The sequence below is a fragment of the Streptomyces litchfieldiae genome (genome assembly GCF_031845365.1).
GTDB classification, from domain to species: domain Bacteria; phylum Actinomycetota; class Actinomycetes; order Streptomycetales; family Streptomycetaceae; genus Streptomyces; species Streptomyces litchfieldiae.
Window position 1 is genome coordinate 1 of sequence record NZ_JAVREL010000026.1, and the last position, 57210, is coordinate 57210.

The 57210-nt window shown below is 73.3% G+C and carries 51 protein-coding genes and 2 pseudogenes (1 of these 53 only partly in view); 26 read left to right on the plus strand and 27 right to left on the minus strand.

The features are described 5' to 3' along the window. The coding region (locus RM590_RS30905; RefSeq protein ID WP_311708083.1) for an ABC transporter permease at positions 1–1822 on the minus strand (1822 nt) is incomplete at its 3' end. Beyond that, complete coding sequence (locus tag RM590_RS30910; RefSeq protein ID WP_311708084.1) at positions 1819–2607, minus strand: ABC transporter ATP-binding protein; 789 nt, start codon at positions 2605–2607, stop codon at positions 1819–1821. The genes RM590_RS30910 and RM590_RS30905, both read right to left, overlap by 4 nt. Before the next feature lie 314 nt (positions 2608–2921). On the opposite strand from RM590_RS30910, the gene RM590_RS30915 reads away from it, so the two are divergent. The 3 genes from RM590_RS30915 to RM590_RS30925 all read left to right on the plus strand — a co-directional run bounded on the left by RM590_RS30915 (position 2922) and on the right by RM590_RS30925 (position 5918). Then, on the plus strand, positions 2922–4211 hold the full coding sequence (locus tag RM590_RS30915) for a DUF6716 putative glycosyltransferase (RefSeq protein ID WP_311708085.1): 1290 nt from the start codon (positions 2922–2924) through the stop codon (positions 4209–4211). Between the two features lie 61 nt (positions 4212–4272). After that, positions 4273–4947, plus strand: a complete 675-nt coding sequence (locus tag RM590_RS30920) for a SurA N-terminal domain-containing protein (protein ID WP_311708086.1) — start codon at positions 4273–4275, stop codon at positions 4945–4947. Beyond that, positions 4944–5918, plus strand: coding sequence for a nucleoside triphosphate pyrophosphohydrolase (locus RM590_RS30925; protein ID WP_311708087.1), 975 nt, complete (start codon positions 4944–4946; stop codon positions 5916–5918). Before RM590_RS30920 ends, RM590_RS30925 begins: the two co-directional genes overlap by 4 nt. 15 nt (positions 5919–5933) lie before the next feature. Here RM590_RS30925 and RM590_RS30930 read toward each other — a convergent pair whose 3' ends face one another. Both RM590_RS30930 and RM590_RS30935 read right to left on the minus strand, forming a co-directional pair. Next, positions 5934–6428 (minus strand): SUKH-3 domain-containing protein, encoded by a 495-nt coding sequence (locus RM590_RS30930; RefSeq protein WP_311708169.1) that lies wholly within the window; start codon positions 6426–6428, stop codon positions 5934–5936. A 63-nt stretch (positions 6429–6491) separates the two neighbouring features. Further along, a pseudogene (locus RM590_RS30935) lies at positions 6492–7037 on the minus strand (YwqJ-related putative deaminase); the annotation flags it as partial. Between RM590_RS30935 and RM590_RS30940 the strand changes: the two are divergent. From RM590_RS30940 to RM590_RS30985, 10 genes are all read left to right on the plus strand, one after another. Beyond that, the gene (locus RM590_RS30940) at positions 7001–7975 is read left to right on the plus strand and encodes an HNH endonuclease (RefSeq protein ID WP_311708088.1); all 975 of its coding nucleotides are present in this window, start codon (positions 7001–7003) and stop codon (positions 7973–7975) included. The pseudogene RM590_RS30935 and the gene RM590_RS30940 overlap by 37 nt on opposite strands. Before the next feature lie 7 nt (positions 7976–7982). Further along, complete coding sequence (locus RM590_RS30945; RefSeq protein ID WP_311708089.1) at positions 7983–10244, plus strand: SUKH-4 family immunity protein; 2262 nt, start codon at positions 7983–7985, stop codon at positions 10242–10244. Positions 10245–10260: 16 nt separating this feature from the next. Beyond that, the gene (locus tag RM590_RS30950; protein ID WP_311708090.1) at positions 10261–11157 is read left to right on the plus strand and encodes a cellulose-binding protein; all 897 of its coding nucleotides are present in this window, start codon (positions 10261–10263) and stop codon (positions 11155–11157) included. 55 nt (positions 11158–11212) lie between these two features. Next, on the plus strand, positions 11213–12676 hold the full coding sequence (glmU, locus tag RM590_RS30955; RefSeq protein ID WP_311708091.1) for a bifunctional UDP-N-acetylglucosamine diphosphorylase/glucosamine-1-phosphate N-acetyltransferase GlmU: 1464 nt from the start codon (positions 11213–11215) through the stop codon (positions 12674–12676). A gap of 69 nt (positions 12677–12745) precedes the next feature. Then, a complete protein-coding gene (locus RM590_RS30960; protein ID WP_311708092.1) occupies positions 12746–13723 on the plus strand; it encodes a ribose-phosphate diphosphokinase in 978 nt (325 codons plus the stop codon). Positions 13724–13893: 170 nt separating this feature from the next. Then, entirely contained in the window at positions 13894–14490 is a 597-nt protein-coding gene (locus RM590_RS30965) for a 50S ribosomal protein L25/general stress protein Ctc (protein WP_311708093.1), read from the plus strand. Between the two features lie 30 nt (positions 14491–14520). Next, complete coding sequence (pth, locus tag RM590_RS30970) at positions 14521–15108, plus strand: aminoacyl-tRNA hydrolase (protein ID WP_311708094.1); 588 nt, start codon at positions 14521–14523, stop codon at positions 15106–15108. Between the two features lie 57 nt (positions 15109–15165). Continuing rightward, positions 15166–15678: a hypothetical protein gene (locus RM590_RS30975; RefSeq protein WP_311708095.1), complete on the plus strand. Its 513-nt coding sequence runs from the start codon at positions 15166–15168 to the stop codon at positions 15676–15678. A gap of 155 nt (positions 15679–15833) precedes the next feature. Further along, entirely contained in the window at positions 15834–16187 is a 354-nt protein-coding gene (locus tag RM590_RS30980; protein ID WP_311708096.1) for a hypothetical protein, read from the plus strand. A 22-nt stretch (positions 16188–16209) separates the two neighbouring features. After that, the gene (locus RM590_RS30985; RefSeq protein WP_311708097.1) at positions 16210–16497 is read left to right on the plus strand and encodes an LPXTG cell wall anchor domain-containing protein; all 288 of its coding nucleotides are present in this window, start codon (positions 16210–16212) and stop codon (positions 16495–16497) included. A gap of 31 nt (positions 16498–16528) precedes the next feature. Here RM590_RS30985 and RM590_RS30990 read toward each other — a convergent pair. Next, positions 16529–17892 (minus strand): annotated as a pseudogene (locus RM590_RS30990) (MFS transporter). On the opposite strand from RM590_RS30990, the gene RM590_RS30995 reads away from it, so the two are divergent. Further along, a complete protein-coding gene (locus tag RM590_RS30995; protein ID WP_311708098.1) occupies positions 17885–18898 on the plus strand; it encodes a GlxA family transcriptional regulator in 1014 nt (337 codons plus the stop codon). The pseudogene RM590_RS30990 and the gene RM590_RS30995 overlap by 8 nt on opposite strands. A gap of 66 nt (positions 18899–18964) precedes the next feature. On the opposite strand, the gene ppc is transcribed toward RM590_RS30995, so the two are convergent. After that, positions 18965–21751, minus strand: a complete 2787-nt coding sequence (ppc, locus tag RM590_RS31000; protein WP_394814009.1) for a phosphoenolpyruvate carboxylase — start codon at positions 21749–21751, stop codon at positions 18965–18967. Positions 21752–21984: 233 nt separating this feature from the next. Here ppc and RM590_RS31005 point away from each other — a divergent pair, with 233 nt between their 5' ends. Together RM590_RS31005 and RM590_RS31010 are read left to right on the plus strand one after the other, a co-directional pair. Continuing rightward, positions 21985–23007 carry an acyl-CoA desaturase gene (locus RM590_RS31005; protein WP_311708099.1) on the plus strand — a complete coding sequence of 341 codons (1023 nt, stop codon included), beginning with the start codon at positions 21985–21987 and terminating at the stop codon, positions 23005–23007. Positions 23008–23014: 7 nt separating this feature from the next. After that, entirely contained in the window at positions 23015–23695 is a 681-nt protein-coding gene (locus tag RM590_RS31010; protein ID WP_311708100.1) for a TetR/AcrR family transcriptional regulator, read from the plus strand. Positions 23696–23802: 107 nt separating this feature from the next. On the opposite strand, the gene RM590_RS31015 is transcribed toward RM590_RS31010, so the two are convergent. The 4 genes from RM590_RS31015 to RM590_RS31030 form a co-directional block, all read right to left on the minus strand. Beyond that, positions 23803–24216, minus strand: a complete 414-nt coding sequence (locus tag RM590_RS31015) for a rodlin (protein WP_311708101.1) — start codon at positions 24214–24216, stop codon at positions 23803–23805. Between the two features lie 113 nt (positions 24217–24329). Then, a complete protein-coding gene (locus RM590_RS31020) occupies positions 24330–26213 on the minus strand; it encodes a rhamnogalacturonan lyase (RefSeq protein WP_311708102.1) in 1884 nt (627 codons plus the stop codon). 119 nt (positions 26214–26332) lie between these two features. Then, a complete protein-coding gene (locus tag RM590_RS31025; protein WP_311708103.1) occupies positions 26333–26698 on the minus strand; it encodes a VOC family protein in 366 nt (121 codons plus the stop codon). Next, positions 26695–27528, minus strand: a complete 834-nt coding sequence (locus RM590_RS31030) for a trans-aconitate 2-methyltransferase (protein ID WP_311708104.1) — start codon at positions 27526–27528, stop codon at positions 26695–26697. The genes RM590_RS31025 and RM590_RS31030 overlap by 4 nt, the downstream gene beginning before the upstream one ends. 87 nt (positions 27529–27615) lie before the next feature. On the opposite strand from RM590_RS31030, the gene RM590_RS31035 reads away from it, so the two are divergent. The 4 genes from RM590_RS31035 (at position 27616) to RM590_RS31050 (ending at position 32343) form a co-directional block, all read left to right on the plus strand. Further along, positions 27616–28113, plus strand: a complete 498-nt coding sequence (locus tag RM590_RS31035; RefSeq protein ID WP_311708105.1) for a MarR family winged helix-turn-helix transcriptional regulator — start codon at positions 27616–27618, stop codon at positions 28111–28113. A 188-nt stretch (positions 28114–28301) separates the two neighbouring features. After that, complete coding sequence (locus RM590_RS31040; protein ID WP_311708106.1) at positions 28302–29006, plus strand: alpha/beta fold hydrolase; 705 nt, start codon at positions 28302–28304, stop codon at positions 29004–29006. 420 nt (positions 29007–29426) lie between these two features. Beyond that, positions 29427–30665: a hypothetical protein gene (locus RM590_RS31045; RefSeq protein ID WP_311708107.1), complete on the plus strand. Its 1239-nt coding sequence runs from the start codon at positions 29427–29429 to the stop codon at positions 30663–30665. Positions 30666–30921: 256 nt separating this feature from the next. Beyond that, positions 30922–32343, plus strand: coding sequence for an ATP-binding protein (locus RM590_RS31050; protein ID WP_311708171.1), 1422 nt, complete (start codon positions 30922–30924; stop codon positions 32341–32343). 19 nt (positions 32344–32362) lie between these two features. On the opposite strand, the gene RM590_RS31055 is transcribed toward RM590_RS31050, so the two are convergent. The 12 genes from RM590_RS31055 to rsmI all read right to left on the minus strand — a co-directional run bounded on the left by RM590_RS31055 (position 32363) and on the right by rsmI (position 44947). Continuing rightward, positions 32363–33043, minus strand: a complete 681-nt coding sequence (locus tag RM590_RS31055; RefSeq protein WP_311708108.1) for a response regulator transcription factor — start codon at positions 33041–33043, stop codon at positions 32363–32365. 228 nt (positions 33044–33271) lie between these two features. Next, positions 33272–34408 carry a galactokinase gene (gene galK, locus RM590_RS31060; RefSeq protein ID WP_311708109.1) on the minus strand — a complete coding sequence of 379 codons (1137 nt, stop codon included), beginning with the start codon at positions 34406–34408 and terminating at the stop codon, positions 33272–33274. After that, complete coding sequence (galE, locus tag RM590_RS31065) at positions 34405–35391, minus strand: UDP-glucose 4-epimerase GalE (RefSeq protein ID WP_311708110.1); 987 nt, start codon at positions 35389–35391, stop codon at positions 34405–34407. The genes galK and galE overlap by 4 nt, the downstream gene beginning before the upstream one ends. Beyond that, on the minus strand, positions 35391–36431 hold the full coding sequence (gene galT / locus RM590_RS31070) for a galactose-1-phosphate uridylyltransferase (RefSeq protein WP_311708111.1): 1041 nt from the start codon (positions 36429–36431) through the stop codon (positions 35391–35393). Before galT ends, galE begins: the two co-directional genes overlap by 1 nt. 93 nt (positions 36432–36524) lie before the next feature. Beyond that, complete coding sequence (locus RM590_RS31075) at positions 36525–37205, minus strand: response regulator transcription factor (RefSeq protein WP_311708112.1); 681 nt, start codon at positions 37203–37205, stop codon at positions 36525–36527. A gap of 52 nt (positions 37206–37257) precedes the next feature. Next, positions 37258–39135, minus strand: a complete 1878-nt coding sequence (locus RM590_RS31080; protein ID WP_311708113.1) for an outer membrane protein assembly factor BamB family protein — start codon at positions 39133–39135, stop codon at positions 37258–37260. A 166-nt stretch (positions 39136–39301) separates the two neighbouring features. Then, positions 39302–41101, minus strand: a complete 1800-nt coding sequence (locus RM590_RS31085) for an ABC-F family ATP-binding cassette domain-containing protein (protein WP_311708114.1) — start codon at positions 41099–41101, stop codon at positions 39302–39304. Beyond that, positions 41094–42008 carry a 4-(cytidine 5'-diphospho)-2-C-methyl-D-erythritol kinase gene (locus tag RM590_RS31090; protein ID WP_311708115.1) on the minus strand — a complete coding sequence of 305 codons (915 nt, stop codon included), beginning with the start codon at positions 42006–42008 and terminating at the stop codon, positions 41094–41096. Before RM590_RS31090 ends, RM590_RS31085 begins: the two co-directional genes overlap by 8 nt. A 27-nt stretch (positions 42009–42035) precedes the next feature. Then, positions 42036–42917, minus strand: a complete 882-nt coding sequence (gene rsmA / locus RM590_RS31095) for a 16S rRNA (adenine(1518)-N(6)/adenine(1519)-N(6))-dimethyltransferase RsmA (protein ID WP_311708116.1) — start codon at positions 42915–42917, stop codon at positions 42036–42038. Next, the gene (locus RM590_RS31100; protein ID WP_311708117.1) at positions 42914–43762 is read right to left on the minus strand and encodes a TatD family hydrolase; all 849 of its coding nucleotides are present in this window, start codon (positions 43760–43762) and stop codon (positions 42914–42916) included. Before RM590_RS31100 ends, rsmA begins: the two co-directional genes overlap by 4 nt. 36 nt (positions 43763–43798) lie before the next feature. Further along, positions 43799–44056, minus strand: coding sequence for a hypothetical protein (locus tag RM590_RS31105; RefSeq protein WP_311708118.1), 258 nt, complete (start codon positions 44054–44056; stop codon positions 43799–43801). Between the two features lie 45 nt (positions 44057–44101). After that, positions 44102–44947, minus strand: coding sequence for a 16S rRNA (cytidine(1402)-2'-O)-methyltransferase (rsmI, locus tag RM590_RS31110; RefSeq protein WP_311708119.1), 846 nt, complete (start codon positions 44945–44947; stop codon positions 44102–44104). Positions 44948–45008: 61 nt separating this feature from the next. Here rsmI and RM590_RS31115 point away from each other — a divergent pair, with 61 nt between their 5' ends. From RM590_RS31115 to RM590_RS31130, 4 genes are all read left to right on the plus strand, one after another. Beyond that, positions 45009–46730 carry a dolichyl-phosphate-mannose--protein mannosyltransferase gene (locus RM590_RS31115; protein WP_311708120.1) on the plus strand — a complete coding sequence of 574 codons (1722 nt, stop codon included), beginning with the start codon at positions 45009–45011 and terminating at the stop codon, positions 46728–46730. A 7-nt stretch (positions 46731–46737) separates the two neighbouring features. Continuing rightward, complete coding sequence (locus RM590_RS31120; RefSeq protein WP_311708121.1) at positions 46738–47151, plus strand: TIGR03668 family PPOX class F420-dependent oxidoreductase; 414 nt, start codon at positions 46738–46740, stop codon at positions 47149–47151. Positions 47152–47247: 96 nt separating this feature from the next. After that, positions 47248–48906 carry a penicillin-binding transpeptidase domain-containing protein gene (locus tag RM590_RS31125; protein ID WP_311708122.1) on the plus strand — a complete coding sequence of 553 codons (1659 nt, stop codon included), beginning with the start codon at positions 47248–47250 and terminating at the stop codon, positions 48904–48906. Positions 48907–48971: 65 nt separating this feature from the next. Further along, on the plus strand, positions 48972–49916 hold the full coding sequence (locus RM590_RS31130) for a ribose-phosphate diphosphokinase (RefSeq protein WP_311708123.1): 945 nt from the start codon (positions 48972–48974) through the stop codon (positions 49914–49916). Here the strand turns inward: RM590_RS31130 and RM590_RS31135 are convergent. Beyond that, a complete protein-coding gene (locus RM590_RS31135) occupies positions 49891–51093 on the minus strand; it encodes an MFS transporter (protein ID WP_311708124.1) in 1203 nt (400 codons plus the stop codon). The genes RM590_RS31130 and RM590_RS31135 overlap by 26 nt on opposite strands. 65 nt (positions 51094–51158) lie before the next feature. Here RM590_RS31135 and RM590_RS31140 point away from each other — a divergent pair, with 65 nt between their 5' ends. Continuing rightward, on the plus strand, positions 51159–51530 hold the full coding sequence (locus RM590_RS31140; RefSeq protein ID WP_311708125.1) for a MerR family transcriptional regulator: 372 nt from the start codon (positions 51159–51161) through the stop codon (positions 51528–51530). Positions 51531–51542: 12 nt separating this feature from the next. Here RM590_RS31140 and RM590_RS31145 read toward each other — a convergent pair whose 3' ends face one another. The 4 genes from RM590_RS31145 to RM590_RS31160 form a co-directional block, all read right to left on the minus strand. Further along, a complete protein-coding gene (locus RM590_RS31145; RefSeq protein ID WP_311708126.1) occupies positions 51543–52301 on the minus strand; it encodes an energy-coupling factor ABC transporter ATP-binding protein in 759 nt (252 codons plus the stop codon). Beyond that, positions 52298–53071, minus strand: a complete 774-nt coding sequence (cbiQ, locus tag RM590_RS31150) for a cobalt ECF transporter T component CbiQ (RefSeq protein WP_311708127.1) — start codon at positions 53069–53071, stop codon at positions 52298–52300. Before cbiQ ends, RM590_RS31145 begins: the two co-directional genes overlap by 4 nt. Positions 53072–53074: 3 nt before the next feature. After that, positions 53075–54136, minus strand: coding sequence for an energy-coupling factor ABC transporter permease (locus RM590_RS31155; protein ID WP_311708128.1), 1062 nt, complete (start codon positions 54134–54136; stop codon positions 53075–53077). Positions 54137–54312: 176 nt separating this feature from the next. After that, on the minus strand, positions 54313–56565 hold the full coding sequence (locus RM590_RS31160) for an MMPL family transporter (protein WP_311708129.1): 2253 nt from the start codon (positions 56563–56565) through the stop codon (positions 54313–54315). Between the two features lie 175 nt (positions 56566–56740). Here RM590_RS31160 and RM590_RS31165 point away from each other — a divergent pair, with 175 nt between their 5' ends. Continuing rightward, positions 56741–57210, plus strand: the 5' portion of a protein-coding gene (locus RM590_RS31165; protein ID WP_311708130.1) for a S41 family peptidase. It continues 3082 nt past the right edge of the window; only the first 470 of its 3552 coding nucleotides appear in the window; it begins with the start codon at positions 56741–56743; its stop codon lies beyond the right edge, outside the window.

Sequence of the window (57210 nt, forward strand, 5' to 3'; positions counted from 1 at the left end):
AGTCGCCCTCCAGCACGTCGGAGGTGAAGTCCTGCTCGTAGGACGCCTGGGTGACGCTGAGCGTGACATCGACGGACTCGCCGCCTGGCATGGTCGTCTCGGTCTCCACGTCCCGGACGTCGGTGACGTGGTCCAGCTCGGACACGGCCCGGGCCGCTTCGGCGGCCTCCGGCAGGATCGGCATGAAGTTGCTGGTCTGGATGATGTAGTCGGCGCCCAGCGAGCTGTCGATCTCGTCGGTGGCGGAGGCCACCATCGAGGAGCCGACGACCGACAGGCCCGCGACCAGCGCCAGGCCGATCATCAGCGCCGAGGCGGTGGCGCCGGTGCGGCGCGGGTTGCGCAGGGCGTTGCGCTCGGCCAGGCGGCCAACGGAGCCGAAGCCGCGCAGCAGGATCGCGCTCAGCGCCCGCACGACCAGGCCCACCAGGGCCGGGCCGACCAGGATGAGGCCGGTCAGGCTGAACAGGATGCCCAGCGCCAGGAATCCGGAGCCGCCCGCCGCGTCCTCGGCGGAGCCGGTGGCCGCCAGGGCGCCCAGTCCGGCGAGGGTGAGCACCGCGCCGATGGTGGCCCGGATGCGGCCGGCCCGGACGTCGCCCGGCGTGCCGGCGTCGCGCAGCGCGGCCATGGGGCTGATCTTCCCGGCCCGGCGGGCGGGGATGTAGGCGGCGAGCAGGGTGACGATGACGCCCAAGACGATGCCGATGACCGGGACCGTCCAGTCGATGGTGAGGTCCTCGGTGCTGAGGTTCATGCCGAAGGCGCCCATCAGCGCCATCAGGCCGACGGCGAGGCCGATGCCGACGCCGAAGCCGATGGCCGAGCCGAGGAAGCCGAGCAGCAGCGCCTCGATGAGGACGGAGCGGTTGACCTGGCGGCGGCTGGAGCCGATGGCGCGCATGAGCCCGATCTCCCGGGTGCGCTGCGCGACGAGCATCGAGAACGTGTTGACGATCAGGAAGATCCCGACCAGCAGCGCGATGCCGGCGAAGCCGAGCAGCACGTACTCCAGGACGGACAGCACCTGGCCGATCTCGTCGCGGTTCTCCTCGATGTACTCGGCGGCGGTCTGGAGCTTGTACGTGTCGGCGCCGATGACGGCGGCGACGGCGTCCTTCAGCGCCTCGTCGGTGACCGCGCCGGTGGAGTCGACGTAGACCTGGGTGAACGCGTTCTCGCCGCCGAGCAGATACTCCTGGGCGGTCGGCAGGTCGGTGTAGATGACGGCCGCGCCCGGGTTGGTGACCTGGAACTCGGCGATGCCGCCGATGGTGACCGGGAAGTCGCCGAAGACGGTCACCAGGCGCAGCTCGTCGCCGATCGCCAGGTCCTTCTCGTCCGCGGTGTCCGAGTCGATCATGACCTGGCCGGGGCCCGCGGGCGCCTCGCCCTCGATGATCTTCATCGAACGCAGCTCGATGTCCGACCAGTTGGCGACGACGGTCGGGGCGCCGGTGGTCGGGCCGATGTTCTCGTTGTCGGAGTCCACGGCGACCGCGCTGGTCGCCGCGATGGTGCCGGTGGCGCGCTCCACGCCGTCCACCGCGGCCACCTCGTCGACGAGCGAGGCGGGCACCGTCTCCGGCACGCCGTTGGCCGGGCCCTCGTCGAAGGTGCTCTCCTCCTCTTCCTCCGCGGGGGCGATCATCACGTTGGAGGCGGTGTCGGCGAAGAGCTTGTCGAACGTGGTGTTCATCGTGGCGGTGAAGACCAGCGTTCCGCAGACGAACGCCACCGAGAGGACCACCGCCAGCCCGGAGAGGATCATTCGTCCCTTGTGCGCGAAGAAGTTGCGCAGGGACGTCTTCACAACAGTCACGACGTGCGCCCCTGCCCGTCGAAGCCGCGCATGCGGTCCAGCACCGCGTCGGCGGTGGGCTGGCGCATTTCGTCGACTATGCGGCCGTCGGCGAGGAAGACGATGCGGTCGGCGTAGGCGGCGGCGACGGGGTCGTGGGTGACCATGACGATGGTCTGGCCGAGTTCGTCGACGGAGCGGCGCAGGAAGCCGAGGACTTCGGCGCCGGCGCGGGAGTCGAGGTTGCCGGTGGGTTCGTCGCCGAAGATGATCTCGGGGCGTGCGGCCAGGGCGCGGGCGACGGCGACGCGCTGCTGCTGTCCGCCGGAGAGCTGGTTGGGGCGGTGCTTGAGGCGTTCGCCCAGGCCGACGGTGGCCACGACGCGGTCCAGCCACTCCTTGTCCGGTTTGCGGCCGGCGATGTCCATGGGGAGGGTGATGTTCTCCAGGGCGTTCAACGTGGGCAGCAGGTTGAAGGCCTGGAAGATGAAGCCGATGTTGTCGCGGCGGAGTTTGGTGAGTTTCTTGTCCTTCAGGCCGGTGATCTCGGTGGGGCCGATCCAGATCCGGCCGTTGCTGACGGTGTCCAGGCCGGCCAGGCAGTGCATGAGGGTCGACTTGCCGGAGCCGGAGGGGCCCATGATCGCGGTGAACGCGCCGCGTTCGATGTCCACCGACACGTTGTCCAGCGCCACCACCCGGGTCTCACCGGCGCCATACGCCTTCACGACACCCTCGGCCCGCGCGGCAACGGCCGAGTGCCCTCCGCTGCCCCCGGTCGTCGGAACCTCTACAGCCGTTGTCACGTTGTCTCCATTCGGGAACGCACTTCGATGGTCCTTGAGTCCTGGCAAAAGCCTAGGGACACCGGGACGGCCTCTCGTCGCCCGGCAGGACGAGCCGCGCGTAGGCGCAAAGTCGCACGCGCCCCTAGGGGACGGCGACCGCAGCATGACGCCTCCCGTAGGGGAAGGGTCAAGTCGGCCCGGCGCGGCCGGTCATGGGGGCCGCGATGTCGCAGGCAGGCGGTAGTCTGGGCAGTCCGCGCGGGACACCCCGCCCCCGGTCCACCCTCCAGAGCAAACCGGGACGTATGGGTCCCGTCGAAGGGATTCAGGCGATGGGAAGCGCAGTTCCTCGTGTCGTCGTCCTCGCGGACTCCGACAGCCGGTGGAAGTGGGCCGCCCTGGTCGCCCGCCGGCTCGCCCCCAAGCACGCGCTGGACGCCCGTTTCCTGCTCACCTCGACGACGCCCACCGAGCGGCAGATCGCCGAGGTCGGCGTCGTGCCCGACACCAGCAAGGTCGTCACCTACGCCGAGGTGCTGGACGACCCGGCGGTCGCCGAGGCCGACCTGCTGATCCTGGGCACCATCGGCGGCACCGTGCTCGCGCTCATCCACAGCCTGGGGATGGCGTGGGACAGCGCCGGCCGGCGGCCCGTCGTCGTCTCCGGCTACGTCGGCGTCGTCTACGAGAACCTGGTGGACGGCCTGCTGCTGCGCGTCGGCTCCGACATGGTGCTGGCCAACAGCCGGTACGACGCGAAGCGGTTCCGGGAGGTCTACCGGGGCGTGGGCGCCGACCCCTACACCGTGGTCGAGGCGGGGCTGCCGTTCCTGGAGGGCGACCGGTACGACCCGACGGCGGTCGGCCGCGACCGGCCGTTCACCGTCTGCTTCGCGGTCCAGCCGACCGTGCCGAGCGGGCTCGCGGCCCGGGCCGGGCTGCTGGACAAGCTCCAGCGGCACGCCCGGCGCCACCCCGACCGGGAGGTGCTGCTCAAGCTGCGCACCCGGGAGGGCGAGACCACCACCCGGCTGGAGCGCCACCCGTACCGGGCGCTGTTCGACGAGCTGCCCGACCCCCCGGCCAACCTCAAGGCCGTGGACGGCGACATGGGCGAGGTGCTGGACCGCACCGACCTGCTGGTGACGGTGAGTTCGACCGCGGCCATGGAGGCGATCCACCGCGGCATACCCACGGCGATACTGACCGACTACGGGGTCCGCGAGGCCCATGGGAACCACTTCTTCGTCGGCTCCGGCGCGCTGGCCTCCTGGGCGCAGCTCGACGAGGGGCTGATCCCCCGGGCGGACCCCGCGTGGGCGGCGGAGCACGGCATCGGGCAGCGGGACCCGTTCGCCGCGGCCCAGGCCCGGTTCGCCGAGCTGCGTTCGCGCATCACGCTGCCGCGCGCGCGGCCCTACTACACCCCGGGGAACGCCACCGACTATCTGGAGGCGCTGCTCAGCCGGCACGGCCTCGGGCTGAGCGGCCGCCCCCTGCCGAACGCCACCCCCGCGAGCCCCACCGCGATGCGCAAGCTGATCCAGCGCGGCGCGGGCGGCCTGTACCGGGTGGGGCGCAGCCGCGTCGCGCCGGTGATCCGGCGGCTGGCGCAGGGCTGACAGGGCGCCCGCCGCTGCATAAGATCGATCGACCTACCGGATCGCCCACGGGAGTGGCCCAGTGAAGCGCCGCCGCACGTCCGCACTTTCCGTCTCCGCCGCCGCCCTGCTCGCGACCGCGGCCCCCCTGCTGACCGGCTGCTCCACCGACGCCCACCCGGGCGCGGCGGCCGTGGTCGGCGGGGAGCGGATCACCGTCGCCTCGGTCCAGGCCCAGGTGGAGACCGTCCGCGACGCCCAGCGCGCCCGGCCCGAGGGCGACCAGCTCATTTCGGCCAGCAGCGGACTGACCCGGGACACCGTCGAGTTCCTGGTCTACGCCGAGGTGCTGGAGCGCGCCGCGCAGGACGCGGGCGTCGAGCTGACCCGCCGTGACGTGCAGGAGTACCGGGCCCAGACCGAGGCGTCGGTGGGCGGCGCGGAGGCGCTGGCCGAGGCCGTGCTCATGCCGCAGAACGGCACGCCGCTGGCCGGCGAGGAGCAGATCGACCGGATGCTGCGCACCCAGTTGCTGTTCCAGTCGCTGGCCCAGGAGCTGGGCGTGGCGCCCGACGCCAACGGCCTGACACAGATGGCCGCGGTGCTGGCCGAGACCGCCGAGGAGATCGGCGTCGAGGTGAACCCGCGCTACGGCGAGTGGGACGCCGAGCAGGTGCTTCTCGCCGACGCGCCGACGCCGTGGCTGCGGTCGGCGGACGAGGACGAGGCGACCCAGGCGGCTACGCTCGACGGGTGACCGATGGCCGGATCGTTCTGCTGACCACCACCGAACGCGTCGCTCCCGGACTGCTGTCCTGGGCCGCCTGGGAGGCGCTGCGCGGCGCCGACCGGGTGCTGTGCCGGGACCCGGACCATCCGCAACTGCCCTATCTGGCCGCCGCGGACGTGACCGTGGAGACCGGCGCGCCCGAAGTCACCGACGCCGCCGCCCTGGTGGCGGCGTGCGCGGGCGGCCGGACGGTGGTCGTGCTGGCCGCCGACGAGGGCGAACGGCCGCTGACGGACGGGCTGGCCGCGCTGGCCGGCTCGGGCCGGACCGCGTCGCTGCCCGAACTGGAGCTGCTGCCCGGCTCCTACGACCTGCCCGGCGCCCGGCTGCTGGACCTGGTGCGGGTGATGGACCGCATCCGCGCCGTCTGTCCGTGGGCGTCCGTGCGCACCAGCGAGGACCTCGCGCGGTACGGCCTGGAGGAGATGTACGAGCTGATCGAGGCCATCGAGGCGGGCGACCGGACGGAGCTGCGCGAGGAGTTGGGCGATGTGCTGCTCCAGGTCGTCTTCCACGCGCGGATCGCGCGCGACGATCCGGAGGAGCCGTTCGACATCGACGACGTCGCGGCCGGGATCGTGGCCAAGCTCATCCACCGCCACCCGCACGTCTTCGGCGAGGAACGGGCCGAGACGGCCGAGGACGTCAAGGCGCTGTGGCTGCGCACGAAGGCGGCCGAGAAGCACCGCGCGTCGGTGACGGACGGCGTTCCGCTGGGCCAGCCGGGCCTGGCGCTGGCCGCGAAGCTCGCCGCCCGCGCCCGGGCGGCGCACCTGGACGTCCCCCTTCCCGGCCCGGAGACCGGCTTCGGCTACCGCCTGCTCGCCCTGGCGGCGGAGGCGGAGGCCGCGGGCACCGACCCGGAGACGGCGCTCCGCGCGGCGGCCCGCACCTACCGGGACGCGATCCGCGCGGCGGAGCGACGGGCGACGTCCTGACCGCGGGTCCGTTCCTCAGATGCCCTCGGGCGGCACCAGGCGGTGCGGCGCGGCCCCGGTGAGCAGCGTGGCCAGGCCGCTGATCACGTCCGGCCCCAGATACCAGTCGCCGGTGTGGTCGACGCAGTAGAGCCGCCCGGCCGGGTCCAGCGCCAGCAGCGAGGTGCCGTCGGCCTCCTCGCCCAGCGGGCAGAGCCGGGTGTCCAGGGCGCGGCCGAGGTCGCCGAGCGTGCGGGCCCAGTGCAGGCCGCGCAGCGGGTCGATGATGAGCCGGCTGGCGGCGAACTCGCGCCCGGGGCCCGCCGGCTGGATGCGCAGCTCGCCCAGCTCGGCCCAGGCCTCGAACGCCGCCGGGAACAGGCTGTGCGCGTGGCCCTGCGGCGAACGGTGGCCGCTGAGGACGTCCGCCCACTCCTCGGCCCGCGCGGCGTGCTGCCGGCCCGGCTGCCAGCCGGCCGCGGCCAGCGCCTGGTCGACCGTGCCGGCCGACCAGGGGCCGCCGGTGGCCAGCGTCTCCGGGGAGGTGCCCGCGGCGCCCGGCCCCGAGCTGACGCTGCGCACCCCGAACCGGGCCAGCAGCACGGCGCAGGAACGGCAGTGGGGGGCGTATTCGCCGTGCTGCGGGTCGCCGTCCTCGCGGATGTGCCGGGTCGTGATCCCGGCGTCCTGGAACACGCGCCGCGCGTCGTCGAGGGTGTGCGCGCCGGAGTCCGTGAGACAGCGGGAGAGCAGGGCGGGCTCCGCGCAGCGCCCGAGATGGCGTTCGCGCTGGGCGGTGCCGAGCCCCGCGAGCATGTCCGAGACCAGCGGGTGCAGGTCGGGAACGGCGGCGGCGCGGCTCGCGGTGCCGGTCAGCGCCTGGGCGCGGTGCGGCAGGGAGAGCGCGGCGGCGGTCGTCGGCAGGATGCCGTCGCGGCGATGCAGGAGCACGGGAGGCACCGGTTCGGGGCCCCGCTGCTGCTGCGGGTCGCCGGTCGGCTGGCCGTGGGTATCCGATATCACGTGGACGATCGTGCCACCGACAGACTCACCCCATAGGCTGTGCCGCAACAGCGTGACGTAGGAGCAGGGGGCGTACCGCCATGACGACAGGTCGGCTCGGGCAGCAGGCCGCGCCACCGAACCGGGCCTATGCCGGGCAGATCGTGCAATTCCCGGACCCGGTGCGCGCGGCTCGTTATCCGCAGGGAGTCCGCGTGGACGCGGACGGTTTCCCGGATTTCTCGCCCTACGCGAGAGCGGCCGCCGAGATCGCCGAGCCGCCGGACGGCTTCGGGGTGGACGAACTGCGGCTGACCGACTACGTGTCGGCGAACGCGGCCCTGCACGCCGCCGGGCACGAGCTGTGGGCCAACCTGCCGGCGGTGGGCACGCCGCACGGCTGGACCTGGCACCACGTGGCCCGCACCCGGCGCCTGGAGCTGGTGCCGGTCGAGGTGAAGGCGCTGCTGCGGCACCACGGCGGGCTGGCCACCACGGCCGTCGACCAGAACAAGCGCGGCACCCGGCCGCTGGCCGAGACCAAGCCGGTGCACTTCGCCGTTCCGCACTCGGTGGCCGTGCCCGAGGACCGGGTCCGGGCCGCGGAGGAGAAGCTGGGCTGCCGGCTGCCGGAGGCGTACCGCTCGTTCCTCAAGGCGGCCGGCGGCTGCGCCCCGGTCGGGGTCGCGCTGGACGCCGAGCTGGGGCTGCTGGTGGACCAGCCGTTCTTCACGCTGCGCGAGGAGGCCGCGGTCAACGACCTCGTCTACATCAACAAGTGCCTGCGGGACCACCTCACGAAGGACTACCTGGGCGTCGCGTTCGTGCACGGCGGCATCGTGGCGGTCAAGATCAAGGGCCCGGAGACGGGTTCGGTCTGGCTGTGCCCCTACGACGACGCGCGGGACCACGACGGCCTGGGCATAGCGCAGCGGGTCGCCGAGCTGCTGCTGCCGTGCGGGACCGACTTCGACGACTTCCTGCTGCGGCTGGCGGGCAATCCGCCCGAGTTGGACACCGTGGCCAATCTGATGGTGGACGGCGGGTTCGCGAACGCCGTCCCGGTGGAGAGGTGAGCGCGCCATGGTGACGTTCGCACAGGCGCAGGAGCGCGCCGAGCGCTGGGTGAACGGCTCGGCGAGCGCGGAGCCGCGCCGCGAGGTCCGGGTGCGGGAGTTCGATCTGGGCTTCGTGGCCTGGGCGGAGGACCCGGGCGGCGGGCCGGTCGGCGGCGGCAAGCTGGTGATCGCGCGGGACAGCGGGGACACCACGCTGTGGCCCGCGCTGCCGGTGGGCGACGTCATCCGGCGGTACGAGGACGAGTACGGCGGGACCCCGGCGCCCGCGCCCGCGCCGTCGGGCGAGCGCGTCGACCTGAACGCGACGTCGTTCCTGCTGACGCCGCCGGAGTGGCTCCAGGAGGCGGCGGACCGGGCGGGCGTGCCCGACCAGAGGCCGGAGCCCGCGGCGGCGGCCCCGCCGCCCGAGCCCGCGCCGGCTCCGGCCCAGGTGCCGGCCCAGGCGCCGCCGCCGTTCCCGGAGCCCGGGCGCCCGGCGCCCTTTCCCGAGCCGGAGCCTCCGGCGGCGCCCGCCGACCCCGTCGCGCCGCCCCCCGTGCCGGCGCCCGTCGCCTCGGCGCCGCCGAGCAGTTCGCCGTGGGCGGGCCGCGACACCACGCCGCCCGCGGGCAGCCCGTGGGACGGCAAGGACGTGGAGCCGGGCGGCGGTTCGCCCTGGGCGGGCACCGACACCTCCGGCAGCGGCGCGGAGGCGGAGTCCATCGCGCCGCCCGCGACGGTGTTCTCGCCGCCCGTGGTGATCGACTCGGACAGCACGCCGCCGCCCGCCGCGCCCTCCTCGGAGGCCCGGACGACGGTGCTGCCGCAGGGCAGCGCGCTGCCCAAGACCCGTGTCCAGGACGCGGGTCCGCCGTCCCCGCCGCCGTCCGCCGCGCCGCCCGGCACCCCTCTGGGGCCGCCGCCGGTGCCGGGCCCGCCGCCGTTCCCCGGTCCGCGCGGCGCGGCCGACCTGGCCACCGCCGAAACCGGTCAGGCGATGGGCGGCCCGCCCTCGCCGCCCGGCGGGCGGGGCGCCGTCGTGCCGCCACCGCCGCCCCCGGCGCCCGGCGCGCCCGGCGTCCGGCCGCCCGCGGCGCCGGACAGCGCGCCGAACGACGGCGGCGGGGCGTACGCGCCCACCCAGGCCGTGTCCCCCGAGGTCGTCGCGTCCCTGCGGAACCCCGGCCAGCCGGTGCCGCCGCCCGGCCCGGTGCCCGGCGGCCCGGACCTGCCGCCGCCGGGCCACCCCGGTCCGGCCGCCGCCCCGCCGCCCCCGCCGGGCGCCGGCTACGGCTATCCGCAGCCCGGCCAGCCCGCCGTCGGCTCCGGCTATATGGCGGTGCTGCGCTACCGCGCCCCGGACGGCTCCGAGCAGCAGCTCATCCGCCGCTCGGCACCCGGCATGCCGCACCCGGAGTGGCAGATCCTGCACGAGCTGCGCGCCATGAACGTGCCGCCGCAGCAGGTCCTGGAGCTGCACACCGAGCTCCAGTCCTGCGAGCTGCCCGGCGGGTACTGCGCCCGCATGATCCGGGAGACCTGGCCGCAGGTGCGCATCACGCACACCGCCGCGTACGGCCAGGAGTTCTCCTCCCGGCAGGCCGGGGTGCGGCATCTGGTGGAGCATCAGGACGAGCTCCAGCAGTTCGCCGACGGCCCGCCGCGTTCCGCGCCGGTGCGCGCGCCGCTGCCGCAGCAGCAGCCGGCGCCGGCCGTGGCCCTGGAGATGATCGGCCAGGAGCTGGTCCAGGCGTTCGGGCCGCAGGGCGTGTTCCGGCACACCCCGCAGACGGTGTCCCGGCAGGGCGTTCCGGAGATCGTGGCGCAGACGCTGGTGTGGGCGGGCGTGCCGACGGAGATCGCGCCGTTCTTCTGGGCCCAGGCCCAGCCCGGGCGGCCGGTGCCGACGCTGGCCGAGCTGGCGCTGGAGCGCGGCCTCCAGCCGGCGCCGGACGCGGGGTCCTATCTGGTCGTCGGCACGGACATCGGGCGGCAGTTGTGTGTGCAGTACGGCTCGGCCGCCATCGTCGCGGTCCCGCTGGAGGCGGGCCCCGGCGGGCAGCCGGTGCCGCCGCAGTTCGTCAACGCGTCGCTGCCGCAGTTCGCCCGCTGCATGGCGCTGCTGGGGCGGATGTGGCGGCTGCGCCTCGGGCTGAACTCCGAGCAGGCGGGCCGTTGGACCACCGATTTCCAGGCCCAGTTGGCGTCCCTGGACCCGATGGCGGTGGCCGACCCGGAGAGCTGGTGGTCGGTCCTTCTGGAACAGATGTGGGACGGTCTCCTTTAGCGGGGATCATTCCGTCATGACGGGTTTCGGCACGGCGCGCGGGCGGGGTTATCGGCCCGCGCAGGTGGATCAGGCGCTGGCCGGACTGACCCGGGAGCGGGACCTGGCGTGGCGCCGGCTCGGCGAGCTCGGCGTGCGCGCCGACGAGCTGAGCCGGGAGGCGGCGCGGCTGGCCGCGGTGGCCGCCGCGCTGCCGCCGCCGGCGTTCGAGTCGCTGGGCGAGCGCGCCCGCGAGCTGCTGGCCGAGGTCGAGGCGGAGGCCGACGATCTGCGGCGGGCCGCCGAGGCGGACGCCTCCCGGATGTTCGACGAGGCCGTCACGGTGGCGGCCGAGCTGCGCGAGGCGGCCCGGGCCGCCGCCGTGCGGCGGCGGGCGGAGGGCGACGCGGCGGCGGACCGCGTGCTGGCGGAGGCCGACGCGGTGGCCGCCCGGCTGGTGGGCGACGCCCGGCAGTGGGCGGCGGCGGTCACCGAGGAGGCCGAGGCGGCGCTCACCGAGGTGCGGCGGCGCTGCGCGGCGCTGGTGGACGGGCAGCGCCGGTCCCAGAACCTGGCCGCCCGGGCGCTGGAGGGCGAGCTGACCGCGCGGGAGGCGGAGACCGAGGCCCGCGTCGGCGAGCTGACGGCCCGGGCGGAATCGGTGCTGGCGGGCGCCCGGCGGGAGCTGGCCGAGGCGGAGGCGGCGGCGAAGGCGCTGGAGGAGGGCGCCGAGGCGCGGCGCGCCGAGCTGCTGGCCGACGCCCGGGTGCGGCGCCAGCGGGTGGAGCGCGAGAGCGAGTGGGAGGCCCGCGACCTGGCGGAGCAGTCCGAGCAGGTACGGGCGCACCTGGCGCACATCCGCACCACGCTGGCCGCGCTGACGGGCCGCAGGCCACGCCGCCCGAACGGCCCGCCCGACGACGAGGAGCGGTGAGCACCCCTCGGTATCCTCGGGAATCCCGATCCCTGGACCGAAGGACGCGATCTTCGTGAGCTCCATCCGCCCGGCAGCCGTCATCGTTCTCGCAGCGGGTGAGGGGACCCGCATGAAGTCCGCGACGCCCAAGGTGCTGCACGACATCTGCGGCCGTTCCCTGGTGGGCCATGTGGTCGCCGCCTGCCGGGAGTTGGCGCCCGAGGAGCTGGTCGTGGTGGTGGGCCACGCCCGGGAGGAGGTCACCGCGCACCTGACGGCGTTCGACCCCGGGGTGCGCACGGCCGTGCAGCACGAGCGGCGCGGCACGGCGGACGCGGTGCGCGCCGGGCTCGCGGCGCTGGCCGGAGCGGGCCTGGAGTCCTCCGGCCCGGTCCTGGTGACGTGCGGGGACATCCCGATGCAGACGCCCCAGACGCTGCGGGCGCTGGCCGAGGCGCACGCCGCCCAGGGGAACGCGGCGACGGTGCTGACCATGGAGCTGCCCGACGCGACCGGCTACGGCCGGATCCTGCGCAACGCGGACGGCACGGTGAGCGCGATCGTGGAGCACCGGGACGCGACGCCGGAGCAGCGGGCGGTGCGGGAGGTCAGCTCGGGGGTGTTCGCGTTCGACGGCCGGCTGCTGGCCGGGGCGCTGGACCGGGTCGGCACGGACAACAGCCAGAACGAGGAGTATCTGCCGGATGTGCTGCGGATCCTGCGCGAGGACGGCCACCGGGTGGGCGCGGAGCGAGCCCCCGACCACCGGGAGCTGGTCGGGATCAACGACCGGGTGCAGCTCGCGCGGGCCCGCCGCCTGCTCAACGACCGGCTGCTGGAGCGGGCGATGCTGGCCGGGGTGACCGTGGTGGACCCGGCGACGACGTGGGTGGACGCGTCGGTGACGTTCGAGCCGGACGCGGTGGTGCACCCGGGGACGCAACTGCTGGGCGCCACCCACCTGGGTGCCGGGGCGGAGGTGGGCCCGGGCTGCCGGCTGGCGGACACCGTGGTGGGCGAGGGCGCCACCGTGAACAACACCGTCGCGGACAACGCGCGGATCGGCGCCGGGGCGAACGTCGGCCCGTACGCGTATCTGCGGCCCGGCACGGTGCTGGGCGCCGGTGCGAAGGCCGGCACTTTCGTCGAGATGAAGAACTCGACCATTGGCGAGGGCACGAAGGTGCCGCATCTGTCGTATGTGGGGGACGCCACCATCGGCGATCACACGAACATCGGCGCGGCCAGTGTCTTCGTGAACTACGACGGCGAGGCAAAGCACCACACCACGATCGGCTCGTACTGCAAGACGGGTTCCGACAATATGTTTGTGGCGCCTGTCACCGTCGGGGACGGTTCCTACACGGCGGCCGGTTCGGTCATCACCCGGGACGTGCCGCCCGGATCACTCGCCGTAGCCAGGGGCCAGCAGCGGAACATCCAGGGCTGGGTGGCGCGCAAGCGGCCGGGTTCGGAGGCGGCCCGGGCGGCCGAAGCCGCTCTAGCTGCGACGGAGGACAAGGACGAGCGGGACTGAGAGGGGCGTACCGTAGAGGAGCCCCCCGGGGGTGAACGAGCGCCGACGCGGATGCCAAGGAGACGTAACGTGACCGGGATCAAGACGACCGGCGAGAAGAAGCTGATGCTCTTCTCCGGCCGCGCCCACCCCGAGTTGGCGAAGGAGGTCGCCGCCGAATTGGGCGTGGGGCTGGTCCCGACAAAGGCCCAGGACTTTGCCAACGGCGAGATTTATGTGCGTTTTCAGGAGTCGGTGCGCGGCGCCGACTGTTTTCTGATGCAGAGTCACACAGCGCCGATCAATAAATGGATCATGGAGCAGCTCATCATGATCGACGCGCTGAAGAGGGCGTCGGCGCGGAGCATCTCCGTGATCATTCCGTTCTACGGCTATGCGCGGCAGGACAAGAAGCACCGCGGCCGGGAGCCGATCTCCGCCCGGCTGATGGCGGACATGCTCAAGACCGCCGGGGCGGACCGCATCATCACGATGGATCTGCACGCGGACCAGGTGCAGGGGTACTTCGACGGCCCGGTGGACCACCTCTTCGCGCTGCCGGTGCTGACCGAGTACATCTCGGGGCGCGTGGACCGGAAGAAGCTGACGGTCGTCTCCCCGGACGCCGGCCGGGTGCGGGTGGCCGACCGCTGGGCGGACCGGCTGGCCGCGCCACTGGCGATCGTGCACAAGCGGCGCGACCCCGACGTGGCGAACCAGGTCACCGTGCACGAGGTCGTCGGCGACGTGCGCGGCCGGGTGTGCGTGCTGGTGGACGACATGATCGACACCGGCGGCACGATCTGCGCGGCGGCCGAGGCGCTGTTCACCAACGGCGCGGAGGACGTGATCGTGGCGGCCACGCACGGCGTGCTGTCCGGGCCGGCGGCGGACCGGCTGAAGAACTCCCAGGTGAGCGAGTTCATCTTCACGAACTCGCTGCCCACCCCCAAGCAGGTCTCGGTGGACAAGATCACGGTGCTGTCCATGGCCCCGACGATCGCCCGCGCGGTCCGCGAGGTCTTCGAGGACGGCTCCGTGACCAGCCTCTTCGAGGGCGACGCGTAGGGCCTGCCGGGCCCGAATTGGGCGGAGTCCTCCCCGCCGGGTAGACTCCCGGAGTTGCTCGGCGAGGGAGGGCCCACGGGGCTCATCCGTTATCGACGCGCTCTTCGTGGCAGGTCCTTCCGCGGGGCCGGGTGACGTTCACCGGTTCCGACACCACGAGGAGTGCAGCCATGGCTGATGTGAAGATCGCCGCCGAGATCCGCCAGGAGTTCGGCAAGGGCGCGTCGCGCCGTATCCGCGCCACGGGCAAGGTGCCCGCCGTCATCTACGGACACGGCACCGAGCCGGTCCACGTGACGCTGCCCGGGCACGAGCTGATGCTGGCGCTGAAGACGCCGAACGTGCTGATCACCCTGGACATCGAGGGCCGCCAGGAGCTGGTGATCCCCAAGGCCGTCCAGCGCGAGGCCATCCGCGGCTTCCTGGTCCACCTCGACCTGCTGATCGTCAAGCGCGGCGAGAAGGTCACCGTCGAGATCCCGGTCCTCACCGAGGGCGAGCTCGGCCCCGGCGGCGGCCTGCTGGAGCACGTGCTGAACGCCCTGCCCGTCGAGGCCGAGGCCACCCACATCCCGGAGTCGGTCACCGTCTCCGTCGAGGGCCTGGAGGCGGGCGCCTCCGTGCTCGCCAAGGACATCACGCTGCCGTCCGGCACCACGCTGGCCATCGACGGCGAGGACGTCGTGATCCAGGTCCTCCAGCCGCAGGCCGAGGAGCCCGCCGCCGAGGCGGCCGAGGGCGGCGAAGAGGCCGAGGCCACCGCCTGAGCTTGGGCCCCGGCCCCCGGGTGGGAGACTGTGATCGTGGACGAACCCTGGCTGATCGCCGGACTGGGCAACCCCGGGCCGCAGTACGCGGACAACCGGCACAACGTCGGCTTCATGGTGGCCGACCTGCTCGCCGACCGCGTCGGCGGCACGTTCAAGGCGCACAAGGCGCGCGCCCTGGCGCTCGAAGGGCGGCTGGGCGCGCCCGGCGCCGGCGGGCCCCGGGTGGTGCTGGCCAAGCCGCTGTCGTTCATGAACCTGTCGGGCGGTCCGGTGTCGGCGCTCAGCACCTTCTACCGGATCCCCGTCTCCCGCCTCGTCGTCATCCATGACGAACTGGACATCGGATACGGCGCGTTGCGGCTGAAGCGGGGCGGCGGCGACAACGGGCACAACGGCCTGAAGTCCATCACCGCCTCGCTCGGCCGCGACTACTACCGCGTCCGCTTCGGCGTCGGCCGCCCGCCGGGCCGGATGGACGTGGCGGCGTTCGTGCTGAAGGACTTCTCCACGGCCGAGCGCAAGGAGCTGGACTACTTCGTGGACCGGGCCGCCGACGCCGTCGAGGCGCTGATCACCCAGGGACTTGAGCGCGCACAGAGCGCATACAACAGCTAGTAGGGCCTGTCCGGCCGGGCTTGACCGGCCCCCGGGCCTTGGCCAAGGATGCGCGGCATGTCGTCGCCGTCCCCCTCCCCCGCTCCCGCCCAAAGACGCAGCCGGACCCGCCGGGCCGGGGAGAGCGCGTTCGGGGCGCTGTTGCTGGTCCGGATGACGTTCATGGGGCTGCTGGCCCTGCTGCTGCTCGTGGCCGCCGCCTGGTCCTCCTGGGATACCGCGCGGCACGCGGTGGTCACCGACGGGCGTGAACTCGGCACGGTGACGCTGGTCCACTGCGACCTGGAACGGTGCACCGGCACGTTCAGCGCCACCGGCGAGTCGGTGGTGCTGGAGCAGCGGATCGCCCGCGAGCCGGGCGAGGAGCTGGCGGTGGTGCGGCGCCCGGGCACCGACGAGGTGCTGCGCACCGGCGCGGCCGGCGTGCTGTACGCCTTTCTCCCACTGACCGGCGCCCTGCTGCTCGCGGCCGTCATCATCGGCGGCGGCCTGCGGATGTACCGCACGGCCTGGGGCGTGGCGGGGGCCGGACTGGCCGTGCTGGCCGTCACGTTCGCCGTGTGGATCTGACCCTCCGTAGCTCGATCGCTACGTGTCATCTTTGGGGCATCGGGCGATCAAGGGAGCGCATGGGGCATCCCGCCCTTGTCCTGAATCGGCCGGAGCTGAATGCTGGCCCGGCGTCCCCCCGGAACCTCCCATTCCGCCCCCAGATTTGGATGACCATGCGCAAGTTGATCCGCGTGGCCACGGTCGTCTCCGCCGCCGCCACGACGCTGTTGCTGGCCCCGATGGCCCTGGCGAGTCCCCAGGGCGACAACGGCACCGTGAAGATCCACGATGCCGAGACCGGCGAGGAGCTGCGCCGGAACGAGCCCCACGTCTGCGAGTTCTACCTCCAGGGCTTCGGCTTCGACGCGGCCCAGGAAGTGAGCTGGACGATCACCGAGATGCCGCCCACCGACAGCCAGGACACCGTGGCGGAGACGGGCGCGCTGGTCCTGGACGACGAGGGCGGCGGCCGTTCCGACGATCTCGCCCTGGCGGACGGCCATTACCGGCTGGCAGTTCGAGGGTGAGAACGGCGAGGCCGAGCACAAGGTGTTCTGGGTCGAGTGCGGGGACGGCGAGGAGCCGACGCCGGGCGAGACCCCGGAGGAGACCCCGGACGGCACCAGCCCCGACGGGGAGACCGACGAGGTGCCCGCCGCCGACGAAGAGGAGCCGACGCCGGGCCCCGAGGCCGAGCCGGCCGAGGACGAGGACGCCGACCTGGCCGAGACCGGTTCGAGCACGCCGGTGGTCCCGCTGGCCGCGGGTGCCGCGGCCCTGCTGGGCGCCGGCGGCTACCTGGCGCTGCGCCGCCGCAACGCGGCCCGGAACGGCTGATCGCCGGGCGCGGTGACGGGGCGCGGCTCCGTCACCCCGCCAGCGCGACGGCCGGTGAGCCGCGGCGGATGGCCATGATCATGAGGGCCGCCGCCGCGCACAGGACGCCCGCTCCCGTCCACGCCAGGTCGTAGGAGCCGGTCGTGTCGCGGATCACTCCGGCGCCGAACGCGACGGCGGCGGCGCCCAGTTGGTGCGAGGCCAGCACCCAGCCGAAGACGACGCCGGCGTCCGCGCCGAAGTGCTCGCGGCACAGCGCGATCGTGGGCGGCACGGTGGCCACCCAGTCCAGCCCGTAGAAGACGACGAACAGCAGCATCGGCGGGTGCACGCTCTCCGCCAGCAGCACCGGCAGGAACAGCAGCGAGACGCCGCGCAGCCCGTAGTAGACGGCCAGCAGCCGGCGCGGGTCGTACCGGTCGGTCAGCCAGCCGGAGCAGACCGTGCCGACCAGGTCGAAGATGCCGATGACCGCGAGCAGCGAGGCCGCCACCGGCACGGCCATGCCCTCGTCGTGCGCGCCGGGCACGAAGTGCGTGCCGATCAGCCCGTTGGTGGACGCGCCGCAGATGGCGAACGTGCCCGCGAGCAGCCAGAACACCCGGGTGCGGGACGCGGTGGCCAGCGCGGCGAGCGTCCGGCGGGCGGCACCGGGCGGGGGCGGCGGCGGAGTGACGTAGTCCTCGCCCGCGCCGTACGGGCGCAGGCCGAGGTCCTCGGGCCGGTCGCGCAGCAGCCAGATCACCAGCGGCACGACGGCCAGCGCGCACAGCGCGACGGTGAGCGAGGCGGCGCGCCAGCCGGGCCCCTCGGCGAGCAGGCCGACCAGCGGCAGGAAGACCAGATTCCCGGCCGCGCCGCCGGCCGTGAGGATGCCGGTGACCAGGCCGCGCCGGGCCACGAACCAGCGCCCGGCGATCGTTCCGGCGAACGCCAGCGCCATCGAGCCGGCGCCCAGGCCCACCAACACCCCCCAGCACAGCACAGTTGCCACTGGCTGGTCATGAAGACGGTCAGCGCGCTGCCCGCCGATATCAGCAGCAGCGCGCCGGAGACGACGCGGCGGATGCCGTAACGCTCCATCAGCGCGGTGGCGAACGGCGCGGTGAAGCCGTAGAGCAGCAGGGTGACCGAGACGGCGAACGAGATCGAGCCGCGCGACCAGCCGAACTCGTCGTGCAGCGGGTCGATCAGCACGCCGGGCGTGGCACGGAAGCCGGCCGCGCCGATGAGGACGAGAAACGCGACGACCGCCACCCACCAGGCGGGGTGGACGCGGGGCGCGCCGTCCCGGGGGGCGGACTCGGAGGCTGCGGGGAGCTGAGCGGGGACGGTCTGTGTCACCCGTTGATCGTGCGGGACCGGAGCCGACCGAACGAGTGGCCCGATGGTCATGATGTGCAAGTATCGGGCCGTGACCGTATTCCGACGGCCGGGCCGCCATCGCGTGGCCGTGCTGGTCCGGCACGGCCTGCTGCCCATGGAGCTGGGCATCGCGCACCGCATCATGGGCCGCTCGAAGACGGCGGCCGGCGACCTGCTGTACGAGGTGGTGACCTGCACCCCGGTGCCCGGACAGGTGCGCACCGACGCGGACTTCACCATCAACGTGGAGCACGGCCCGGAGGCGCTGGCCGAGGCCGACACGGTGATCGTGCCGGCCGCCCACGAGACCGACGAGACGTACACCGCGGGGCGGCTGCCCGCGCACCTGGCCGACGCCCTGGCCCACATCCGGCCCGGCACCCGGATCGCCTCGATCTGCACCGGCGCGTTCGTGCTGGCCGCGGCCGGGCTGCTGGACGGCCGCCGGGCCACCACGCACTGGGCCGCCTGCGACACCTTCAGGGCGCTCTACCCGCGGGTCAGGCTGGACCCGGAAATCCTCTACACCGAGGACGGCGGCGTCCTCACCTCGGCCGGCGTCGCCTCCGGCATCGACCTGTGCCTGCACATGGTGCGCTCGGACTTCGGCACCGCCGTGGCGAACTCGGTGGCCCGCCGCACGGTGGTCCCGCCGCACCGGGACGGCGGCCAGGCGCAGTTCGTGGAACGCCCGGTGCCCGCGCCCCGCGTGCACTCCACGGAGCGGGCGCGAACGTTCGCGCTGGCCCATCTCGACCGGCCGCTGACGTTGCGCGAGCTGGCCGCCCAGCAGTCGATGAGCGTGCGGACGTTCACCCGCCGCTTCCGGGAGGAGACCTGCGTCTCGCCGCAGCGGTGGCTCATCCGGCAGCGCGTGGAGCGGGCCCGGCAACTGCTGGAGGAGAGCGATCTGCCGGTGGACCGGATCGCCCGCGAGGCCGGGTTCGGCACGGCGGCCTCGCTGCGCCAGCACCTCCAGGCGGTGCTGGGCGTCTCCCCCAGCGCCTACCGCCGCACGTTCCGCGCGGCGGGATAGGGGCGTGAAACGCGCCCGGGGCGCCGCGCGGAATGCGCGGCGCCCCGGGCACGGGTGAGGTTGGGGTCAGCCGGTGTTGCGCAGGCCCGCTGCCACGCCGTTGACCGTCAGCAGCAGCGCGCGCGACAGCAACTGGTCGGGCTCCTCGCCGCGCCGGGCCGCCTCCCGCTGCCGGTGCAGCAGCGTCACCTGGAGGTAGGAGATCGGGTCCAGATAGGCGTCCCGGATGCCCAGCGTGCGCTGGAGGGCCGGGTTGGCGTCCAGCAGCTCGCGCTCGCCGGTGATGCGCAGCACCTCGGCCACGGTCAGCGCGTGCTCGGCCTCGATCGTCTCGAAGACGTGCTTGAGCTCGTCCGGCACCAGCGTGTCCACGTAGTGCCGGGCGATCCGCAGATCCGTCTTGGCGAGCGTCATCTCGACGTTGGACAGGAAGTTCCGCAGGAAGTGCCAGTGCTCGAACGCCTCGGCCAGCACGTCCTCCAGACCGGCCTCGCGGGCGGCCCGCAGGCCGGAGCCCACGCCGAACCAGCCCGGCACGATCTGCCGCGACTGCGTCCAGCCGAACACCCACGGGATGGCCCGCAGCCCGTCCAGGCCCGCGCCGCTGTCCGGGCGGCGCGAGGGCCGGGAGCCCAGGTGCAGCTCGGCGAGCTGGTCCACCGGGGTGGAGGCGAAGAAGTACGCCGGCAGGTCCGGGTCCTCCACCAGCTTGCGGTAGGCGCTGTGCGCCACGTGCGACACGGTGTCCATCGCCGCGTCCCAGCGGGCCAGCGCCTCCTGCGACTGGCGCGGGGCGGTGTGCATCGCGGACGCCTGGAGCGTCGCGGCGACCGTCAGCTCCAGGTTCTCCCGGGCCAGGGAGGGCACCAGGTACTTGTCGGAGATGACCTCGCCCTGCTCGGTGACCTTGATCTCACCCTCCAGCGTGCCCCAGGGCTGGGCGAGGATCGCGTCGTGGGTCGGGCCGCCGCCCCGGCCGACCGTGCCGCCGCGGCCGTGGAAGAGCCGCAGCCGCACGCCGTGCCGGTGCGCGACGTCGCGCAGCCGCCGCTGGGCGCGGTGGATCTCCCACTGCGAGGTGGTGATGCCGCCGAACTTCGAGGAGTCGCTGTAGCCGAGCATGACCTCCTGCACGTCGTCCCGCAGCGACACCAGCCGGCGGTAGGAGGGGTCGGACAGCATCGCGTCCAGCAGCTCGTCCGCGATCCGCAGCTCGTCGGTGGTCTCCAGCAGCGGCACGATGCCGATGCGCGCCCACCCGGCGTGCAGATCGATCAGGCCCGCCTCGCGCGCCAGCACGGCCGCCGCGAACACGTCGTCCGCGCCCTGGCACATCGAGATGATGTACGACTCGATGACCTCGGGCCCGAACGTGTCCAGCGCCCGGCGCACGGTCGTGAACACGTTCAGCGTCTTGGCGCCCGCGGCATCCAGCGGCGGCGGCGACGAGGCCAGCGGGCGGCGCGAGCGCAGCTCCTTGGCCAGCAGCTTGGTGCGGTACTCGCGCGGCATGTCGGCGTACCGCCAGGACTCCTCGCCGAGCCGGTCGAAGAGCTGGCCCAACGCGTGGTGGTGGGCGTCGGCGTGCTCGCGGACGTCCATCGTGGCGAGCTGGAGCCCGAACGCGGCCACCGTGCGCGTCAGCCGCTCCACCCGGCCGTCGGCGATCAGCTCGCCGCGGTGCTCGCGCAGCGAGATCTGCACGATCCGCAGGTCGTCCAGCAGGTCGCCGGTGCCCCGGTAGTCCCGGCCGGGCACGTGCGGGGTGTCGTCCTTCAGCCGGGCGCGGGTGTTGACCAGCTTCTGCCGGATGCAGGTGACCTTCAGCCGGTACGGCTCCTCCGCGTTGAGCCGCTTGTAGCGCGGGGTGATCTCCGGCAGCGCCTCCAGGTCGCGGGCCAGCGAGTCCAGCAGCTCCTGGCTGGCGCCGGAGTTGCGGATGGAGCTGGACAGGGCGCTGCGCAGCTCGTCGATGTGGCGCAGCGCGCTGGTGATGCCGTGCTCGTGCTGGAGCAGCAGCACCTCCCAGGTCACCTCGGGGGTGACGTTCGGGTTGCCGTCGCGGTCGCCGCCGATCCAGGTGCCGAACGTCAGCGGCCGGCTGCCGGAGGGCAGCGGCGCCCCGGCCCGGTCCAGCTCGGCGGCCAGGTCCTCCAGCACGTCCTCGACGGCGCCGGCGTGCAGCTCGTCCAGGTAGTAGACGGCGTTGCGCGCCTCGTCGGCGGGCTCGGGGCGGGCCACGCGCAGTTCGTCGGTCTGCCAGATCAGGTCGATGTTCTCCGCGAGCCGCAGATCGGTGCGGCGCCGGTCGCCGCCGTGCTCGGACTCGGGGTGGTCCAGCAGCTCGGCGATCTGGCGGAGCTTGGTCAGCACGGAACGGCGCGCGGCCTCGGTGGGGTGCGCGGTGAACACCGGCCGCACGCCCAGGTTGGCGACGGTCTGCCGCAGGTGGGCGGGGTCGGCGTCCTTGAGCATGTCCGCGGTGCGGGACAGCTCCCCGCCCTGGACGGCCCGGCGCTCGCGCAGCTCCCGGCCGCGGTGCACCTGCTCGGTGACGTTGGCCAGGTGGAAGTAGGTGGAGAAGGCCCGCACCAGCTTGGCGGCGGTGGCCAGGTCGGTCTCGCCCAGCAGCCGGGCGGCGGCCTCGCCGTCGCTGCGGGTCAGGGCGCGGACCCGCTCGACGAGATCGAGAAGTTCGGGGCCGTCCTGGCGTACCAGCGTCTCCCCCAGCAGGTCACCGAGCCGGCGGATGTCGGCGCGCAACGCGCTGCTGCTGCGCGGCGCTCCCTTCTTGTCCGGGATTTCGGTGTCGACGGAGGACTCGGGCCGGCTCTGGCGGTCGGGACTGCTCACGGTTGCGGCTCCTCGCAGCGGACTCTTCTGGCAGGACGTTGGCACGTTACGGACCGCGCTGTCCGACATGAACCATCGTAATGAGAGTGCGCCACGGCCTGGCCACATCGCCGTCGCCAGGGGTTGAGGGCCTTGTGACACCGTAGCGAACTGCCATACTTACGACGCCGTAGGTTACGGTGCCGTAGGTGGCTGAAGCCTTCCTAAACATGCGCCTCCCCGAGGAACCGCACATGTCCACTTCCCCAGACCTCGTACCCTCCCCCCGGGCGGCGGATCCGGCCGGCGCCCCGCTGCCGTCCGCGACCCTGGGCGGCGAGCGGCGCCGCTCGGTGGAGCAGATCGCGCTGCTGCTGTTCATCACTGTCCCCTTCCTGGCCCTGCTGGCCGCCGTCCCGCTCGCCTGGGGCTGGGGCGTGAGCTGGCTGGATCTCGCGCTGCTGGTGGTCTTCTACTTCATCGGCTGCCACGGGATCACCGTGGGCTTCCACCGGTACTTCACCCATGGCTCGTTCAAGGCGCGGCGCCCGCTGCGCGTCGCGCTCGCCATCGCGGGCTCGCTGGCCGTGGAGGGCCCGCTGGTGCGCTGGGTCGCCGACCACCGCAAGCACCACAAGCACTCGGACGCGGAGGGCGACCCGCACTCGCCCTGGCGGTACGGGGAGACGGTGCCCGCCCTGCTCAAGGGGCTGTGGTGGGCGCACATGGGCTGGATGTTCGACACCGAGCAGACGCCGCAGCACCGTTACGCGCCCGATCTGATCAAGGACCCGGATCTGCGGCGGATCTCCCGCCAGTTCGTGCTGTGGACCGTGGTGTCGCTGGCCACTCCCCCGCTGCTGGGCGGCCTGCTCACCTGGTCCTGGCAGGGCGCGCTGAGCGCGTTCTTCTGGGGCTCGCTGGTGCGGGTCGCGCTGCTGCACCACGTCACCTGGTCGATCAACTCGATCTGCCACGCCACCGGAAAGCAGCCGTTCAAGTCCCGCGACCGGTCGGGGAACGTGTGGTGGCTGGCCGTGCTCTCCTGCGGCGAGTCCTGGCACAACCTGCATCACGCGGACCCGACGTGCGCCCGGCACGGGGTCGACCGGGGGCAGGTGGATTCCAGTGCCCGGCTGATCCGCTGGTTCGAGAAGGCCGGCTGGGCCTACGACGTGCGCTGGCCGAAACAGTCACGTATCGACGCCAAGCGGAACACTTCCGGCAGAAGTCGGCGGGAAAACAGGAAAGAAGCGCGCGCTGCCCAGGCGGCATGATGGGGGCGTGGCGACCGAGAGCAGCAGCACCAAGGACAGTGGCAAGGACAGGCCGACGCGCGCGCCGCGGCGGACCCGCCGGCGCATGACCGGCACCGAGCGCCGGGAGCAGTTGCTGGACATCGGGCGCTCCCTCTTCGCCGAGCGCGGCTTCGAGGGCACCTCGGTGGAGGAGATCGCGGCGAAGGCCGGCGTCTCCAAGCCGGTGGTCTATGAGCATTTCGGCGGCAAGGAGGGCCTCTACGCGGTGGTCGTGGACCGCGAGATGAGCCGCCTGCTGTCCATGGTCACCGGCGCGCTGACCGCGGGACACCCGCGGGAGCTGCTGGAGCAGGCGGCGTTCGCCCTGCTCGACTACATCGAGCAGTACACCGACGGCTTCCACATTCTGGTGCGGGACTCCCCCGTGGCGCAGTCCACGGGGACGTTCGCCTCGCTCATCGGGGACATCGCGACCCAGGTCGAGGACATCCTGGGCCTGGAGTTCAAGAGCCGGGGCTACGACCCCAAGCTGGCCCCGATGTACGCGGCGGCGCTGGTCGGGATGGTGGCGCTGACCGGCCAGTGGTGGCTGAACGTCCGCAAGCCGAAGAAGTCGGAGGTCGCCGCCCACCTGGTGAACCTGGCCTGGCACGGGCTCCAGGGCCTGGAGCACCACCCGCGGCTGGTGGGCCGGCGCCGGACATGACGCGACCCCCTCCCCGGAATGCTCCCGGGGAGGGGGTCGTGGGGTGCGGAGCCCCGGTCAGAAGGCCGAAGAACCCGGAGTCCGCGGACCAGTCGGCTCCGGCCGGCTCAGTGCTTGCTGACGCCGTTCTCCGACAGCAGCGAGAGGTCCGACAGCAGGTGCGACAGCGGGTCGTCGCCGTCGGTCTGCGTGGAGTTCTCGGTGCAGTACTGACCGTTCTCGCTGCTGAGGACGTCCTGAACGCCGATCGGGATGGCGAGGACGTTGACGACGTTCTGGATGTCCTTGATCGGAACCGCGACGCAGGGCTTGTTGAGCGAGCCGTTGATCAGGGAGATGTTCGGGCTCATGTAGCCGCCGGTGGTGGTGTTGCCGTACACCTGGTCGGCGCCGTTGCCGTTGATGGTGCGCGAGCCGTTCTCGTTGTCCCCGCCGATGGCCAGGGCCGGGGAGGCGGCGAGGCCCACCGAGCCGACGACTCCAGCCGCGACGGCAACCGTGGCAAGCGTCTTCTTGATCACTAGATCGTCCTTCCGGGTTCTTGGAATGCCCTGTTCATGGAGCGACCTGCACAACGCTTACGGACCGATTCGGTTGCCGCCGTTCACCCGTTTCGCCCAAACTCGTTGCCCTTTCAGCGGGCAGTTGACGCCTGCGGGCGAGGAGCGGTGCCCATTCCGGCGCCGAGGTAGAAGCTGGGGTGCGGAGGCTGGTTGTAGGCGGTGTTCTGCCACGCCAGGCCGGTGCGGTACTGCCGGTCCTGGAGCAGGGTGGTGATCCGGTGCGAGGTCTCGTGCGGAGTGGAGTAGATGCGCAGCGCCCGGTTGTCGCTGGTGCGCCAGACGACCTCCTCGCGCCAGTCGCCCAGGATGTCGCCGGACAGCGCGGGGGTGGCCTTGGTGCCGTTGTTGGACGCCACGTTCGAGCCGGTCAGCAGCCGGGTGTCGCCGCCGGTGCCGTACTTGTCGATGCGCGTGCCGTCCAGTAGCTCCCGCGTCAGGTCGCCGTCCCACCAGCTCAGGAAGTTGATGCTGGAGGGCTCGCGGCCCACGGATCCGCCGGCCAGGTTGCGCAGGGTGGTGTCGGCCGCCGACCAGAACTCGGCGCCCGCGTTGCCCGCGTAGATGTCCCCGGCCACACCGCGGCCGTTGTCGCCGCCGCTGGCGGTCTGCCAGCCGCGCTGGCCGTTCATGGGCTCGATGCGCAGCGACGAGGGCTGGCTGCTGGACTCGGACACCTTGAAGTACTCCAGGCCCGGGTCGTTCAGGTCGAAGTCGCCGAGGTGCTGGGCGTCGCCGTGGCCGGTGCGGGTCGTCCACATGCCCCAGCCGTTGTCGTCCACGGCCATCGAGCCGTAGACGATCTCGTCACGGCCGTCGCGGTCGATGTCGCCGATGGACAGGCTGTGGCTGCCCTGCCCGTCGTAGCCCTGGCCGACGTTGGTGGAGCTGTTGGTGTCGAACGTCCAGCGGCGAGTCAGGGAGCCGTTGCGGAAGTCCCAGGCCGCGATGACGGTCCGCGTGTAGTAGCCGCGGGCCATGATGATCGACGGGCGGTCGCCGTCGAGGTAGGCGGTGCCGGCCAGGAAGCGGTCCACGCGGTTGCCGTAGTTGTCGCCCCAGGAGGACACGTTGCCGCGGGCCGGCACATAGTCCGTGGTGGCCAGCGCGGCGCCGGTGCGGCCGTCGAAGACGGTCAGGTACTCGGGTCCCTCCAGGATGTAGCCGCTGGAGTTGCGGTAGTCGGCGCTGCCGTTGCCGATCACCTGGCCGGTGCCGGAGACGGTGCCGTCGGCGGTCTTCATGACCACCTCGGCGCGGCCGTCGCCGTCGTAGTCGAAGACCTGGAACTGGGTGTAGTGCGCGCCGGAGCGGATGTTGCGGCCGAGGTCGATGCGCCACATCCGCTGCCCGGAGAGGGTGTAGGCGTCGATGATGGTGTTGCCGGTGTAGCCGGACTGGGAGTTGTCCTTGGCGTTGGTCGGCTGCCACTTGAGGACGAACTCCAGCGTGCCGTTGCCGTCGAGGTCGCCCACGGAGGCGTCGTTGGCCTCGTAGGTGTAGCCGGAGCCGTTGACGGTGCCGCCAGCCGGGGGCTGGATCGGGACGTCGTAGTAGCCGGGGCGGAACTGGATGGCGTGCGGCGAGAAGTCCTGCTCCACGCCGTTGACGACCGCGCGGACGCGGTAGTCGGCGCTGTTGGGGGCGTCGCGGTGCAGGAAGTTGGTCGAGTTGGTGATGGGCTGGTCGTTCACCTTGACGTCGCCGCGGTAGACGTTGAACGCGACGTTGTCGGGGTCGCTGGCCAGATAGCGCCAGCTCACCAGGTTGTCGTTGCCGGTGTGCACGCTGACCAGGCCGCGGTCCAGGCTCTCGAGCTGGGCCAGGACCGCGGGGTCGCTCTCGGCGGGGTCCGCGGCGGACGCGGCGGGCGGACCCGCGGCGAGTCCGGCGGCCAGGGCGACGCCGGCGAGCACCGTGCCGATCAGTGTCCGGGGGCGTCTTTGCGCTGCAGACACGTTTCCTCCTCGTGGGGGGTGCCGTCGATGGGCGCAGTGAAGTCGCCGCGACCGGCGGAAAGGTTGCCGTGGAGGAGCCGCCTTTTGTAACGATTCACCGGCCCGGTGCCGACGGGGTCTCAGCCAGTGGCCGGCGCCAGGAACTCCAGGCGGTTGCCGAACGGGTCGGCGCTGTGGAAGCGCCGGTGGCCCGGCAGATGGTCGTCCCAGGTCACGGGGGCGCCGGCAGCTTCGAGCCGGGCGGCGAACGCGTCGATGCCAGTCACCAGGATGCCCGGGTGCGCCTTGCGGGCGGGGCGGAAGCCGGCCTCCACCCCCAGGTGCAGCACGCAGCCGCCCGCCGCGAACCAGCAGCCGCCGCGGTCGGCCAGGCCCGGCGGCTTGGGCCGCTCGGCCATCCCGAGCACGCCGCCGTAGAACGCGCGGGCCGTCTCCTCGGCGCCGGGTGGCATGGCGAGCTGCACATGGTCGAGCCCGGTGATCATCGTGCCGCCCGGCGTTCCGTCCGGCGGGCGACGGCGAAGACGCGGCGGAACGGGAAGAGGGTGCCGCCGCGCCCCGGCGGGTAGGCCGCGCGCAGGGCGTCGCGGTACTCGGCGAGGAACGCGTCGCGCGCGTCGGGGTCGTTCTCCAGAGCGGTCAGCACGGGACGCAGCCCGGTGCCCTTGACCCAGTCCAGCACCGCGTCCTCGCCGGGCAGCACCTGGAGATAGGCGGTCTCCCACACGTCCGCCGCGCAGTCCAGCGCGGTGAGCGCGTCGTAGTACTCGGCCGGGGAGAGCACGGCGTCCGGGCCGCGTGTGATGCCGCCCAGCCGGTCGCGCCAGCGCGGGGAGGCGCACAGCTCGCGCATCAGCACATGACTGGGGGCCGAAAGGTTTCCCGGGAGCTGGAACGCCAGCACGCCGCCGGGCGCGAGGCCGGCGACCCAGTCGGGGAACCGCTCGGCGTGGCCGGGCACCCACTGGAGCGCCGCGTTGGAGACGATCAGGTCGAACGGCTCGGCCGGGCGCCACTCGGCGAGGTCGGCGCGCGCGAACGTGAGCGAGCCGCCGCCGGGTGTCGGGCCGGCGTGCCCGGCGGCCTCGGCGAGCATCTCCGGGGAGTTGTCGAAGCCGGTGACGCGGGCGTCCGGCCATCGCTCGACGAGCGGCAGGCTGGGGCGGCCGGGGCCGCAGCCGAGGTCGGCGACGCGGGGCGCGGCGGGCAGCGGCGGCACCTGGGCGAGCAGGTCGCGCAGCGCGCGGCGGCGGTGGGTGCTGTGCCGTTCGTACTGGGCGGGGTCCCATCGGGTGGGCTGCGATGCGTGTGCCATGCGGGGATCCTGCCCGCGGGTTTATCTTGATGTCAAGAGGCTTGATATCGTGAGACTTCATATCGACACAACAACTAGACTGACCCCATGGAGGACGAGGTTGACCGGCTGGTCGCCGCCTGGCGGCGCGAGCGACCCGATCTCGACGTGGAGCCGCTGGAGGTGCTCAGCCGGGTGAGCAGGCTGGCGCGCCACCTGGACCGGGCGCGCCGCCTGGCCTTCGCCGAACACCAGCTTGAGCCCTGGGAGTTCGACGTCCTCACCGCGCTGCGCCGGGCCGGCGACCCGTACCAGCTCTCGCCCGGCCAGTTGCTGACCCAGACGCTGGTCACCTCCGGCACCATGACCAACCGTATCGACCGGCTGGCCAAGCGCGGCCTGGTCGAGCGGCTGCCCGACCCCAGCGACCGGCGCGGGGTGCTGGTGCGGCTGACGGCCGGCGGCCAGCGGCACGCGGACGAGGCGCTGGCCGGGCTGCTGGCCCAGGAGCGCGCCCTGCTGGGCGACCTCACCGCCGCCCAGCGGCGGGAGCTGGCCGCCCTGCTGCGGGTCCTGACCGCTCCCTTCGACAACACTCCGATCTAGCCCTGTAGTACTAGGCCCTGCCCGGCCGGTCTTGCCGGGCCCGCGACGCCAGCTACGGCCACTCGCTGCGTTGTCGCATCGCGCGAGTACGATCAAGTACGAGCTGCGATACTCCGCCTTGCGATCGACCCCATCTGACGCCGCGGGCTGATCCGACAAGACCGACCGGACAGGACCTGGCTCCTCCCATGGCCACCCACTCCGAACGCGCGGACGTCCGGTTCGTCGACGCCGGCCCGGTGCGGCTGGCCTACGAGACCGCGGGCGATCCCGGCGCGCCCCCGCTGCTCCTGCTGCACGCCCTGGGCAAGGACGCCACCGACTGGCACACGGTGCTGCCCGCGTTCGCCCGGCACTGGCACGTGTATGTGCCGGACCTGCGCGGCCACGGGCGCAGCGACTGGCCCGGGACCTACTCGTTCGAGCTGATGCGGGACGACGTGCTCGGCTTCCTGAACGCCCTCGGCATCGCCCGGGCGTCCCTGGTCGGGCACTCGCTGGGCGGCGTGGTGTCCTACCTGCTGGCCGCCGGGCACCCCGAACGGGTGGACCGGCTGGTGCTGGAGGAGGCCCCGCCGCCGTTCCCGCGGCAGCCCTCCGCCCCGGCGCGGCCGGACCACCCGGTGCCCTACGACTGGCCGGTCGTGCCCGCCATCAAGGCGCAGGTGGACACCCCGGACCCGGCCTGGCCCGGCCTGCTGGACGGGATCACCGCGCGCACGCTGCTGGTGGCCGGGGGCGCGGCGAGCCAGTTGCGGCAGGACTGGATCGCCGAGATGGCCGGCCGCATCCCCGGCGGCCGGCTCGTCACGATCCCGGCGGGCCACCGGGTGCACGAGACGGCGCCCGAGGCGTTCACCGAGGCCGTGACCGGCTTCCTGCGCGAACGCTGAGCGGCACACTCGCCGGGCCAACGCGCCGCGCCTGCCTCGCAGCGACGCGTCTCGCGAACGCCTGACGGGCGCGCGGGAGGCCAACGGCTCCCGGCGCGACCAGGGCCACGAAGCCCTCACGCGGCTCCCCGGCGGGAAAGTGCCACGAAAGTCGCGCCTTCTAAAGTTCTCCCCCGATAGCCGGAGCCAGCAGTGCGTGGGGGAAGTTTGTCCAGCCAGTACCACCAGCAGCCGCAACAACAGCCGTACCAGCCGCCGCAGCAGCCCTACCCATACGGTGCGGCCCAGCAGCCCGGACCCGCGTACCCGGGGCCGACACCTCCCCCGCCGCCACCTGACCGCCGGGCCGGGCATGCGGGGAAGAAGGGGCGGAAGGCGGCCCTGGGGATCGTTCTCGCCGTTGTGCTGCTCGCCGGCGCGGTGACCGCTGGAGTGATGTTCCTCGGCGGGGACGGCGGCGACCGCCCGGAGCTGGTGGCCCATCCGGACCTGGCGGAGCTGACCTTCCCGGACCCGGGGGCGTTCCGCTACGAGGAGGGCGAGGCCGCCGTGTGCGAGACGATGGGCGAGGTCATGGCCGCCCGCGGTTACGCCCTCTTCGGCACGAACACGGGCAACGGCGTCTCCTGCGCCTTCGGCACTCCCGGCACCTCCCTTCTGGAGGACGGCTCCTACAGCCTGCACGCCAACATCGCGCTGACCCGCGGAGACGGCGCGCGCGACGCCTACGACAACTACGTGACCTCCTCGCTGCGCGGCCGGGAGAACCTTGCCGACGACCCCTCCTTCACCTTCAGCGAGCTGTACGAATTCCCGGCCGGGGAAGAGGGCTTCCTCGACCAGAGCGTGTCGTCCGTCGGCCCGACGGGCAGCGCCACCGCCGCCTTCCGCTCCGGCGACGACACCTTCAGGATCGTCCTCAGCGGCAGCATCAGGCACGTGGGCGACGACAACCCCAGCGAGCCGCTCACGGAGGAGATCACCCGCGAGGAGATCGTGGACATCGTCAAGGCGCTGGGCGGCGACGAGTCGGCCGGCGAGCCGAGGATCACCCCAGTCGCCATGGAGGAGCACCCCGGCCTTCCGGAGCTGAACGAGCCGCTGCTGGCGGAGGGCGCCTCCGCGGAGGACCGCTGCGCCCCCGTGGCCGCCGTGGCCCAGGGGGACCTGGGCTCGGACGTGGACAGCATCGGCGGCGGCGACCAAGCCACCGTTCCGATCACGGTGTGCTCCTTCGCCATGGACGAGGTCGGCAACGACCGCTTCGGCGAGTACGGACTGCCCCACTGGCGCGTCAGCGTCACGCAGCACGACTACGCCACGGCTCCGGAGGGCCTCTTCCCCTCGGAGGAGATGGCACACGTCCTCCAGAACATCATGGCGGAGCCCGTCGACCGGGCTGAGGAAGGCTACGAGGTCACCCTGGGCCCGCTGTACGAACTCCCGGTGGGCGAATCCGGATACCTGATCCACTCCACGTCGAACTACCAGGCCACCGACGGCTCCACGGCGGATGTCCGGGCCGGGTACGTGATCGGAGACTCGTACGTGGAAATCCGCGTGGGCGGGGGCGAGTGGGGACCGGACGGTTTCACGAGCTACGGGGAGGACCGGCTCACTGACGCGCTGCTGGATGTCCTCACGGCGATGGACGCCTAGTCAGCAGTCAGCCGCGCGATCCACGGACGCGAGCCGGCGCGGTTCCCTCGGCCGGGCCCGGCTCATCCGGGTCCGGCCGCCACCGGGTCAGCCGGACCACGCCGGGGACACCGGCCGCGGGCGCGGCCGTGACCAAGATCACGCCGCAGCACCCCAACTCATCGACGCGAGTATCACTCATGCGAGTATCATTGATGAGAGTATCGCCGATGAGAAGGGCGAGCGCACAAGGTCCGCGTGTGAGGTGAGCGCCCCGGTGGATGGATTCGTCGGACGCCGTACCGAGCTCGGCCTGCTGAACGATCTGCTGGACGCCGTGCGCACCGGCGGGCGCGGTGGCCGGCCGGGCCGGGCCGTGCTCATCCGGGGGCGCAGGCGCGTCGGCAAGTCCCGGCTCGTCGAGGAGTTCCTGGAGCGGGCCGGGCTCCCGCATGTCTTCTTCACCGCCATCGGCGGCTCGAAGCAGGAAGACTTGGCCGGCTTCCGCGCCGAGCTGGCCTCCTCGGCCCTGCCCGAAGCGTCCCGCTTCGACGACTACGCCGCGCCGGTGACCTGGGACGCCGCTCTGAGCATGCTCGCCGACGCCCTGCCCACCGACGCGCCCAGCGTCGTCGTTCTCGACGAGATGCCCTATCTGGTACGCGAGGACCCGGGCTTCGAGGGCGCCCTGCGGAAGGCGTTCGACCGGACCATGTCGAGACTCCCCGTGCTGCTGGTCCTCATCGGCTCCGACGTGGCCATGATGGAGCAACTGAACACCTATGGGCGCCCGTTCTATCAGCGCGGCACCGAGATGGTGGTTCCCCCGCTCAATCCGGCGGACGTCGCCGCCCTGCTCGATCTGCCGCCGGCCGACGCCTTCGACGCCTTCCTGGTCACCGGCGGATTCCCGCTGATCCTCGACGAGTGGCCGCGCGGCGCCGGGCTGTGGGACTACCTCGGGCAGGCGCTGCGCCGGCCCACCTCGGCTCTGCTCGTCAGCGGCGAGCGCGCCCTGGCCGCCGAGTTCCCCGCCGAGGCCCAGGCCCGCGCGGTGCTGAGCGCCATCGGACATGGGGAGCGCACGTTCAGCATGATCGGCCGCGCGGCCGGAGATCTGCACCCCGGCTCGGTCCGCCGCTCGCTGGCGCTGCTGGCCGAGCGCCGGCTCGTCGCCGTGGACACCCCCCTGTCCACCCGGCCGAGCCGGGAGACCCGGTACCGGGTCGACGACCCGTATCTGCGGTTCTGGCTCTCCTTCATCGGTCCCCGCATCCCCGTGATCGAACGCGGCCGTGGCGACCGTGTCCTCGAAACGGTCCGCGCCGGCTGGACCTCCTGGCGCGGGCGCGCCATCGAGCCCGTGATCCGCGAGTCCCTGTGGCGCCTGGCCGACGACCGCCTCCCCGAGGGCACCGACGCCATCGGCGGCTACTGGACCCGCACCAACGACCCCGAGATCGACATCGTCGGTGCCGACCGTCTCCCCATCGCCAAGAAGGTCACACTCGTCGGCTCCATCAAGTGGCTGGAGAACAAGCCCTTCGACGCCCGCGACCTCGCCCGCCTCGTCGTCCACCGCTCCCAGCTCCCCGGCGCCGACGACACCACGCCCCTGCTCGCCGTGACCCGCAACGGCTGCACCGCCGAAGGCGTCCGGCACCTCTCCCCGGACGACCTCCTCACCGCCTGGGCCTGACGCCCACCACGGCCCGGCGTCAGTCCGCCGGGGGGACGCCGGCGCGGCGGGCCAGGGCGACGGCGGCCAGGGTGGAGTGGACGCCCAGTTTGCCGAGGACGTTCTGCATGTGGGTGCGGACCGTGTGCGGGGACAGGTAGAGCCGCTCGGCGACGGCCTTGCGGCCGAGGCCCGCCAGCATGCAGCGCAGGACCTCCAGTTCGCGGGGGGTGAGCGACTCGACCAGGCGCTGGTGTTCGCTGCGGTGGTGGCCGTCGCGGTGGAGTTCGCGCAGGACGCCGGTGAGGAGGGCCGGGGGGATATGGGTCTCGTCGCGCAGCACGCCGCGGACCACTTGGAGGAGGCGGGCCAGGGAGCTGTCCTTGGCCACCCAGCCGCAGGCGCCGGCGGTCAGGGCGCGGGCGGCCCGGCCGGGGTCGTCTGCTGCCGCGAGCATGACAGGGTGGAGGCCGGGAAAGCGGTCCCGGGCCGTGGCGAGCAGCGAGCCGTTCTCGGAGGCGGCGCCGTCCAGGTCGACGTCGAGCAGCAGCACGTCGAAGGGCACCTCGGTACCGGGCCGGGCGCGTTCCAGCAGGTGCAGGGCCGCGGGCACGCTGCCGACGGCCGTCGCCTCGACGTCCTGCTCCGCGGTCAGCGCGGTGGCCAGCGACTCGGCGAAGATCCGGTGCCCGTCCACGACCAGCACCCGAATACGGTCCACAGCAGCCCCTCGCCTTGACGCAGCCGGGCTCGGCGGGCGCGACGCCGATTGCCCCTGCCCCGTCCACCGCACGGCCGCCGCCATACGGCACCGGTGCCTGGTCGTGGGCGTCGCACCCACCTGTCTCGCCCCCTGATCGGGCACCGGCCCCCACCGGTGCTGCTCTTCAGACTACGGCTGCGGCGCGAAGGCGGAAGTGGTTTCGCCGAAGAGGCGATATCGAAGCGATCACAGCGGGAGCCGCTGGGCGCCCGGCGAGGGGATCGCCTCGAATACGCGCGGGGGGCGGTACCCCTCGGCGTCAAAGGCGCTCAGCACCGCCTTGCCGATCGCCTCGGCCGCCGTTTCCTCGACGAGCACGATGGCCGAGCCGCCGAAGCCGCCGCCGGTCATCCGCGCGCCCAGCGCGCCCGCGGCGCCGGCCGTGTCCACCACCAGGTCCAGTTCGGGGCAGGAGATCTCGAAGTCGTCGCGCAGCGAGGCGTGTCCCTCGGTGAGCACGGGGCCGATGTCCCGGGCGCGGCCCGCGTCCAGCAGCTCGATCACGCGCTCCACGCGGCGGTTCTCGGTGACGATGTGCTTGACCCGGCGGCGCACGGTGTCGTCGGTGAGGCGCGCGAGGGCGTCCGCGAGCCCGTCGAACGGCACGTCCCGCAGGAACGGCACGCCCAGCGCCGCCGCGCCCGCCTCGCACTCCGCGCGCCGGTTGGCGTAGGCGCCGTCCGCGTGCGCGTGCTTGACCTGGGTGTCGACGACGAGCAACCGCAGGCCCTCCAGGGCCATGGCGAACGGGACCTGGCGGCGGGACAGGTCGCGGGTGTCCAGGTACAGCACGTGCCCGGCGGTGCAGCAGGCCGAGGCCATCTGGTCCAGGATTCCGCACGGCATGCCGACGAAGTCGTTCTCCGCGCGCTGCCCGAGCCGCGCGATGACGTCGGGGGCGAGGTCGAGGCCGTTCAGATCGCTCAGCGCCAGGCCGGTGACCACTTCGAGGGCGGCGGAGGAGGAGAGCCCGGCGCCGACCGGCACGTTGGACTCGATCGCGATGTCCGCGCCGGAGATCTCGTGGCCGGCCTCCTGGAGCGCCCACGCCACCCCGGCGGGGTAGGCCGCCCAGCCCTGGACCGTGCGGGGCACGAGACCGTCCAGGTCCAGCTCGACCGGATCGCCGGGCACGTCGCGGGAGTACAGGCGCAGCACGCGGTCGGCGCGCCGCGAGACCGTGGCCCGCGCGGTGTGCGGCAGCGCGAAGGGCATCACGAAGCCCTCGTTGTAGTCGGTGTGCTCGCCGATGAGGTTGACCCGGCCCGGGGCGGCCCACAGTCCCTCCGGCGCGGCGCCGAACAGCTCTTCGTGGCTGGTCACTTGGTGCTCTCCTCGTGCTCCTCGCGCTGGGCGAACGCCCAGGCGTCGGCAATGATGTCGGCCAGGTCGGGCCGGCTGGGCCGCCAGCCGAGCCGGTCGCGCGCGCGGTCGGCCGACGCGACCAGGACGGCCGGGTCGCCGGGGCGGCGGGCGGCGGCCGTCTCGGGGATGGGGTGGCCGGTCACCCGGCGCGCGGTCTCGATGACCTCGCGGACGGAGAAGCCGTTGCCGTTGCCCAGGTTGCACACCAGGTGCTCGCCCGGCGCGGCGCCGGTCAGGGCCAGCAGGTGCGCCTCGGCCAGGTCGTCGACGTGGATGTAGTCGCGCACGCAGGTGCCGTCGGGCGTCGGGTAGTCCGTGCCGTAGACGGAGATCGTCTCGCGGCGGCCCTGGGCGACCTGGAGCACGATGGGGATGAGGTGGCTCTCCGGGTCGTGGCGCTCGCCGTAGGAGCCGGCGGCCGAGGAGTGCGCGCCCGCCACGTTGAAGTAGCGCAGCGAGACGGCGGCCAGGCCGTGCGCGGTGCACTCGCCGCTGATCATGTGGTCCACGGCGAGCTTGGAGGCCCCGTACGGGTTGCCCGGGGCGGTGGCCGCGTCCTCGGTGATCGGCGTGCCCACCGGCTCGCCGTAGACGGCGGCGGTGGAGGAGAAGACGAGGGTGCGCACCTCGGCGTCGCGCATGGCGCGCAGCAGCTCGATGGTGCCGCCGACGTTGTTGCGCCAGTACTTCTCGGGGTCGGCGACGGACTCGCCGACCTGGGAGCAGGCGGCGAAGTGCAGGACGCCGTCGAAGGACCGGTCCAGATACTTGCCGGCCTCCTGGACGCGGCCCTCGACGAACTCGGCACCTGCCGGGACGCCGGCCACGAAGCCCGTGGACAGGTCGTCCAGCACGGTCACCTCGTGGCCCGCGGTCAGCAGGTGCGCCGCGACGACGCCGCCGACGTAGCCCGCGCCGCCCGCCACCAGGTACTTGCCCATCAGCTCGCCACCTCTCGCAGCCGGTCGGCCGCCGCCTCCGGCAGAACATCACTCACGAACGCGCCCATGCCGGACTCGGAGCCGGCCAGGTACTTCAGCTTGCCCGGACTGCGCCGGATGGTGAAAAGCTCCAGGTGCAGCGCGAAGTCACCGCGGTCCTCGATGCCGAACGGCGCCTGGTGCCAGCCGGAAATATAGGGCGTCGGCGGGGCGTCGGGCCCGAATATCCGGTCGAACCGGCGCAGCAGTTCCAGATAGATCCCGGGGAACTCGGCCCGCTCCTCGTCCGTCAGCGCCATCAGGTCGGGCACGCGGCGCCGGGGGTAGAGGTGCACCTCGTAGGGCCAGCGGGCGGCGTGCGGCACGAACGCGGTCCAGTGCGCCGTCTCGGCGACCACGCGCCGGCCGTCGGCGCGTTCCGCTTCGAGCAGCTCGTCGAAGAGGTTGCCGCCGGTGCGCCGCTTGTGCTCGGCGACGTTGCGCAGGACGCGCTCGGTGACGGGCGTGATGAACGGGTAGCCGTAGATCTGGCCGTGCGGGTGCGCGAGGGTGACGCCGATCTCGGTGCCGCGGTTCTCGAAGCAGTACACCTGCTTGACGCCCGGGTGCTGGGACAGCTCGGCGGTGCGGTCGGTCCAGGCGTAGAGGACGAGGGCGGCCTGCTCCCCGGTGAGCCGGGCGAACGACGCGTCGTGCTCGGAGGTGAAGCAGACGACCTCGCAGCGGCCCATCTCGCCGCTGAAGGAGGGGAAGCGGTTCTCGAAGACCGCGACCTCGTAGTCGGGGGCCGGGATCTCGCTCAGCCGCTCGCCCTGCGACGGGCAGAGCGGGCACTGGTCCGCGGGCGGGTGGTAGGTGCGGGACTGGCGGTGCGCGGCGTAGCCGACGCGCTCGCCGAGCAGCGCGTTGTGGCGGACCTCGGAGGAGGCGGTGACGGGTGGCAGCGGGCGGCGGTCGTGGGCGTCGCGGACGGCGTCGTCGGCGTTGTCGTAGTAGATGAGCTCACGGCCGTCGGCCAGTCGGGTCGTGGTTCTCTTCATCACCCAGTCCAGATCACGCGCACTCCAACAGAATCGAACACAAAAAAGCATACCGGTCCGGTGCGCGTCAACGGCAGGGCCCGGTCCACCGGCTCAGGATGGGGGCGGCGCGGTGGAGAGGTGGTCCAGCAGGCCGGTGCGGACGGCCAGCGCCGCAGCCTCCAGCCGGGAGGCGGTGCCGAGCTTGGTCAGCAGGCGCTGCACATGGGTGCGGGCGGTGCTGGGCGCGACGCCGAGCCCAGCCGCGATCCGCCGGGTGTCCTCGCCGTCCACGATCCGCACCAGTACGTCGGCCTCCCGCTCGGTGAGCAGTCCGGCCAGCCGGGCCCCCTCGGCCTGGGCCCCGGCCCGCGGGTTCAGCAGCTCGGCGAACGCCTCCCGCAGCAACTGCGGCGTCACCGCGGCGTCGCCCGCCTTGGCCTTCACCATGGCGCGCTCGACGCCCTCGATCCGCTCGTCGTGCCGCACATAGCCGCGGGCGCCCGCGGCGAACGCCGCCGCCACACCGCGCGGGCGCGGGACCGGGCCGAGCACGACGACGGCCACCCGCGGGCACTCGCGCCGGATGCGCTGCACTGGATCCAGCGCGCCGGGGGCGTCCGGCTCCAGCGCGCCGAGCAGGCAGACGTCGGGCTGCTTGCTCACCACGAGGTCAACGCCCCGGCCGACGGGCGCGCCGGCCCCGAGGACCCGGTGGCCGCGCACCCGCAGGGCCGAGGCCAGGGCCTCGGCCACCAGCCGTCTGTCGTCGACGACCACGACCCGTACGCTCATCACGTCTCCCGCCATCGTGGCCGCCCAGGGCCGCCGTTGCCGCCGGCCGCCGTTACCGGTAGGTGAGGACCGAGGGCACTTCCGGGCCGTCGCTGCTGTAGAACGAACGATTGCTCAGCACAAGCGTGTTGTTGTGCCACAGGGCGATCTGGTCGTGTGTGAAGATCCCGGCCATCAGGGCGTACTCCTTCTCCCGGGCCTGCCGGTCGAGCGCCATCACGGGGGTGGCCTCCTCCGTCGCCGGATCGATGGCCACGACCATGCCCTCCAGGGTGTCACTCGCCGCCTGGTAGGCCAGGATCTTGCCGTCCTGCACGTCGAACGGCCAGATCTGACCGCCGTTGATCGCCGGGACCTCGTACAGCGGCTGGCCGGTGGAGAGGTCGAACGCGACGACCGCGTTGTCCCCGTAGGGCACGCTGGTCGGCAGGTAGAGGAAGCCGTCGTGCACCTGGCCGAGCCAGCAGTTGAGGAACGTGTTGACCTCGCACGGATTCATGTAGCGATCGGCGTCGTATTCGATCTGGACCGCGATCTCCTGGTGGCTCTCGTCGATGACGAAGATGCGCTTCGCCCCGGCCGCCAGCGCGTCCTCGCCCACGGTGGCGGTGACCACCAGGGGCTCGACGGAGATCACCGAGTCGACCGTCAGCGGCTGGTCCTCGAAGGTGCCCTCGAAGTCCCACTTCCACAGCTCGTCGCCGGCCTCGTTGGTGGCGCGGATGCTGCCGCCCTCCTCGGCCAGCCAGCCGCAGCCCATCTGGGAGATGAACATGTCGTCCACGACCGCGTAGGCGACTTCCTTGCAGTTGTCGGTGGAGCTCGCCTCCCAGAGCTTCTCCTGCTGGCTGATGCTGAAGCCCATGCTGCCGACGCCCGTGCCCACGGCGACGGTGTCGCCCAGGATGGCCGGGCTGGAGTTCGTGTCGGTCGGCCACTCGGAGTCCAGCGGCATCGTCATGATCTCCTCGCCGGCGGCGATGTCGACGACCGTCAGCGCCTCGCAGTCCCGGCCCTGGAGGAGGGCGATGCGGTTCTCCGAGACGTTCTGCGAGGGGAGGCAACTGCCCTCGGACAGCTCGAAGGGCAGCGACCAGTTCTCCTCGCCGGTCTCCAGGTCGTAGGAGACCAGGCCCTCCGGCACGACCCGGACGAACGCGTCGTCCAGCAGCCAGGTGCCCCGGGCGTCGATGATGCCCGCCTCCTCGGTGACCTCCGGCGAGGGCACCTCCCAGGCGAGGCTCGCCTGGATCGGCTCGGTGGGCAGGCCGCCGCCCTCGCCGCCCCCGGTGCCGCCTTCCGCGCCCTCGGCCTCGCCGCCGCCGTCCTCCCCGCCGCCGCCGTCGCCGTCGCCGTTCGCGTCGCCCGCGGTGCTGGAGCCGTCGTCCCCGGTGAACAGGACCACCGCGCCGCCGCCCGCCAGCAGCAGCGCGAACACGCCGGCGATCGCCAGCAGGAGCCGGGAGTTCGGCCTTTTGCGGCCGGTCCCCGGCGGGGTCGGCGGCACGGCACCGAAGCCCGCGCCGCCGGTGGCCGGGCCGTAGGGGCCGGGCGCGGTGGGCGTGCCGAAGCCGGCGCCGCTGGTCGGGGCGCCGAAGCCCGTGCCGCTCGTGGGCGCGCCGAAGCCGGCGCCCTCGGTGGCCGCCGGACCCGCCGCGTAGGGCGACTGGTACGGGGAGGGCGCGGGCGGCTGCCCGGGCGGCGCCTGCGGCGGCGGGGCCTGCGGGTAGCCGTAGCCGGGCTGGCCGGGCTGGCCGCCGGGCACGACCGGCGGGGCCATGGGCGGGGTGCCGGGGGGCGGGGGCGGGGTCCCGGGGATCGCGATGCCGTCGCCGACGGTCGGCTCACCGGCGCCGTACGGCGGCTGCTCCGGCGGGCCGAAGCCTCCCGGCGGCGGCAGATTCGGCGGCGGTGGCGGCGGCTGTGACATGAATCCCCCTGGGCCCGTCAGCCACGGAGTCTCTGGCTCCTGGGCGATGGTCGTTGGTTACTGGCCGAAACGCGTTCGAGCAGAGCTCTTTCTACCATCGGACACCATTACCGTCTCAACGGTTCCGGGCCTCGAACGGTGCCCGGCCCGGCGCGGGCCGCTCCCGCTAAGCGCCGTCGGCCAGTTCCAGCCAGCGCGTCTCCAGCTCGTCGCGCCGGCCCGCGAGTTCGCGCAACTGGGCGTCCAGTCCCGCGATCCGCGCGAAGTCCGTTGCGTGCTCGGCCATTTCGGCGTGCAGCTCGGCCTCCTGCTCCCCGATGCGGTCGAGCTGACGCTCGATCCGCTGGATCTCCTTCTGCGCGGACCGGGAGAGCTGCGCCTGCTTGGCCGCCGGGGCGGCGGGCGCGGCGAGGGCCGGGGCGGCGGCCGGGGACGGTCGCGTGCCGCGGCGCTCCAGGTACTCGTCGATGCCGCGCGGCAGCATCCGCAGGGTGCCGTCGCCCAGCAGCGCGAACACCCGGTCGGTGGTGCGCTCGACGAAGTAACGGTCGTGGCTGATGACGACCAGCGAGCCGGGCCAGCCGTCCAGCAGGTCCTCGAGCTGGGTGAGGGTCTCGATGTCCAGGTCGTTGGTCGGCTCGTCCAGGAACAGCACGTTGGGCTCGTCCATCAGCAGCCGCAGGATCTGGAGCCGCCGCCGCTCGCCGCCGGAGAGGTCGCCGACGGGCGTCCACTGGCGCTCCTTGCCGAAGCCGAACCGCTCGCAGAGCTGGGAGGCCGTCATCTCGCGGCCCTTGCCCAGGTCGACGCGGGAGCGCACCTGCTCGACCGCCTGGAGCACGCGCCACTCCGGGTTCAGCTCGGTGACCTCCTGCGAGAGGTACGCCAGCCGCACCGTCTTGCCGACGGTGATCCGCCCCTCGCCGGCCGTGCCCAAGGCCATCGCGCGCAGCAGCGAGGTCTTGCCCGCGCCGTTCACCCCGACCAGGCCGACGCGGTCGCCGGGGCCGAGCTGCCAGGTCAGGTTCTTCAGGAGGATCCGGTCGCCGGCGGCGACGGTGACATCCTCCAGCTCGTAGACGGTCTTGCCGAGCCGGGCACTGGCGAAGCCCATCAGCTCGGCGCTGTCCCGGGGCGGCGGCACGTCGGCGATCAGGGCGTTGGCGGCCTCGACGCGGAACCGGGGCTTGCTGGTGCGGGCCGGGGCGCCGCGCCGCAGCCAGGCGAGCTCCTTGCGCACCAGGTTCTGCCGGCGGGCCTCCTCGCCGGCGGCGATGCGCTCCCGTTCGGCGCGGGCGAAGACGTAGTCGCTGTAGCCGCCCTCGTAGGCGTGCACGGTGCCGCGCTGGACGTCCCACATGCGGGTGCAGACCTGGTCGAGGAACCACCGGTCGTGGGTGACGACCACCAGCGCGGAACGGCGTTCGCGCAGGTGGGCGGCGAGCCAGGCGATGCCCTCGACGTCGAGGTGGTTGGTCGGCTCGTCCAGGACGACCAGGTCCTGCTCGGCGATCAGCAGCTTGGCCAGCGCGATGCGGCGGCGCTCGCCGCCGGACAGCGGGCCGATGACGGTGTCCAGGCCGTCGGGGAAGCCGGGCAGGTCCAGCCCGCCGAACAGGCCGGTGAGCACGGACCGCACGGCGGCGTCGCCCGCCCACTCGTGGTCGGCGAGGTCGCCGATGACCTCCTGGCGGATGGTGGCCGCGGGGTCCAGGGAGTCGGCCTGGGTGAGCACCCCGAGCCGCAGGCCCCCGGTGTGGGTGACGCGCCCGCTGTCGGGCTCCTCCTGCCGGGCGAGGACGCGCACCAGCGTGGTCTTGCCGTCGCCGTTGCGGCCCACGACGCCGATCCGGTCGCCCTCGCCGACGCCGAGGGAGATGCCGTCGAGCACCGTGCGGGTGCCGTAGACCTTCCGGACGGACTCCAGATTGGCGAGGTTCTTGGTGGGCTTGGCGGGTTCAGGCATGGGACTCAAGGGTAGTCGCCCCGGGCACCGGACCGGTCGTCGCGCGGGCCGCCCGGCAGGTGCCGCCGGCCACCAGCGCGGCGGCCAGGGCGGCGGCGCTCTCCGCGCCGTCCGTGAGGAACGCGCAGGTGGGCCCGGAGCCGGACACCAGGCCGGCCAGGGCGCCGGCCAGGGCGCCCGCGGCGAGGGTGTCGGCCAGCGCGGGCCGCAGCGAGAGGGCGGCGGGCTGGAGGTCGTTGGCCACGGCGGTGGCGAGGCGGGCCGCGTCGCCGTCGCGCAGCGCGGCCAGCAGCGCGGGGGCGGCCTCGGGCTCGGGCACCGGGCGATCGCCGCGCAGCCGGTCGCACTCGCGGTAGACGGCGGGGGTGGACAGCCCGCCGTCGGCGAGGGCGAACACCCAGTGGAACGTGCCCGACACCGGCAGCGGCGTCAGCCGCTCGCCCCGGCCCCGGCCCAGGGCCGCGCCGCCGACCATGCTGAACGGCACGTCCGAGCCCAGCTCGGCGCACAGGGCGAGCAGCTCGTCCCGGGGCGTGGCGGTGCCCCACAGGGTGTCGCAGGCGAGCAGGGCGGCGGCGGCGTCCGCGCTGCCGCCGGCCATGCCGCCGGCGACCGGGATGTCCTTGTCGATGTGCAGGTGTACGTCGGGCCGCCGGCCGTGCCGGGCGGCGAGCAGGGCGGCGGCGCGGGCGGCGAGGTTCCCGGCGTCGAGCGGAACGTCCTCGGCGCCGGGCCCGGCGCAGGAGATGGTGAGCGCGTCGGCGGGGGTGGCGGTGACGTGGTCGTACATGCCGACGGCGAGGAAGACGTTGGCCAGGTCGTGGAAGCCGTCCGGCCGGGGTCCGCCCACGGCGAGCTGGACGTTGACCTTCGCGGGAACGCGGACGGTGACGGACGGTGCGGGCATGGCGGTCGCTCCTGGCGGCCCGGCGGCTCAGGGCCGGTGAGTGGCGGACGAGGGGGGACGGTGCTCGGCGAGGCGCGCGAAGTCCTCGACGGACAGGGCCTCGCCCCGGGCGCGGGGGGAGACGCCCGCCGCGGCGCAGGCCGCCTCGGCGGCGGCCGGGGAACCGGCCCAGGAGGCGAGGGCGGAGCGCAGCGTCTTGCGGCGCTGGGCGAACGCGGCGTCCACGACGGCGAACACCTCGCGGCGGCTCGCCGTGGTGGGCGGCGGGTCGCGGCGCACCAGGGAGACCAGGCCGGAGTCCACGTTGGGCGCGGGCCAGAACACGGTGCGGCCGATGGCCCCGGCGCGGCGGGCCTCGGCGTACCAGGCGGTCTTGACGGACGGCACCCCATACACCTTGGAGCCGGGGGCGGCGGCGAGCCGGTCGGCGACCTCGGACTGCACCATCACCAGGCCGCGCCGGATCGAGGGGAACGTCGCCAGCATGTGCAGCAGGACGGGCACGGCCACGTTGTACGGAAGGTTGGCCACCAGCGCCTCGGGCGGCGGGCCGGGCAGCTCGGTGACGCGCAGCGCGTCCTCGTGGACCAGCGCGAAACGGTCGGCGCGCTCCGGCAGCCGGGCGGCGACGGTCGCGGGCAGGGCGGCGGCCAGCACGTCGTCGATCTCGACGGCGGTGACGTGCCGGGCGGTGGCGAGCAGGGCCAGGGTGAGGGAGCCGAGGCCGGGGCCGATCTCCACCACGGCGTCGTCCTCGCCGACCTCGGCGGTGCGCACGATGCGGCGGACGGTGTTGGCGTCGATCACGAAGTTCTGCCCGCGCTGCTTGGTGGGGCGCAGGCCCAGGGCGGCGGCCAGCTCGCGGACGTCGGAGGGGCCGAGCAGGGCGGCGTCGGGGGCGGCGTTCACCCGAAGGCCCGCTCGGTGTTGGCCGCGATGTGCCGGGCGAGCTCGTCCTCGGTGAGGCCCTTGACCTCGGCCATGGCGCGCAGGGTGACGGGGATCAGATAGGGCGCGTTGGGCCGGCCGCGGAACGGCGCGGGGGTCAGGAACGGCGCGTCGGTCTCCACGAGCAGCAGCTCGGGCGGGGCGACGGCCAGCGCGTCGCGCAGCGGCTGCGCGCTGGCGAAGGTGACGTTGCCCGCGAAGGACATGAAGTACCCTTCGGCGGCGCAGACTTCGGCCATGGCGGCGTCGCCGGAGTAGCAGTGGAAGACGGTCCGGCGGGGGGCGCCCTCCTCGGCGAGGATGCGCAGCACGTCGGCGTGGGCCTCGCGGTCGTGGATGACCAGCGTCTTGTCCAGCTCCTTGGCCAGCGCGATGTGCCGCCGGAACGAGCGCTGCTGGGCGGCGACCCCGGCAGGCCCGGTGCGGAAGTAGTCCAGGCCGGTCTCGCCGAGGGCGTGCACCTCGGGCAGCGCGGCCAGCTCCGCGATCTCCGCCAGCGCGGCGTCCAGCGCCGCCGGGCCGCCGGCCTCCTCGATGCGCGGCGCCTCGTTGGGGTGGAGCGCGACGGCGGCCCAGATCGCCTCGTGCTCGGCCGCGGTCCGGGCGGCCCACCGGGCGCGTTCGAGGTCGCAGCCGATCTGCACGATCCGGGTGACGCCGACCGCGGCGGCCTTGGCCAGGGCCTCCTCGACGGGGGCGTCCTGCATGTCGAGGTGGGTGTGCGCGTCGGCGACGGGCACCGCCAGCGGCTCGGGAAGCGGCGGCGGCAGGGTCTGCTCGGCCTTCGCCTTGGCGGACTTGGGCATGCCCCGATCCTACGGCGGGCCGGGGAGGCCCCCGGCTCAGCTCCGGGCGCGCTCGGCCGCCGCGACCAGGCCGGCGCGCATGACGCGGACGCGGTGCCCCTCGCAGTTGGGGCAGGTGGCCCGGGTCAGCGGCGAGGGCACCTCGCGGCCGTTGGCGTGGTAGGTCACGAAGGGCCGGCCGTGCGGATCCACATGGTGCTCGATGTCGTACGCCTGTTCCCATCCGTGTCCGCAGCTCAGACAGGCGAAGGAGTACGCCTCACGGACGGTGCGAGGGCTGCTGTTCTCCGGCATGGCGACCGCCTTGCTCAGATATGCGGCGATATGACCCGTTTTACTTTAGTCCCGAGCCCGGGCCGCCACCACCGCGTCGAACACCTCCCGCTTCGGCACCCCCGCCGCGCGCGCCACCTCGGCGATCGCCTCCTTGCGGTGCAGGCCGGCCGCCTCCCCCTCGGCCACCCGGCGGGCCAGCTCGGCGGCGTCCGGCCGCGGCCCGGCGGACGCCGCGCCCGCCACCACCACCGTGATCTCGCCCCGCACCTCGGCCTCGCCGGCCCAGGCCGCCAGCTCGGACAGCGGCCCCCGCCGGACCTCCTCGTACGTCTTGGTCAGCTCGCGGCACACCGCCGCCGGCCGGTCGCCGCCGAACGCCCCGGCCATCGCCGCCAGCGAGTCGGCCAGCCGGTGCGGCGACTCGAAGTACACCAGCGTCCGCCGCTCCCCCGCCGCCTCGGCCAGCCGCGCCGCCCGCTCGCCCGCCTTGCGCGGCGGGAAGCCCTCGAAGCAGAACCGGTCCACCGGCAGCCCGGACACCGCCAGCGCCGTCAGCACCGCCGAGGGCCCCGGCACCGCCGTCACCCGCGCCTCGCGCTCCACCGCCGCCACCACCAGCCGGTACCCCGGGTCCGAGACCGAGGGCATCCCGGCGTCGGTGACCAGCAACACCCGGGCGCCACGCGCCAGTTCGTCGGCCAGCTCCGGCGTACGGGCGGCCTCGTTGCCCTCGAAGTACGACACGACGCGCCCGCCGACCCGCACCCCCAGCTCCCGCGCCAGCCGCCGCAGCCGGCGGGTGTCCTCGGCGGCCACGATGTCCGCCTCCGCCAGCTCCCGGGCCAGCCGGGGCGGGGCGTCGCCGAGATCGCCGATCGGGGTCCCGGCCAGTACCAGCGTGCCTGTCATGCCCCTCATCCTCGCCCATCCTCACAGGGATCCTTTGGCCCGGATGCCAAGATGGGCCCCGATGACCAGCCAGAGCAGCCAGACCATCACCGACGCCCGGCAGGACGACGAGCCGGACCGGCCACCCGCGTGGGAGCAGCGGCTGCGCCGGTTCGGTTACGCGCCCCGGCGGCCCGGCGGGGTGCGCGACCGCCTGGTGCCGCCCTATCCCGAGCCGGGCGCCCGGCTGTGGCAGTACTTCGGCATCGCGCCCACCGCCGCCGCGCGGCTGGCCCGGTGGACGGCCTGGGGCGGGCCGCTGCTGGTCGCGCTGCTCGCCGGGGTGCTGCGCTTCGTCAACCTCGACTCGCCGAACGCGGTGATATTCGACGAGACGTACTACGCCAAGGACGCCTGGTCGCTGCTCCAGCACGGCTACGAGACCGACTGGCCCGACGACGCCAACGACCGCATCATCGACGGCGAGACCCCCGCCGCCGACGAGGCCTCCTACGTCGTGCACCCGCCGGCCGGCAAGTGGGTCATCGCGCTGGGCGAGTGGGCGTTCGGCCTCACCCCGTTCGGCTGGCGGTTCATGGTCGCGCTGCTCGGCACGCTGTCCGTGCTCATGCTGTGCCGCATCGGCCGCCGCCTCTTCCGCTCGACCGTGCTGGGCTGCCTGGCCGGGCTGCTGATGGCCGTCGACGGGCTGCACTTCGTGATGAGCCGCACGGCGCTGCTCGATCTGGTGCTGATGTTCTGGCTGCTGGCCGCGTTCGGCTGTCTGCTGATCGACCGCGACGCCGCCCGTGCCCGGCTCGCCGCCGCGCTCCCGACGGGCGGCGACGGGCTGCTGCGGTCCACCGCCGCGGTCGGGGAACGGCTCCGGCTGGGCGTGCGGCCCTGGCGGATCGCCGCCGGGGTCTGCCTCGGCCTGGCCTGCGCCACCAAGTGGAACGCCCTCTACGTCCTGGCCGCCTTCGGCATCCTCACCGTCCTGTGGGACGCCGGCGCCCGGCGCACCGCGGGCGCCACCCGGGCCGGCCAGGCGATGCTCCGCCGCGACGCGCTGCCCGCGTTCTGCTCGCTGGTGCCGGTCGCGCTGGCCACGTATCTCGCCACCTGGGGGGGCTGGTTCGCGACCTCCGGCGGCTACTACCGGGAGTGGGCGGAGAGGCCCGGCGCCGGGGACAGCTCGTTCTCCTTCGTGCCCGGCCCGCTGCGCAGCCTGTGGCACTACACGCACGAGGTCTACAGCTTCCACGTCGACCTCACCTCGGAGCACAACTACGAGTCGAACCCGTGGAGCTGGCTGGTGGCCAGCCGGCCCGTGACCTACTTCTACGACTCCCGGGATCCCGGCGAGGGCGGCTGCGAGTACGCCAGCGGCTGCGCCCGCGAGGTGCTGGCCCTGGGCACGCCGCTGCTGTGGTGGTCGGCCTGCTTCGCCCTGGCCTACCTGTGCTACCGCTGGCTGTTCCGCCGCGACTGGCGGGCCGGGGCGGTGCTGTGCGCGGTCGCGGCCGGCTATCTGCCCTGGTTCATGTACCAGGAGCGCACCATCTTCTACTTCTACGCGGTGATCCTGGTGCCGTTCCTGTGTCTGGCGGTGGCCATGATGATCGGCGCGGTGCTGGGCCCGCCCGGCTGCTCCGAGCGCCGCCGGGTGACCGGCATCGTGGGCGCGGGCGTGCTGGTGCTGCTCATCATCTGGAACTTCATCTACTTCTACCCCATTTACACGGGTACCGAGATCCCCGTCGACGGCTGGCGGGCCCGCATGTGGCTCGGTACCTGGGTGTGAACGCGCCGTGCGGCTGAGCGAGCCGGAGGCCCGGGCGCGGTTCGCGGCGGCGCGGGTGCTGCGGCTGGCGACCGCGGACGCGGACGGGATGCCGCACGTGGTGCCCGCGACGTTCGCGGTGGCGGACGGCACGGTCGTCATCGCGGTGGACGACAAGCCGAAGCGGCACCAGGACCTTCGCCGGCTGCGCAACGTCGAGGCCAACCCCCGGGTGTCCGCCCTCGTCGACGAGTACAACGAGGACTGGACCCGGCTGTGGTGGGTCCGGGCCGACGGCACCGCGCGCGTGCTGACGGACGAGGCCCGCGCCGAGCCCGTCGACCGGCTGGCGCGGAAGTACCCGCGCTACCGCGCCACCCGCCCGGCCGGGCCGGTCATCGAGATCACCGTGACGCGGTGGACCGGCTGGGCCTGGATGTGACACCGGGCCCCGTCGGGCCTACCCCTGGTAGCCGGTAGGCTGCCGCAACAGCGGCGCGGTGCAGCGCGCCGGGGCATTGAGGGGGCAGGGCGAATCATGCGGAACGGGCAGCGGATCGCGGTCATCGGCGGCGTGTGCGCGGCCGTGGTGTCGGTCGTCGGGTTCGGGGCGTTCAGCCTGCTCGGCGGCGACGGAGCGGGCGACGGCACCGGCTCGGTGGCCAACGCCGCGGACGGCGAGCCCGGCGACGCCGAGCCCACCGTCGAGACGGGCCCGCCCACCGCCGAGGAGGTGCTGGAGACGTCCGGCGCGTTCCTGACGGCCTGGGCCGACGGCGATGTGGCCACGGCCGCGGGCCTCACCGACGATCCCGACGCGGCGCGGGCCGTGCTGGAGGCGCTGCCGACGGGCGCGGCCGTGGACGCGCTGACCCTGGCGCCCGGGACGCCGGAGGGCGCCGACGTGCCGTTCGGGGTCGAGGCGGTCATCGCGTACGAGGAGGAGGACCCGGCCGAGCTGGCGTACGACTCGGAGCTGACCGTCGTGCGCGACACCGAGACCGGCGAGGCCGTCGTGGACTGGGAGCCCACGGTCGTGCACCCCGGGCTGACCGAGGGCGGGACCATCGAGACCGGCCCGGTCAGCGAACTGCCGCCCGTGGAGGTCCTGGACAAGAACGGCGCCGAGCTGACCGCCGAGGAGTTCCCCGGCCTGGCCCCGGTGCTGACCGAGCTGCGCGAGCGCTACGGCGAGCAGGCCGGCGGCAGCACGGGCGCCGAGGTGCGGCTGGTGGACGCGGAGGGCGCCACCGTCACCCAGCTCGTCGAGCTGTCCGAGCCCAGCGCCGGCCAGGTGCCCACGACGATCGACCCGGCGCTCCAGCGGGCCGCCGAGGCGGCCGTCGCCGACTCGGAACGGGCCTCCGTGGTGGCCGTCCAGCCGAGCACCGGCGCGATCCAGGCCATCGCCAACGCCCCGGCCGACGGCTTCGACATCGCGCTGGAGGGCAGCTACGCGCCCGGCTCCACGTTCAAGATCGTGACCGCCTCGCTGCTCATCGACCGCGGCCTTGCCTCGGCGAACGAGGCACACCCCTGCCCCAAGTACTTCGAACACGGCGGCTGGCGCTTCCAGAACCTGGACGAGTTCGAGATCGAGAACGGCACCTTCGCCGACAGCTTCGCCGCCTCCTGCAACACCGCGTTCATCAGCCAGGCGCCCGAGCTGGCCGACGACGACCTGGGCAACCACGCGCGCGACGTCTTCGGGCTGGGCCTGGACTGGCAGGTGGGCGCGACCTCCATGGACGGCGCGGTGCCCACCCAGTCCGACGCGCAGATGGCCGCCTCGCTGATCGGCCAGGGCGGCGTCCGGATGAACCCGCTCACGATGGCCTCGGTCTCCGCGACGGTGAAGAACGGCTCGTTCCTCCAGCCGTACCTGGTGCCCGCCGACTTCGACGACCGGCAGTTGGCGCAGGCGCCGGGGAGCCTGTCCGCCGAGGCCGCGGCCGAGCTGCGCGGTCTGATGAACCGCACGGCGCTCAGCGGCACCGCCGCCGCGGCGATGTCCGGCATCGGCGGCGACATCGGCGCCAAGACCGGCTCGGCCGAGGTGGACGGGCAGGAGAAGCCCAACGCGTGGTTCACCGCCTACCGCAACGATCTGGCCGTCGCGGCCGTGGTCCCCGACTCCGGGCACGGCGGCGAGTTCGCGGGCCCGATCGTGGCCGAGGTGCTCCGGGCCGCGCCCTGACGGCGACGGGGCAGGCCGTAACGTTGCCCCCGGCATCGTCATGGCTTTCCAGGAGGTACCGTCCCATGCGGGAGATCGCCGTCTTCAGCGGCAGCGCCCACCCCGAGCTGGCCGTCGAGGTCTGCGCGCATCTGGGCGTGCCGCTGCTGCCCGCCCGGGTGGACCGGTTCGCCAACGACTGTCTTCAGGTGCAGCTCCAGGCCAACTGCCGGGAGCGCGACGTCTTCCTGATCCAGCCGATGGTGGCGCCCGTCCAGGAGCACCTGGTCGAGCTGCTGCTGATGCTGGACGCGGCCCGCGGCGCCTCCGCCGCGCGCACCACCGTGGTGATGCCGCACTACGCCTACGCCCGGTCCGACAAGAAGGACGCCCCGCGCATCTCCATCGGCGGGCGGCTGATGGCCGACCTGATGGTGACCGCGGGCGCGAGCCGGGTGCTGGCCATGACGCTGCACTCGCCGCAGGTGCACGGCTTCTTCAGCGTCCCGGTGGACCACCTGCACGCGCTGCGCGAGCTGGCCGCCCACTTCCGCGGCTCCGACCTGAGCAACGCGGTCGTGGTCTCGCCCGACCTCGGCAACGCCAAGGAGGCCGCCGCGTTCGCCCGGCTGCTGGGCATCCCGGTGGCGGCCGGCGCCAAACAGCGGTTCAGCGACGACCGCGTGACGATCAGTTCGGTGATAGGCGAGGTCACCGGGCGGGATGTGATCGTGCTGGACGACGAGATAGCCAAGGGCAGCACCGTCATCGAACTGCTCCACAGGCTGCGGGAGTTGAACGTTGCCTCGATCAGGATCGCCTGCACGCACGGGCTGTTCTCGGCCGGCGCGCTCAAGCGGCTGAGCGAGGAGCCGGACGTGCAGGAGATCGTGTGCACCAACACGGTGCCCATCCCGGCCGAGGAGCGCACCGGGAAGCTGCGCGTCCTGACCATCGCCCCGGCCCTGGCCGAGGCGATGCGCCGGATCCACAACGGCGAGTCGGTCAGCGCGCTGTTCGATCAGGGGTAGGTATGGGGGCCGCTCGGCGGGCGGGGAAGCCGTGCGTCCGGGCGGCGACGACCACGGCCAGCACCGGGATCAGCAGCAGCAGAACGCTGCGGGGCAGGGACGCGGGGCCCAGGCCGTCCAGCAGGACGCCGCCCGCGATGCCGCCGCCGGCCATGGCCGCGTTCCACAGGGTGACGAGCATGGCCTGCGCGGCGTCGGCCGCCTCGCCGCCCGCCTCGGCCGCGGCCGTCTGGAGCAGCGTGGGGGCGCCGCCCCAGCCCAGCCCCCACACCGTCACCGCCGCGTAGACGAGCGGCGGGCCGCCCACCGCCCCGGCCAGCGCCAGGGCCGCCGCCCCGAACAGCCCGACGGCGGCGAGGAGAAGAACGCGCGGGCGGCGGTCGATGTGCGCGCCCACGATCCAGATGCTGACCAGGGACGCCGCGCCGAAGACGAGCAGCACCAGGTCGGTGGAACCCTCCATGCCGCGGCGCTCCAGGAACGGCGCGACATAGGTGTAGAGGATCGTGTGGGCCAGCACCAGGACCAGCGTGACGAACAGCACCGGGGTGACGCCCGGCACGGCGAGGGCGGCCAGCATCCGAGGCCGGTCACCCGCCCGTTGCCCGGGGAGGTCCGGGACCCCGAGCGCGATCCAGGCGATCAGCCCGGCCGCGAGCGCGGTCATCACGGCGAACGCCGCCCGCCAGCCGAGCGCGTCGCCGAGGAACGTGCCGGCGGGCACCCCCAGCGACAGGGCGACCGGGATGCCGGTCATCACGACGGCGATGGCCTTGCCCTGGAGGCGGGCGGGCGCCAGGCGGCGGGCGTAGCCGGCGAGCAGCGCCCAGGCCAGGCCCGCGGCCACCCCGGCGACGAAGCGGGCGGCCATGGTGAGCGGGTAGTTGGCCGAGACGGCGGTGACCGTGTTGGCCAGGGCGAACCCGGCCATCGCCGTCAGCAGCAGCCGCTTGCGCCGCCAGCCGACGGTGGCCGCGGACAGCGGGATCGCGGTGAGCGCGGTGCCGATCGCATAGACGGTGACGGACTGCCCCATCGCGGACTCGCCGACGCTCAAGTCGGCGCTCATCGCGGGCAGTACCCCGGCGGGCAGGGTTTCGGTGAGGCTGGTGATGAAGACGGCCGTGGCCAGCGCCAGCAGCGCGCCCAGGGGAAGTCTGGAGTCGTTTTCTCGCACGTCGCGTATGCTCAAACCTTCACATTGATGTGAAGGTCAACGCGAGGAGACGTGAGGTCGATCACATGCGCATCGGGGAGTTGTCCGAACGCACCGGCACGCCGCGCCGGTTGCTGCGCTACTACGAGGAGCAGGGGCTGATCGCCGCCGACCGGGCCCCCAACGGCTACCGCGAGTACGACGAGCGCTTCGTGGACCGGGTGCTCCAGATCCGGGGCCTGCTCGACGCCGGACTGCCCACTCGCATCATCAAACAGATCCTCCCCTGCCTGGACAAGCCCCGGATCATCCACTTCTCCGACGCCACCCCGGAGATGCTCGCCACGCTGGAACGGGAGCGCGACCGCATGACCGAGCGCGTCAACTGCCTGATCCGCAACCGGGACGCCATCGCCGAATACCTCGACGCCGTGCGGGAGAACGCCGCCTCCTCGTGAGCGGCGCCCCGGTCAGCGGCGGGCGGCCGAGGGGTCGAAGCCGAAGGGGAGTTCCAGCCGGTGCCGGTGCAACAGCTCCTCGTCGGCGAGCAGTTCGGCGGTGGGCCCGTCGGCGGCCAGCACCCCGTCGCTGAGGATCACCGAGCGCGGGCACAACTCCAGGGCGTACGGCAGGTCGTGCGTGACCATCAGCAGCGTCAGGTCCAACGAGCGCAGAATGTCGGCGAGTTCGCGGCGGGCGGCCGGGTCGAGGTTGGCCGAGGGCTCGTCCAGGACCAGGATCTCCGGGTCCATCGCCAGCACGGTGGCCACCGCGACCCGGCGGCGCTGCCCGAACGACAGGTGGTGCGGCGGCCGTTCGGCGTAGTCGGCCATGCCGACGCGCTCCAGCGCCCGCGTGACACGCGCCTCCAGCTCGGCGCCGCGCAGCCCAGCGTTGGCCGGGCCAAACGCCACGTCCTCCCGCACGGTCGGCATGAAGAGCTGATCGTCCGGGTCCTGGAAGACGACGCCGACGCGGCGGCGTATCTCGGCCATGGTGTCCTTGCCGACCGGCAGCCCGCCGACGCGCACCTCGCCCGCGCCCGCGGTGAGGATGCCGTTGAGGTGCAGCACCAGGGTGGTCTTGCCCGCGCCGTTGGGCCCGAGCAGCGCCACGCGCTCGCCGCGTTCGACGGTCAGGTCGACGCCGAACAGGGCCTGGTGCCCGTCGGGGTAGGCGTAGGCGAGGCCGGTGACGGCCAGCGAGGCGGGGCCGGGCGAGGCGGTCATAGCGTCCATCCCAGCACACAGACGACGGCGGCCGACGCGGGGAGGGCCAGCGCGTGCGCCCACTGGGCGCGGGTCGCGGTGAGCCGGTCGATGACCGGCACGGTGCCGGTGTAGCCGCGGCTGAGCATGGCCAGATGAACGCGTTCGCCGCGCTCGTAGGAGCGGATGAACAGCGCGCCCGCGGTCCTGGCCAGCACCGCCCAGTGCCGCACGCCCCGGGCGGTGAACCCGCGCGACTCGCGGGCGATCCGCATCCGGCGCAGCTCGTCCGAGATGACATCGGCGTACCGCAGCATGAACGCGGCGATCTGCACCATCAGCGGCGGCAGCCGCAGCCGTTGCAGGCCGAGCAGGATCTGGCGCAGCTCGGTGGTGGCGGCGAGCACCACCGAGGCGGCCACCCCGAGGGTGCCCTTGGCCAGCACGTTCCAGGCGCCCCACAGGCCGGACTCGCTCAGCGACAGGCCGAGCCAGGTCACCCGCTCGCCCTCGGCGAGGAACGGCAGCAGCAGGGCGAACGCGACGAACGGCACCTCGATGGCCGTGCGGCGCAGCATGAAGCCGGCCGGCAGCCGGGCGAGCGCCGCCGCGGCGGCCAGCAGCGCGGCGTAGAGGCCGAACGCCCACACGGCCTCGCGCGGGGTGGCGACGACGAGGAGGACGAACGCGAGATGGGCGAGGATCTTGCAGTGCGCGGGCAGGGCGTGCACCGGGGTCCGGCCGGGCCGGTGCAGCCGGCCGGCCGGCGAGTGGTGGGCGTGGGCGGACACGGGCTAGACCCGCTCCGGCTCGCGCTCCCGGGCCGGGTCGGCGGCGCGCCCGGTGACCCGGCGGACGGCGAGGAAGACGCCGGAGCCGGCGGCCAGCGTGACGGCGACCCCGGCCGCGCCGGCCAGGCCGACCGACAGCCGCTCGTTGTCCACGTCCCGCACGCCGTAGTCGGCCAACGGCGAGTCGGCGAGGCCGTGTTCGCGCGCCTCCTCCGCGATGCCCTCGTCGGTGGCCACCCGCTCCAGGCCGTCCGGGTCGGCGGAGGCGTAGAAGCTGACGAAGGCGGCGCAGACGAGGGTGACGGCGGCGCCGGCCAGCCACACCGGGCGGGCCGAGCGGCCGGGCGCCGCCGGCGCGGGCTCCGGGGCCGGCGCCGGAACGGACCCGTCGGCGGTGCGGATGACCAGGGCGGGGCGGAGCATCCCCGCCGCGCCGCGCACCAGATCGGGGCGGACGGCGAGGACCGCGCCGACCGTGGCCGTGGTGATGACGGCCTCGCCGAGGCCGATGAGCACATGCACCCCGGTCATCGCGGCGAGCACCCGGCCCAGGGAGACATCGGCGGTGCCGCCGATCGCGTACAGGCCGGTGAAGGCGATGGCGGAGGCGGGCACGGAGACCAGGGCGGCGGCGAACGAGGCGGCGCCGACCGCGCCCCGGCCGCGCGGCAGGACCCGCAGCAGCCCGGCGAAGACGGCCTGGGCGACCACGACGGTGACCAGGCCCATCAGCGTGATGTTGGTGCCCAGCGCGGTGAGGCCGCCGTCCGCGAAGAGCAGGGCCTGCATGAGCAGCACGACGGCCAGGCACAGGATGCCGGTACAGGGCCCGACGAGGATCGTCGCCAGCGCGCCGCCGAGCAGATGGCCGCTGGTGCCCGCCCCCACCGGGAAGTTGAGCATCTGCACGGCGAAGACGAAAGCGGCGACCAGGCCGGCCAGCGGCGCGGCGCGTTCGCCCAGCTCGCGCCGGGCGCCGCGCAGGCAGACGGCGACCGTGCCGGCGGCCACCGCGCCGGTGGCCAGGGAGACGGGTGCGTCGAGAAATCCGTCGGGGACATGCATGCCGCTCTCGCTTCCCGGGACACGCGCGGAAATATCAGCCGTTTGACATTAAGGCGCTCTTGCGAAGATCTCGCAAGAGCGTCCGGTGAACAACGCGCGAAGCCCGGCACCGGGACACCACGGGGTGTTCCGGTGCCGGGCTTCATGACACCCGGTGCGGCTCGGTGGCCGGGGGGTCAGCCGACGGAGGCGGGCTCCCGTTCCTGCTGGATGGCGTCCCGGCCCTTGCCGTTGGCCTTCAGGTAGCGCTCCAGGGACTCGCCCTCGACGTCCACGTTCGGCAGGATCCGGTTCAGCCACGTGGGCAGCCACCAGGCCCGCTCGCCGACGAGGCCCATCAGGGCCGGCACGATGGTCATGCGGACCACGAACGCGTCCAGCAGGACGGCCGCGGCCAGACCGAAGCCCATCATCTTGACCATGGAGTCGACGCTGGTGATCGCGAAGCCGGCGAAGACGCTGATCATGATGACCGCGGCGGCCGTGACCACCCGGGCGTTCAGGTTGAAGCCGGTGACCACGCTCTGGTTCGAACCCTCGCCGTGGACGTGGGCCTCCCGCATGCGGGTCACGAGGAAGACCTCGTAGTCCATGGCCAGACCGAAGATCACGCCGACCATGAAGATCGGCATCATGCTCATGATCGGCCCGGTCTCCTCCACGCCGATGAGGCTGGCGGCCCAGCCCCACTGGAAGACCGCCACCACCGCGCCGAGCGCGGCGAGCACGGACAGCAGGAAGCCGAGCGCGGCCTTCAGCGGCACCAGGATCGAGCGGAACACCAGCATCAGCAGGATGAACGCCAGGCCGACGACCAGGGTCAGGTACGGCACCAGCGCGTCGGTCATGACCTGCGAGAAGTCGATGTTCGCCGCGGTCGCGCCGGTCACCAGGACGGCCGCGCCGGTCTGGCTCTCCAACTGGGGCGCCAGGTCGTCACGGATGTGGTGGACCAGCTCGGTGGTGTCGTGGTCGGACGGCCCGGTCGACGGGAACGCCAGCAGCGTCGCCATCGTCTGGTCCGCGTTGAAGTTCGGCTCCGCGGTGAAGACGATCTGGCCCTCCAGGGCCATCAGCTCGTTGCTGACGGTCTCGGCCGCGGCCTCCAGGTCCACGCCCTCGCCGCCGTCCAGCGTCATCATCAGCGGGCCGTTGAAGCCCGGGCCGAAGCCCTCGCTGAGCATGTCGTACGCCTTGCGCTGCGTGGTGTCCTCGGGCTGGGTGCCGTCGTCCGGCAGGCCCATCTCCATGCTGGCCACCGGCGCCGCGAGGACGCCCAGGCCGATGACGGAGGCCGCCAGCACCAGGGCCGGGCGGCGGAGTATCGCGCGGGCCCAGCGAGTGCCGCCGTTGTCCTTGCCGTTCTTGTTGAGCGAGGCGGGAACGCCGGTCTCCGGGTTCTGCTTGCGCACGCGCCGTCCGAAGATCCGCTTGCCCACGATCCCCAGGGCCGCGGGGACCAGGGTGAGGGCGATGATCACGGCGATCGCCACGGTGGCGGCGGCGGCCATGCCCATCTTGGTCAGGATCGGCACGTTGACCACGGCGAGGCCGGCCAGCGCGATGATCACCGTCAGGCCGGCGAAGACGACGGCCGAGCCGGCGGTGCCGGCGGCGCGGCCCGCGGCCTCTTCGCGGCTGTGCCCCTCGACCAGCTCGGCGCGGTACCGCGAGACGATGAACAACGCGTAGTCGATACCGACCGCCAGGCCGATCATCATGGCCAGGATGCCGGTGGTCTCGGACAGGCCGAGGGTGGTGCTGAGCGCGGCAATGCCGAGCATGCCCGTCATCACGCCGATGAGGGCGGTGATCAGCGGCAGACCGGCGGCGACGAGCGAGCCGAAGGTGATGACCAGCACAACGGCGGCCACCAGGATGCCGATGGTCTCACCGCCGCCCATCTCCTGCTCGCCCAGGGCGACCGGGCCGCTGGCCTCGACGACCAGGCCGGCGTCGCGGGCCTCGTCCATCACCTCCATGAGCTGCTCGTGCATCGCGTCGTCGACGTCGCCGAAGGTGGCGTTGTAGTCGATGGTGATACGAGCCGTCGTGGCGTCCTGGTTCAGCCCCTGGCCGTCATTCGCGTAGGGGTCGGCCACGCCGTTCTCGACGATCTTCTCGCCCTCGGCGAGGCCGGCCAGCAACTGCTCGACGGCCGCGCGGCTCTCCGGGCTGTTCAGGTCCCCGTTTTCGGGCTGGACCACCACGGTGGTCTCGATGGAGTCCGCGTTCGCCTCGGGGAATTCTTCCTCCATGAGGTCGATCGCGTCCTGGGACTCCGTGCCGGGCAGTGCGAAGTCGTCCTCCACCGCCCCGCCGGCGGTACTCGCCGCGCCGATGCCGACGAGCAGCGCGAGCCACACAAGCGCCACCCACCAGCGGCGCCGGAAGCACAGGCGTCCGAGTTTGTACAGAAACGTAGCCACGGGGCAGGTTCTCCTGTCCGGGTGTCATGGGTCAGATGAAATGAGGGGTCAGCTCATGCCACGAGACGCGGCACCAGCCGAGCGGGATGAGCGGGCACGACGGAATGTGGCTCAGATCACATTAAGTGCTTCTTTGTGACTTGCCGGTGCAATCGGCGAGCCGAAGCATGGAACCGTGAGCGACGAACCCAACTCCTCTGCCGCGGTCCCGAGCCAATCCCAGGCGTCTGACGGGTATCTGCGTTTTCCGCATCTCCACGGTGAACAGCTCTGCTTTGTCGCCGAGGATGACCTGTGGCTGGCTCCGTTGCCTGCCGCCGGCCGTGCTCCCGGCCGGGCCTGGCGGCTCACCGTCGATCGTACCCGGACCGGTCCGCCGCGCTTTTCGCCGGACGGCCGGCACATCGCCTTCACGAGCTGGCGCACGCTGGACCCCGAGATCCACCTCGCCCCGGTGGACGGCGGCGCCGTCCGCCAGCTCAGTCACTGGGGCTCGTACGACACGAGGGTCTGCGGCTGGACCCCGCCCGACGCCTCCGGGGAGACCCGGATCCTGGCCGTGGGCTCGCACAACCAGCCGTTCTCGCACTTCACCTGGGCCTACACCGTCCCGCTGGAGGGCGGGCCGGGCGAGCAGCTTCCGTG

What these genes read in the sequence shown, in the direction of transcription:
- RM590_RS30940 (WP_311708088.1), top strand. Translation starts at nt 7,001, where the DNA reads ATGACGACAGGTCGGCTCGGGCAGCAGGCCGCGCCACCGAACCGGGCC.
- RM590_RS31140 (WP_311708125.1), top strand. Translation starts at nt 51,159, where the DNA reads ATGCGCATCGGGGAGTTGTCCGAACGCACCGGCACGCCGCGCCGGTTG.
- RM590_RS31090 (WP_311708115.1), bottom strand. Translation starts at nt 42,008, where the DNA reads ATGCCCGCACCGTCCGTCACCGTCCGCGTTCCCGCGAAGGTCAACGTC.
- RM590_RS31145 (WP_311708126.1), bottom strand. Translation starts at nt 52,301, where the DNA reads ATGACCGCCTCGCCCGGCCCCGCCTCGCTGGCCGTCACCGGCCTCGCC.
- RM590_RS31040 (WP_311708106.1), top strand. Translation starts at nt 28,302, where the DNA reads ATGGCCACCCACTCCGAACGCGCGGACGTCCGGTTCGTCGACGCCGGC.
- RM590_RS31005 (WP_311708099.1), top strand. Translation starts at nt 21,985, where the DNA reads ATGTCCACTTCCCCAGACCTCGTACCCTCCCCCCGGGCGGCGGATCCG.
- RM590_RS31080 (WP_311708113.1), bottom strand. Translation starts at nt 39,135, where the DNA reads ATGTCACAGCCGCCGCCACCGCCGCCGAATCTGCCGCCGCCGGGAGGC.
- RM590_RS30945 (WP_311708089.1), top strand. Translation starts at nt 7,983, where the DNA reads ATGGTGACGTTCGCACAGGCGCAGGAGCGCGCCGAGCGCTGGGTGAAC.
- RM590_RS31125 (WP_311708122.1), top strand. Translation starts at nt 47,248, where the DNA reads ATGCGGAACGGGCAGCGGATCGCGGTCATCGGCGGCGTGTGCGCGGCC.
- RM590_RS31155 (WP_311708128.1), bottom strand. Translation starts at nt 54,136, where the DNA reads ATGCATGTCCCCGACGGATTTCTCGACGCACCCGTCTCCCTGGCCACC.
- RM590_RS30915 (WP_311708085.1), top strand. Translation starts at nt 2,922, where the DNA reads ATGGGAAGCGCAGTTCCTCGTGTCGTCGTCCTCGCGGACTCCGACAGC.
- galT (WP_311708111.1), bottom strand. Translation starts at nt 36,431, where the DNA reads ATGAAGAGAACCACGACCCGACTGGCCGACGGCCGTGAGCTCATCTAC.
- RM590_RS31130 (WP_311708123.1), top strand. Translation starts at nt 48,972, where the DNA reads ATGCGGGAGATCGCCGTCTTCAGCGGCAGCGCCCACCCCGAGCTGGCC.
- RM590_RS30980 (WP_311708096.1), top strand. Translation starts at nt 15,834, where the DNA reads ATGCGCAAGTTGATCCGCGTGGCCACGGTCGTCTCCGCCGCCGCCACG.
- rsmI (WP_311708119.1), bottom strand. Translation starts at nt 44,947, where the DNA reads ATGACAGGCACGCTGGTACTGGCCGGGACCCCGATCGGCGATCTCGGC.
- RM590_RS31025 (WP_311708103.1), bottom strand. Translation starts at nt 26,698, where the DNA reads ATGATCACCGGGCTCGACCATGTGCAGCTCGCCATGCCACCCGGCGCC.
- RM590_RS31085 (WP_311708114.1), bottom strand. Translation starts at nt 41,101, where the DNA reads ATGCCTGAACCCGCCAAGCCCACCAAGAACCTCGCCAATCTGGAGTCC.
- RM590_RS31100 (WP_311708117.1), bottom strand. Translation starts at nt 43,762, where the DNA reads ATGCCCAAGTCCGCCAAGGCGAAGGCCGAGCAGACCCTGCCGCCGCCG.
- galE (WP_311708110.1), bottom strand. Translation starts at nt 35,391, where the DNA reads ATGGGCAAGTACCTGGTGGCGGGCGGCGCGGGCTACGTCGGCGGCGTC.
- RM590_RS30950 (WP_311708090.1), top strand. Translation starts at nt 10,261, where the DNA reads ATGACGGGTTTCGGCACGGCGCGCGGGCGGGGTTATCGGCCCGCGCAG.
- RM590_RS31105 (WP_311708118.1), bottom strand. Translation starts at nt 44,056, where the DNA reads ATGCCGGAGAACAGCAGCCCTCGCACCGTCCGTGAGGCGTACTCCTTC.
- RM590_RS30995 (WP_311708098.1), top strand. Translation starts at nt 17,885, where the DNA reads ATGGTCATGATGTGCAAGTATCGGGCCGTGACCGTATTCCGACGGCCG.
- RM590_RS31035 (WP_311708105.1), top strand. Translation starts at nt 27,616, where the DNA reads ATGGAGGACGAGGTTGACCGGCTGGTCGCCGCCTGGCGGCGCGAGCGA.
- RM590_RS30965 (WP_311708093.1), top strand. Translation starts at nt 13,894, where the DNA reads ATGGCTGATGTGAAGATCGCCGCCGAGATCCGCCAGGAGTTCGGCAAG.
- RM590_RS31115 (WP_311708120.1), top strand. Translation starts at nt 45,009, where the DNA reads ATGACCAGCCAGAGCAGCCAGACCATCACCGACGCCCGGCAGGACGAC.
- RM590_RS31030 (WP_311708104.1), bottom strand. Translation starts at nt 27,528, where the DNA reads ATGGCACACGCATCGCAGCCCACCCGATGGGACCCCGCCCAGTACGAA.
- RM590_RS30975 (WP_311708095.1), top strand. Translation starts at nt 15,166, where the DNA reads ATGTCGTCGCCGTCCCCCTCCCCCGCTCCCGCCCAAAGACGCAGCCGG.
- RM590_RS31075 (WP_311708112.1), bottom strand. Translation starts at nt 37,205, where the DNA reads ATGAGCGTACGGGTCGTGGTCGTCGACGACAGACGGCTGGTGGCCGAG.